The organism is Salinispirillum marinum (genome assembly GCF_042650105.1).
Classification (GTDB): domain Bacteria; phylum Pseudomonadota; class Gammaproteobacteria; order Pseudomonadales; family Natronospirillaceae; genus Salinispirillum; species Salinispirillum marinum.
The window spans coordinates 224,771-281,201 of record NZ_JBHSAL010000005.1 but is presented as its reverse complement, the minus strand read 5'-3'; the positions used below and the strand labels follow the sequence as shown (position 1 = coordinate 281,201).

The 56,431-nt window shown below is 53.3% G+C and carries 56 protein-coding genes, 1 pseudogene and 1 other annotated feature (1 of these 58 only partly in view); of the genes and pseudogenes, 20 read left to right on the top strand and 37 right to left on the bottom strand.

Annotated elements, in window-relative coordinates:
- From ACFOSD_RS14800 to ACFOSD_RS14745, 12 genes are all read right to left on the bottom strand, one after another.
- Positions 1-760: the 5' end (the start) of an ABC transporter permease gene (locus ACFOSD_RS14800; protein ID WP_380698077.1), read on the bottom strand. 908 nt of this gene lie to the left of the window's left edge; 760 of the gene's 1,668 nt are visible here — the first part of the coding sequence; the start codon lies at positions 758-760; the stop codon falls past the left edge of the window.
- A 137-nt stretch (positions 761-897) separates the two neighbouring features.
- Positions 898-3,876: a response regulator gene (locus ACFOSD_RS14795; RefSeq protein ID WP_380697928.1), complete on the bottom strand. Its 2,979-nt coding sequence runs from the start codon at positions 3,874-3,876 to the stop codon at positions 898-900.
- Positions 3,873-6,344: an ATP-binding protein gene (locus ACFOSD_RS14790; protein WP_380697926.1), complete on the bottom strand. Its 2,472-nt coding sequence runs from the start codon at positions 6,342-6,344 to the stop codon at positions 3,873-3,875. Before ACFOSD_RS14790 ends, ACFOSD_RS14795 begins: the two co-directional genes overlap by 4 nt.
- Positions 6,345-6,370: 26 nt before the next feature.
- Positions 6,371-8,023, bottom strand: coding sequence for a diguanylate cyclase (locus tag ACFOSD_RS14785; protein WP_380697924.1), 1,653 nt, complete (start codon positions 8,021-8,023; stop codon positions 6,371-6,373).
- A complete protein-coding gene (locus tag ACFOSD_RS14780) occupies positions 8,016-8,405 on the bottom strand; it encodes a response regulator (protein WP_380697922.1) in 390 nt (129 codons plus the stop codon). Before ACFOSD_RS14780 ends, ACFOSD_RS14785 begins: the two co-directional genes overlap by 8 nt.
- Positions 8,406-8,572: 167 nt before the next feature.
- Entirely contained in the window at positions 8,573-8,908 is a 336-nt protein-coding gene (locus ACFOSD_RS14775; protein WP_449329103.1) for a gamma-butyrobetaine hydroxylase-like domain-containing protein, read from the bottom strand.
- Positions 8,908-10,236, bottom strand: coding sequence for an ATP-dependent protease ATPase subunit HslU (gene hslU, locus ACFOSD_RS14770; RefSeq protein WP_380697920.1), 1,329 nt, complete (start codon positions 10,234-10,236; stop codon positions 8,908-8,910). The genes ACFOSD_RS14775 and hslU overlap by 1 nt, the downstream gene beginning before the upstream one ends.
- Positions 10,233-10,769 (bottom strand): ATP-dependent protease subunit HslV, encoded by a 537-nt coding sequence (gene hslV, locus ACFOSD_RS14765; protein ID WP_380697918.1) that lies wholly within the window; start codon positions 10,767-10,769, stop codon positions 10,233-10,235. Before hslV ends, hslU begins: the two co-directional genes overlap by 4 nt.
- Before the next feature lie 295 nt (positions 10,770-11,064).
- Complete coding sequence (locus ACFOSD_RS14760) at positions 11,065-12,393, bottom strand: TldD/PmbA family protein (protein ID WP_380697916.1); 1,329 nt, start codon at positions 12,391-12,393, stop codon at positions 11,065-11,067.
- The gene (locus tag ACFOSD_RS14755; RefSeq protein WP_380697914.1) at positions 12,393-13,778 is read right to left on the bottom strand and encodes a TldD/PmbA family protein; all 1,386 of its coding nucleotides are present in this window, start codon (positions 13,776-13,778) and stop codon (positions 12,393-12,395) included. Before ACFOSD_RS14755 ends, ACFOSD_RS14760 begins: the two co-directional genes overlap by 1 nt.
- A gap of 66 nt (positions 13,779-13,844) precedes the next feature.
- Positions 13,845-14,471 (bottom strand): bifunctional 4-hydroxy-2-oxoglutarate aldolase/2-dehydro-3-deoxy-phosphogluconate aldolase, encoded by a 627-nt coding sequence (locus tag ACFOSD_RS14750; protein WP_380697912.1) that lies wholly within the window; start codon positions 14,469-14,471, stop codon positions 13,845-13,847.
- Between the two features lie 40 nt (positions 14,472-14,511).
- Positions 14,512-15,636, bottom strand: a complete 1,125-nt coding sequence (locus tag ACFOSD_RS14745) for an FAD-dependent oxidoreductase (protein WP_380697910.1) — start codon at positions 15,634-15,636, stop codon at positions 14,512-14,514.
- 225 nt (positions 15,637-15,861) lie between these two features.
- Between ACFOSD_RS14745 and ACFOSD_RS14740 the strand changes: the two genes are divergently transcribed.
- Both ACFOSD_RS14740 and ACFOSD_RS14735 read left to right on the top strand, forming a co-directional pair.
- Positions 15,862-16,335 (top strand): Hsp20 family protein, encoded by a 474-nt coding sequence (locus ACFOSD_RS14740; protein ID WP_380697908.1) that lies wholly within the window; start codon positions 15,862-15,864, stop codon positions 16,333-16,335.
- Between the two features lie 468 nt (positions 16,336-16,803).
- On the top strand, positions 16,804-18,387 hold the full coding sequence (locus tag ACFOSD_RS14735; protein ID WP_380697906.1) for a methyl-accepting chemotaxis protein: 1,584 nt from the start codon (positions 16,804-16,806) through the stop codon (positions 18,385-18,387).
- A 73-nt stretch (positions 18,388-18,460) separates the two neighbouring features.
- Here ACFOSD_RS14735 and ACFOSD_RS14730 read toward each other — a convergent pair whose 3' ends face one another.
- Positions 18,461-19,201, bottom strand: coding sequence for a DnaJ domain-containing protein (locus tag ACFOSD_RS14730; RefSeq protein ID WP_380697904.1), 741 nt, complete (start codon positions 19,199-19,201; stop codon positions 18,461-18,463).
- A 19-nt stretch (positions 19,202-19,220) separates the two neighbouring features.
- Positions 19,221-19,916 (bottom strand): VWA domain-containing protein, encoded by a 696-nt coding sequence (locus tag ACFOSD_RS14725; protein WP_380697902.1) that lies wholly within the window; start codon positions 19,914-19,916, stop codon positions 19,221-19,223.
- 147 nt (positions 19,917-20,063) lie between these two features.
- Between ACFOSD_RS14725 and ACFOSD_RS14720 the strand changes: the two genes are divergently transcribed.
- A complete protein-coding gene (locus tag ACFOSD_RS14720; protein ID WP_380697900.1) occupies positions 20,064-21,086 on the top strand; it encodes a pirin family protein in 1,023 nt (340 codons plus the stop codon).
- 50 nt (positions 21,087-21,136) lie between these two features.
- Here ACFOSD_RS14720 and alr read toward each other — a convergent pair whose 3' ends face one another.
- From alr to ACFOSD_RS14700, 4 genes are all read right to left on the bottom strand, one after another.
- Positions 21,137-22,222: an alanine racemase gene (gene alr / locus ACFOSD_RS14715; protein ID WP_380697898.1), complete on the bottom strand. Its 1,086-nt coding sequence runs from the start codon at positions 22,220-22,222 to the stop codon at positions 21,137-21,139.
- Positions 22,223-22,278: 56 nt separating this feature from the next.
- Entirely contained in the window at positions 22,279-22,668 is a 390-nt protein-coding gene (locus ACFOSD_RS14710; RefSeq protein WP_380697896.1) for a RidA family protein, read from the bottom strand.
- 115 nt (positions 22,669-22,783) lie between these two features.
- Positions 22,784-24,082, bottom strand: a complete 1,299-nt coding sequence (locus ACFOSD_RS14705) for a D-amino acid dehydrogenase (RefSeq protein ID WP_380697894.1) — start codon at positions 24,080-24,082, stop codon at positions 22,784-22,786.
- A gap of 160 nt (positions 24,083-24,242) precedes the next feature.
- Entirely contained in the window at positions 24,243-25,295 is a 1,053-nt protein-coding gene (locus ACFOSD_RS14700; protein WP_380697892.1) for an AI-2E family transporter, read from the bottom strand.
- Between the two features lie 155 nt (positions 25,296-25,450).
- On the opposite strand from ACFOSD_RS14700, the gene ACFOSD_RS14695 reads away from it, so the two are divergent.
- Positions 25,451-25,867: an acyl-CoA thioesterase gene (locus ACFOSD_RS14695; RefSeq protein ID WP_380697890.1), complete on the top strand. Its 417-nt coding sequence runs from the start codon at positions 25,451-25,453 to the stop codon at positions 25,865-25,867.
- Here the strand turns inward: ACFOSD_RS14695 and ACFOSD_RS14690 are convergent.
- Positions 25,857-26,882, bottom strand: a complete 1,026-nt coding sequence (locus ACFOSD_RS14690) for a hypothetical protein (RefSeq protein WP_380697888.1) — start codon at positions 26,880-26,882, stop codon at positions 25,857-25,859. The two genes, ACFOSD_RS14695 and ACFOSD_RS14690, sit on opposite strands and share 11 nt — an antisense overlap.
- Before the next feature lie 254 nt (positions 26,883-27,136).
- On the opposite strand from ACFOSD_RS14690, the gene ACFOSD_RS14685 reads away from it, so the two are divergent.
- A complete protein-coding gene (locus tag ACFOSD_RS14685) occupies positions 27,137-27,721 on the top strand; it encodes a superoxide dismutase (protein WP_380697886.1) in 585 nt (194 codons plus the stop codon).
- Between the two features lie 70 nt (positions 27,722-27,791).
- Here the strand turns inward: ACFOSD_RS14685 and ACFOSD_RS14680 are convergent, their stop codons facing one another.
- The 3 genes from ACFOSD_RS14680 to purU all read right to left on the bottom strand — a co-directional run bounded on the left by ACFOSD_RS14680 (position 27,792) and on the right by purU (position 29,385).
- Complete coding sequence (locus tag ACFOSD_RS14680; RefSeq protein ID WP_380697884.1) at positions 27,792-28,118, bottom strand: YqcC family protein; 327 nt, start codon at positions 28,116-28,118, stop codon at positions 27,792-27,794.
- Entirely contained in the window at positions 28,115-28,441 is a 327-nt protein-coding gene (locus ACFOSD_RS14675) for a TIGR01244 family sulfur transferase (RefSeq protein ID WP_380697882.1), read from the bottom strand. Before ACFOSD_RS14675 ends, ACFOSD_RS14680 begins: the two co-directional genes overlap by 4 nt.
- A gap of 89 nt (positions 28,442-28,530) precedes the next feature.
- Positions 28,531-29,385 carry a formyltetrahydrofolate deformylase gene (gene purU / locus ACFOSD_RS14670; RefSeq protein ID WP_380697880.1) on the bottom strand — a complete coding sequence of 285 codons (855 nt, stop codon included), beginning with the start codon at positions 29,383-29,385 and terminating at the stop codon, positions 28,531-28,533.
- 208 nt (positions 29,386-29,593) lie between these two features.
- Between purU and dksA the strand changes: the two genes are divergently transcribed.
- Entirely contained in the window at positions 29,594-30,001 is a 408-nt protein-coding gene (gene dksA, locus ACFOSD_RS14665) for an RNA polymerase-binding protein DksA (RefSeq protein WP_380697878.1), read from the top strand.
- A 212-nt stretch (positions 30,002-30,213) separates the two neighbouring features.
- A complete protein-coding gene (locus ACFOSD_RS14660) occupies positions 30,214-30,657 on the top strand; it encodes a hypothetical protein (protein ID WP_380697876.1) in 444 nt (147 codons plus the stop codon).
- A 21-nt stretch (positions 30,658-30,678) separates the two neighbouring features.
- Here ACFOSD_RS14660 and ACFOSD_RS14655 read toward each other — a convergent pair whose 3' ends face one another.
- Entirely contained in the window at positions 30,679-31,047 is a 369-nt protein-coding gene (locus tag ACFOSD_RS14655; protein ID WP_380697874.1) for a response regulator, read from the bottom strand.
- Between the two features lie 279 nt (positions 31,048-31,326).
- On the opposite strand from ACFOSD_RS14655, the gene ACFOSD_RS14650 reads away from it, so the two are divergent.
- Both ACFOSD_RS14650 and ACFOSD_RS14645 read left to right on the top strand, forming a co-directional pair.
- The gene (locus tag ACFOSD_RS14650) at positions 31,327-31,863 is read left to right on the top strand and encodes a TetR/AcrR family transcriptional regulator (RefSeq protein ID WP_380697872.1); all 537 of its coding nucleotides are present in this window, start codon (positions 31,327-31,329) and stop codon (positions 31,861-31,863) included.
- Positions 31,864-31,983: 120 nt separating this feature from the next.
- On the top strand, positions 31,984-32,580 hold the full coding sequence (locus ACFOSD_RS14645) for a GDSL-type esterase/lipase family protein (RefSeq protein WP_380697870.1): 597 nt from the start codon (positions 31,984-31,986) through the stop codon (positions 32,578-32,580).
- Here ACFOSD_RS14645 and ACFOSD_RS14640 read toward each other — a convergent pair.
- Complete coding sequence (locus tag ACFOSD_RS14640) at positions 32,577-33,380, bottom strand: lysophospholipid acyltransferase family protein (protein WP_380697868.1); 804 nt, start codon at positions 33,378-33,380, stop codon at positions 32,577-32,579. The genes ACFOSD_RS14645 and ACFOSD_RS14640 overlap by 4 nt on opposite strands.
- A 128-nt stretch (positions 33,381-33,508) precedes the next feature.
- Here ACFOSD_RS14640 and ACFOSD_RS14635 point away from each other — a divergent pair, with 128 nt between their 5' ends.
- Positions 33,509-34,522: a tryptophan--tRNA ligase gene (locus ACFOSD_RS14635; RefSeq protein ID WP_380697866.1), complete on the top strand. Its 1,014-nt coding sequence runs from the start codon at positions 33,509-33,511 to the stop codon at positions 34,520-34,522.
- A gap of 15 nt (positions 34,523-34,537) precedes the next feature.
- Entirely contained in the window at positions 34,538-35,758 is a 1,221-nt protein-coding gene (locus ACFOSD_RS14630) for a glycosyltransferase (RefSeq protein ID WP_380697864.1), read from the top strand.
- Between the two features lie 27 nt (positions 35,759-35,785).
- On the opposite strand, the gene ACFOSD_RS14625 is transcribed toward ACFOSD_RS14630, so the two are convergent.
- The 6 genes from ACFOSD_RS14625 to hemN form a co-directional block, all read right to left on the bottom strand.
- Positions 35,786-36,259, bottom strand: a complete 474-nt coding sequence (locus ACFOSD_RS14625) for a DUF6691 family protein (protein WP_380697862.1) — start codon at positions 36,257-36,259, stop codon at positions 35,786-35,788.
- 4 nt (positions 36,260-36,263) lie between these two features.
- Complete coding sequence (locus ACFOSD_RS14620) at positions 36,264-36,701, bottom strand: YeeE/YedE family protein (protein ID WP_380697860.1); 438 nt, start codon at positions 36,699-36,701, stop codon at positions 36,264-36,266.
- A 109-nt stretch (positions 36,702-36,810) separates the two neighbouring features.
- A complete protein-coding gene (locus tag ACFOSD_RS14615) occupies positions 36,811-38,511 on the bottom strand; it encodes a SulP family inorganic anion transporter (protein WP_380697858.1) in 1,701 nt (566 codons plus the stop codon).
- Between the two features lie 15 nt (positions 38,512-38,526).
- On the bottom strand, positions 38,527-39,315 hold the full coding sequence (locus ACFOSD_RS14610; RefSeq protein ID WP_380697856.1) for a hypothetical protein: 789 nt from the start codon (positions 39,313-39,315) through the stop codon (positions 38,527-38,529).
- A 153-nt stretch (positions 39,316-39,468) separates the two neighbouring features.
- A complete protein-coding gene (locus tag ACFOSD_RS14605) occupies positions 39,469-40,428 on the bottom strand; it encodes a sigma-54 interaction domain-containing protein (protein WP_380697854.1) in 960 nt (319 codons plus the stop codon).
- A 30-nt stretch (positions 40,429-40,458) separates the two neighbouring features.
- Positions 40,459-41,835, bottom strand: a complete 1,377-nt coding sequence (gene hemN / locus ACFOSD_RS14600) for an oxygen-independent coproporphyrinogen III oxidase (protein ID WP_380697852.1) — start codon at positions 41,833-41,835, stop codon at positions 40,459-40,461.
- Between the two features lie 146 nt (positions 41,836-41,981).
- Here hemN and ACFOSD_RS14595 point away from each other — a divergent pair, with 146 nt between their 5' ends.
- Positions 41,982-42,866: a CYTH domain-containing protein gene (locus ACFOSD_RS14595; protein WP_380697850.1), complete on the top strand. Its 885-nt coding sequence runs from the start codon at positions 41,982-41,984 to the stop codon at positions 42,864-42,866.
- Positions 42,863-43,420, top strand: coding sequence for a mechanosensitive ion channel domain-containing protein (locus ACFOSD_RS14590; RefSeq protein ID WP_380697848.1), 558 nt, complete (start codon positions 42,863-42,865; stop codon positions 43,418-43,420). Before ACFOSD_RS14595 ends, ACFOSD_RS14590 begins: the two co-directional genes overlap by 4 nt.
- 93 nt (positions 43,421-43,513) lie before the next feature.
- On the opposite strand, the gene thiH is transcribed toward ACFOSD_RS14590, so the two are convergent.
- The 5 genes from thiH to thiC are packed head-to-tail and all read right to left on the bottom strand — an operon-like array spanning position 43,514 to position 49,027.
- Entirely contained in the window at positions 43,514-44,623 is a 1,110-nt protein-coding gene (gene thiH, locus ACFOSD_RS14585) for a 2-iminoacetate synthase ThiH (RefSeq protein WP_380697846.1), read from the bottom strand.
- Between the two features lie 10 nt (positions 44,624-44,633).
- Entirely contained in the window at positions 44,634-45,401 is a 768-nt protein-coding gene (locus ACFOSD_RS14580) for a thiazole synthase (RefSeq protein WP_380697844.1), read from the bottom strand.
- 2 nt (positions 45,402-45,403) lie between these two features.
- On the bottom strand, positions 45,404-45,607 hold the full coding sequence (thiS, locus tag ACFOSD_RS14575; RefSeq protein WP_380697842.1) for a sulfur carrier protein ThiS: 204 nt from the start codon (positions 45,605-45,607) through the stop codon (positions 45,404-45,406).
- Positions 45,600-47,117, bottom strand: coding sequence for a thiamine phosphate synthase (gene thiE / locus ACFOSD_RS14570; RefSeq protein ID WP_380697840.1), 1,518 nt, complete (start codon positions 47,115-47,117; stop codon positions 45,600-45,602). Before thiE ends, thiS begins: the two co-directional genes overlap by 8 nt.
- A 2-nt stretch (positions 47,118-47,119) precedes the next feature.
- The gene (gene thiC / locus ACFOSD_RS14565; RefSeq protein WP_380697838.1) at positions 47,120-49,027 is read right to left on the bottom strand and encodes a phosphomethylpyrimidine synthase ThiC; all 1,908 of its coding nucleotides are present in this window, start codon (positions 49,025-49,027) and stop codon (positions 47,120-47,122) included.
- Positions 49,028-49,643: 616 nt separating this feature from the next.
- On the opposite strand from thiC, the gene ACFOSD_RS14560 reads away from it, so the two are divergent.
- The 4 genes from ACFOSD_RS14560 (at position 49,644) to ACFOSD_RS14545 (ending at position 53,628) form a co-directional block, all read left to right on the top strand.
- Positions 49,644-50,474, top strand: a complete 831-nt coding sequence (locus ACFOSD_RS14560) for a Shedu immune nuclease family protein (RefSeq protein WP_380697836.1) — start codon at positions 49,644-49,646, stop codon at positions 50,472-50,474.
- A gap of 102 nt (positions 50,475-50,576) precedes the next feature.
- Positions 50,577-51,872 carry a hypothetical protein gene (locus ACFOSD_RS14555; protein ID WP_380697834.1) on the top strand — a complete coding sequence of 432 codons (1,296 nt, stop codon included), beginning with the start codon at positions 50,577-50,579 and terminating at the stop codon, positions 51,870-51,872.
- Between the two features lie 285 nt (positions 51,873-52,157).
- On the top strand, positions 52,158-52,808 hold the full coding sequence (locus ACFOSD_RS14550; RefSeq protein ID WP_380697832.1) for an IS91 family transposase: 651 nt from the start codon (positions 52,158-52,160) through the stop codon (positions 52,806-52,808).
- A gap of 310 nt (positions 52,809-53,118) precedes the next feature.
- Positions 53,119-53,628, top strand: a complete 510-nt coding sequence (locus ACFOSD_RS14545; protein WP_380697830.1) for a hypothetical protein — start codon at positions 53,119-53,121, stop codon at positions 53,626-53,628.
- 574 nt (positions 53,629-54,202) lie between these two features.
- On the opposite strand, the gene ACFOSD_RS14540 is transcribed toward ACFOSD_RS14545, so the two are convergent.
- Both ACFOSD_RS14540 and ACFOSD_RS14535 read right to left on the bottom strand, forming a co-directional pair.
- Positions 54,203-54,493 carry a type II toxin-antitoxin system RelE/ParE family toxin gene (locus ACFOSD_RS14540; protein WP_380697828.1) on the bottom strand — a complete coding sequence of 97 codons (291 nt, stop codon included), beginning with the start codon at positions 54,491-54,493 and terminating at the stop codon, positions 54,203-54,205.
- Positions 54,486-54,707, bottom strand: coding sequence for a TA system antitoxin ParD family protein (locus tag ACFOSD_RS14535; RefSeq protein ID WP_380697826.1), 222 nt, complete (start codon positions 54,705-54,707; stop codon positions 54,486-54,488). Before ACFOSD_RS14535 ends, ACFOSD_RS14540 begins: the two co-directional genes overlap by 8 nt.
- A gap of 379 nt (positions 54,708-55,086) precedes the next feature.
- On the opposite strand from ACFOSD_RS14535, the gene ACFOSD_RS14530 reads away from it, so the two are divergent.
- The 3 genes and pseudogenes from ACFOSD_RS14530 to ACFOSD_RS14520 all read left to right on the top strand — a co-directional run.
- The gene (locus ACFOSD_RS14530; protein WP_380697824.1) at positions 55,087-55,326 is read left to right on the top strand and encodes a hypothetical protein; all 240 of its coding nucleotides are present in this window, start codon (positions 55,087-55,089) and stop codon (positions 55,324-55,326) included.
- An 87-nt stretch (positions 55,327-55,413) separates the two neighbouring features.
- Entirely contained in the window at positions 55,414-55,779 is a 366-nt protein-coding gene (locus ACFOSD_RS14525; RefSeq protein ID WP_380697822.1) for a DUF6988 family protein, read from the top strand.
- A gap of 47 nt (positions 55,780-55,826) precedes the next feature.
- Positions 55,827-56,431: pseudogene (locus tag ACFOSD_RS14520) on the top strand (IS3 family transposase); the annotation flags it as partial.
- Positions 56,105-56,221, top strand: a sequence feature (AL1L pseudoknot). (Overlaps the previous pseudogene by 117 nt.)

Below are 56,431 nucleotides of genomic sequence, written 5' to 3'. Positions count from 1 at the left end.
AGGCTGCTAGCTGTGCCGCCGCGGCTTGCTCACCCAAGCCAAACCACGTGCGATAAATGCCGGTGGTGAAGGTGTCTACACCAAAAAATTGCACGGCACCGAATTCGTTTAGGGTTTCCATTAACACCAAGGATACCCCGCCAATCACACTGGGGCGGGCCAAGGGTAAAGCAATTCGGCCAAATACCTGCCATGGCCCCAAGCCTAGGGTTCGGCCCACGTCTAGAACGCCGACCGACTGCTCCATAAAGGCCGCGCGGGCGAGTAAATAAACATAAGGGTACAGTACCAAGCTGATCAGGATAGACGCGCCACCCAGCGAACGTACATTGGGGAAGAAGTAATCGCCCCGTTGCCAGCCAAGCCACTCCCGCAAGGCGGATTGCAATGGCCCGGCGTATTGCAAAAAGTCTGTGTAAGCGTAGGCGATAACATAAGTCGGTACGGCTAAGGGCAATAACAATGCCCATTCAAAAATACGGCGGCCGGGAAAACGGCACATCACCACCAGCCATGCAGTAGCCGTGCCAATGATGGCGGTGGTCAGCGCCACGTTGACGGCGAGAATAACGGTATTGGAAATGTAACGGCTCAGTACCGTGCTGAACAAATGTTGCCACACTTCGCCGGCCGGGATGACGATGTGCGCCAGAATAATGAGTACCGGCAGTGCCACCAGAAACGCCACCACCAGCGTACCCAGTGTCCATGGATCTGGCCATTTAAAACGACGTGACAATGGGCGATGTTCGGTGGGCATGGTGACAGACAACGGTAACTCCTGCACAGGCGGACGCATGGTTTTTGGGTGGCACAGTATACTGTATGTCGTTCACTCTGTGGCGTGTTTTGTTGCTCGTCGCTGTATGAGAAACCTTGGGGCCTACTCAATTTACATCATGAACGAAACCGCTGAACACGATCACTGATACCCTCAATGAGTAACTCGGGTGTTAACCTGGATTTAAGTAGAACGACTTCAACGTTCTCTCTTTCTTGTGCGGATAGTTCATCGCCTGACAGGATAACTATTTTAGCCTCGGGTTGAGACGTTCGAATATCAGGCAATAAATCCCAACCGGAACCATCGGGAAGTCCTAGGTCTAGCAGTATGACATCAAAGAAGTCCTGCTGAAGTCTGTGGTAGGCCTCCGCCAGCGTTTGCGCGAGCTGTATGTCAAATTGCTCTCCCGCCATGGCACAAATAACGTCGTGTAGGTCCTTATTGTCTTCGATATGAAGTATCCGCGCATGGTGCTCTCTTGTGGTGTCCAATTGTCGCTGGATCACATCAATGAGATGTGTTTGATCAATGGGCTTTGACAGCCAGTCTAGGTGCGATACATCGCCAACTAAGGCCAGTTTGCCTTGTTCGACTTTGGCTGAAACAACGACGATAGGGAGGTCTCTGGTGACCGTTTGCCGGCGAAGCTTCGTTATAATTTCTAAGCCGCTGATGTCGGGCAGCATCAAGTCTAAGCTCACAAGATCGTAATGGCCTTCATCCAGCATGCGCATCGCGTCGTAGCCACAATAGGCCATGTCGCAGTCATATCCCGCTTCCTTAAGCATAATCGTCAACAAATGGGCAACATCGGGGTCGTCTTCAACCACTAATATAGTTCCTTTTGAGGCTGGGTAATCATCCGAATGCACCGTTTCTGAACCCTCGAGCATTAATGAGTCAACCCTTGGCAACTCAAAAAAGAATGTGGCACCTTGACCCTCTACGGACTCAAAACCCACATGCCCGCCCATGTGTTCTATCAGTTCGCGCGTAATGGCGAGTCCGAGGCCGGTGCCCTCTTTGGCGCGACTATCCGACGCATCCGCCTGAGCGAAGCGCTGAAAGATTCTATTTCTGAAATGCATTGGGATACCGGGGCCCTGATCATTGATACTGACCACAACGTTTTGGACGGTTGATTCCAAAGTAATCTTGACTGCGCTGTTATCAGGCGAGAACTTGATGGCGTTGGATAGTAAGTTCGCCAGCACTTGAAGCAGGCGTTGTCCGTCAACCTGTACATGAGGATCTAGGTCAGTGGCAGGGAAGTCAATGGTAATGCCTCGCGGAGTACCATAAGCCTGATTAGACTCAATCGCTTGGAGGATTAACGGCTTAAGCGGCTGACGCTGCATGTCGAAGTGCAACTTTCCTGAGGTAATTTTTTCGATATCTAAAAGGTCGTTAATCAAATGGCCTAGGCGTTTACTGTTGCGGTGTGCTGTGTTCAATAGGTGTTTTACCTTTTCAGGTAACTCGCCCATTCCACCGCCGACGATAAGTCCTAAAGCGCCGGAAATAGAGGTCAATGGCGTGCGCAGTTCATGGCTCACGGTAGATATGAATTCACTCTTCATTTGGTCCATGCGTTTACGCGCAGTAATATCCTGCCCAATGCCGAGGTAGCCCTTCACAGAGCCCTCGTTATCACGTATTACCGTTACCGTCAGTGATACGGTGATATGTCGGCCGGACTTGTGCACGTAAGTCCACTCTCGGTTTTCCGAACCATCGCGTTCCGCTTTTGAGACGAAAACTTGAAAGCCTTGAATGGGTTCACCCAACTCATCACTCAGTTCTCGCGCTCTAGTCTCTATTTCGCTTTCGAGATGAAACAGAGCGGGTGTATTTTGTTGTACGAGCTCGGTCTTCAAATAGCCAAGTAGATTTTCCGCGCCTTTATTAAATACCGTGATTGTACCTTCCGTGTCGGTGGCGATGATGGACAGCTCGGTAGCGGACTCCAGGACACTGTTCAGAAACTTTTCTGTTTCCCGAACAACGGCGTCTGCTATATTCCGCTCTTTGGCCAAGCGATTCATCGCGCGGCTTAAAGCCTCGACTTCAGGACCACCCTGTTCATCAAAATCGTTATCGAAACGGGCATCATTAGCCATGTTGTTTATGCGATCAGTCATGCGAGTAAGCGGCCGTGTAAGACTACCTGCTGCCCAGCTAGCGGCTAAAGCTACCGATAGCAGTGCCGTAAGGCTGATGTATAAGAATTGACGATAGGTTGCCTTGGCAGGTGCAATTGCTGTTTCATAGGGAATCGCACGTAAAACAATCCAGCCCAAATCGGGTAGCGCTTGCGTGGTTACAATATATTGGCGTTGCTCGTACTCTATCAATGAACCTGACGGCATTAATGCTGTGGCGGCATCGACCAAGGCATCTGTACCTTGGGGCGGTAATTTTTTGGGCTCAGTGAAACGCTCTTGTACAGAAACGAAAAGCCGATTTTGAGGATCAATGACCATTGTCGTAACACTGCTGTCGTTATCCAAGTCAGGACTTGAAGGAATTAGTGGCGTGTTTGATAAATCCAGTGTGCCGGCAATCAGGCCTGTCAGTTCGTTTTGAGAGGAGAGGACGGGGTATAAATAGGACAGCAGTGGTAATCCGGTTGTACGACCCAGTATAGGTTCGGAAATGACGGGTTGTCTGCTTTCTATTGCCCTTTTAAAGTGTGCTCTGTCTGCGTAGTTTGTACCCAGCCGATTAGGTACAAACACACTTTCGGCAATAGCAGTAGCGGAAGAGTCTAACACCAGTAAGCCGTCCGGGAATTGGTCACTGGCAACCGTGGCTTGGCGCAGTAGGTCCTGAAGCCTGGTCGGATTTAAGAGAGCGCCACTTTCGTCCGTTACCCGAGCGGTTAATGCCTCAAGACTCAATAGACGCTGTTGTTGCGTCAATCCTAATTCGGCCACCAAGCGTTCAATCTTCGCTTGTTCGCGTTCAGATACCAAGGCCTCGTAGTCTGAAACCATCAATTGGTACACTGTCAGTAGCATGCCCGTGGCCAGAATCCCGGCTGCGGCTGCAATCAGAATAATGACCCGAACTTTAAGCGAAAGCTGATTCATTGGTTATTCTCAGTTGGGAGTACGATATAAAATTCACTGCCGCCACCTTTAGCATCGCGGTAATTAACGACTCCCCCCATTTGCTGGGCGATTTCCTGCGTAATGGCCAATCCAAGCCCAGTGCCTGGTATCTTTCGCGAGTCAGAGCTATCGGCTTGGGAAAACCGCTTAAACAATTGGTGGCGAAACTCCGCCGGAACGCCAGGTCCATGATCACGCACGGATATCTCGGTTTGCTTGCCAATGGCTCTCACTGCTATTTCAATATGACCACTCGCTGGTGAGTATTTGGCTGCATTCGACAGCAAATTGGTCAGAGCTTGGATGAATCTCGGCCCGTCTACGTTGACCTTCACAGCGGGCCAAGGCTGAGGCTTTAAAATACCGACCCGATGCTGTTCAAAGTAGTTTTGCATGGAATCTAAAGATTCATCCAGTAATGCGCCCAGCGGTTGAACACTTAGGTTCATCGGCATTTTCCCGGCAACCAGTTTCTCCATGTCTAGAAGATCGTTAATTAAGGCGTTTAGACGTTGAGCATTGCGCTCTGCCGTGGTCAGAAGGGTAAGTGCTTTCGGGGGCAGTTGGCCCAGAGCGCCGCCGGAGAGTAAGCCCAGCGATCCCTTAATGGATGTGAGTGGTGTACGAAGCTCGTGGCTGACGGTGGCTATAAACTGATCTTTCATCTGGTCGAGCTTTCGGCGCTCGGATATGTCTTCTACTAACGACCAAATGACTCTTCGGCCATCGGTTTCTTCGGTCAATATACCTTGTAGCCGCACCGGGTAGCGGCTGCCGTCTTTGCGGATGTATTCTTTCTCGAACGGGCCGTAGCGCCCGGTTGATTTTAAACTTTGAAGCGCGTTATCTTCTTGCGACTGATATTCTGCGGGGGTAAGCGCCCAATAACTCAGTGCCATGAACTCCTCTTTCGAATACCCCGTAGGCTTTAGAATGGCTGGGTTGCCATCGATAAATTGACCACTTTCATAATCGTTCAGCGCAATACCGATCGGTGAAAATTCGAACAAGCCACGCAATCGAGCCTCACTAGTTTTTAGTCTACGTTGTGCTTGTTCGTGCTCATGAATGTCTTGTAAGTAGCCATGCCAGAGTATGCTGCCATCGATAAGCCGCTCCGGACGAGCGTTTCCAGTAATCCAACGGAAATGTCCATGCTCATCGCTCACCCGGTAGGTGGCGTTCCAATTTTCCAGCGAATGCGCAGAATGTTCAATTGAAGCGCTGACACTGGCTAAGTCATCAGGATGAATACGCGCGAAAGCAGGGCTGGCATCAAGCGCTGCTTGACTCGGTGTTATGCCATAAAGTGCGAAGATTTGCGGCGAGCTAAAAGGAAAGGTCATTTTTCCGTCTGGAAAACGGCGAAATTGATAGGTGACGCCAGGCAGTTGTGCCATAAGTTTCGTTAGACGCTCGTGGCTCAAGTTGGAGCCGATTGTGGATGAGAGCCAACGACCGAGTAAGCGTATCAGGGCCCGCTCACCGTCATCGAACGGCTGCAAACGTGCCGTAGTCGACGAAAAGTTTAAGGTTCCGAAGCATTGGCCCTCAATTTCAAGGATTACGCTTGCATGGGCTTCTATGGGGTTTTTCTGATAGAACGGATGTGTGTGAAACCCTTGGTGATACATGTTACTGATAAACAGCTCGGATATTTGAGGGGTAGCCTGATCCGAAAACAAAAGTTGGCACCAAGTATCCTCCAATGCAAATTGCTGGCCCGGTTTAATGGCACTGTTCGGACCGCCAGCTATCCAGCCCACCGTACAAATGCTCCCTTCAATTTGACTGATCATCGCAAAATCCATTTGCAGGTAATCACGTGCGAGGTGTAAGGCATTACTGATCTTGCCATCAAGCGTGTCGAATGAGGCAAAAGCAATGCTGTTCAAAAGCTGCAAGGCATCACGATTAGAGATGAGTTGCAGCTCCAAGAGCTCAGCGTGCTCAAGATTGGCTTCGTCAATGTGAATTAACGCTTCCACCGTGGCGGCAAAATCAACCAGCATAGTGACCTGTGCTTTGGTCAAGTCCCTCGGCTGGTCGTCGATCAGGCAGAGGGTGCCAATACGATGGCCACTCCTTGTGCTGATGGGGGCTCCGGCATAGAAACGAATATAGGGCGCGCCAGTGACCAGAGGATTATCTGCAAAGCGCGGGTCTTGCAGCGCATCGCTGACGATCAACGGCTTTTTATTCAATATGGCGTGTCCACAGAATGAAATTTCGCGAGGGGTTTCTTCCGCCTCTAACCCCTGCCGCGACTTAAACCATTGGCGGTCTCGGTCGACCAAGGAAACCAACACGATGGGAACAGCAAACACCGTACTGACTAAGCGTGTGATGCGGTCGAAACGAGGATCAGCACCAGTGGCAATTAGGCCGGTACTATCCAGCGCACATTGGCGTGCATACTCATTACTTGGCCTGTCGGGAGCCTTCATTACATCGACCTCACACTAATATCGCCTCAGTCTTCTGCTAACTTGACTTGATTTCGTCCATTATGTTTAGCGGAGTATAGAGCCTTGTCTGCGCGCTCTAACAGTGCATGTGGTGGGTCGCTGGGATACGCCTTGTTGTCAACAATACCCGCCGAAATCGTGCAGGAGAACTCGATACCATTGGCCGTGAACTGAATGCTGGCGAATGCCTCTCGTAATTCTTCAACCATGCGTAAGGCGTCACTGGCAGTACAGTCTACCAGAACCAGTGTGAACTCTTCTCCACCATAGCGCCCCAGTTTATCTACGCGGCGAAAGCGCTGCCTGAGTAATGTGCCAACGGCGGCGATCACGATGTCACCGACGGCATGTCCATAGGTGTCATTCACACGCTTGAAGTGGTCAATGTCGAGCATGACAACGCTGAAGTGAGTATTTGGATGACGCTGAACATGTTCCCAGTGGGTCTGCAAGGCGTCTTTTATGCTGGCATGTTTCAATAACCCAGTCAGGCCATCTTGGTTGCGAGAGGCCTCAAACTGACGCAATTTTTGGACGCGCATCCGACAAAGGCCAATTAGGAGTTCGTCAACGATGGGCTTGTCGATTACCGTGCAATTACTCGATAGCATGGTTTGTTGGCGAAGTTCTGTATTCGTGTCTTCAGAAAGATAAAGAATGGGTGTATGTGCCCAGCGCTCCATTTGACCCAGTAATGCACACAATTCTGCCCCCGTAACATCACCAGGGCGCAAATTCATCACGATGACCTCGGGATCAAAACTGCTGACGGCAGTAAACAATTCCGTCGGTCTGTCAAGAACCCATACATTCATGCCGGCTTTCTCAAGCGCTACACGACAGGTGCCGATGTCGGATGAATCATCTTCCACGATCATAACCCGCTCTGGGTCGGCATCTTTCGCCGTGAGAAGTTGCACAATTTGTTTGGTCAGTTCTATGGTATTTAAAGGTTTTACGAAATACCCACTACCATGGCTACGCAATGCATTAAGTCTCGCCTGAAAGCTTTCCTCTGCCCCGATGAAGAAAACGGGGCAATTTAAGTGCCGCAGGCGTTGTTGCCAGTATGCAACGGAGTTTTGTTTGATCTCTGGCGATTCGCTGGCACGATGATCGACCAAAAACAAGTCGGGAGGCTCGCCTGAAAGTTGCTGCAAATCATCGGCATCGTGAAGGCAGGTTACATGAAAGCCAAAGCTTTCGAGTTGTTGCGCCGTGTAATCTGCCAGGATTGAGTCACGCTCAATCAGCACAATGTGCGGTTCATCGGTTCGCTGTTTTTTTTGTTTGATCGATATACTTTGGGAGGCACTGCGGCTGTCATCGTCCTTCAGAGCAGCATATAAGCAGACAAGCCAATCGGATGTGTCGACGTTGAGAGCACCATGGTCGGCAGCGTTTGCCTGCACACTATTTAGGCTTTGTTCGTATTGACGTGCAATACGCCCGAGCTGTTCATAACCAAAAGTACCGGCAGAGCCTGCCAGCTTGTGCAGTTGCGCGTGCAACCGTAGCAGGCTTTCTTTAGGCTCTGTTGCATGGCCCTTTATGAGTTGCCCGAGTTCTTTGAGCTCAGCGTCTAAACGCTTGCGATAAGCTACGCGTAGGGCTTCAAGCCGATCCGCAAAATCATCGGTCGATCTTGAATCAACCATGGCGTGCCTTCCAAATCGCTCTGACCTCATCCGCCAGGGTCATCGGGTCAAAGGGTTTCGCGATAACATTCATTACCCCCATCTCATGGTAACGCTTTAGTTCATCTGGATGGACCTTGGCCGTCATAAATGCAACAGGAATATCTTCAGTTATTGATCCTTGCTTAATGAGCGCCTTTAGGGTCTCTGGACCGTTTAGGCCAGGCATCATGACATCCAGTAGGATCAATTGCGGCGCAAAATCATCAACATCTTGCAGGGCTCTTTCGCCGGATTCGCAAGCCTGCACGGTTAAGCCCCCTACATCCCGTAAGGCCAAAAGCGCTATTTCCCGAATATCGGCATCGTCTTCGACGTAGAGTACTCGCTGTAGGTTATCCATTTACCGTTCTCTTTTGGGCATTCGATGGTTTGTAAAGCACAAAAATAAGCAAGGCTGTGGCTTAGTTTAGATAAAACTAACAATAGTTTAGTGAAGGAGTCGTTTGCAAGAAATCTGTCGGTTTAATTATTTATGCGGCAGCGTAAAAATTTGCGCTGCCCGTGAGCCTATGATTCAGCTTGCTTTATTCGTTTTTGGTAGCGCGCCCAAAGAGCGTCTTGCTCCAGCGCAAACTTATGCAGCAGCGTCCATGAATAGAGGCCACTGTCGTGGCCGTCATCAAACACGATTTTCAGCGCATAGTTGCCTACCGCTTCAATATGGGTAATGCGCACATTTTGCTTGCCGAGTTGCAAAATGGGCTTGCCGTGGCCTTGCACTTCCGCCGAAGGCGAATGCACGCGCAAAAACTCAGCCGGTAAGTGGGCGCTTACCCCGTCGGCAAAGGCCACCTCAAGGGTGGCCGATTGCTTGTGCAGATGAATGGCGGTGGGCGTGCTCATCAGAGGATAAACCGGCTGAGGTCTTCATTTTCCACCAGGCGGCCCAGTTGGGCATCGACATAGGTAGCGTCTATGTGCACGGCTTCGCCTTTTAGCGCCATGTCAGTGGCATTAAAAGAGACGTTTTCCAACAAGCGTTCGAGCAGCGTGTGCAGTCGACGCGCACCGATGTTTTCCGTACGTTCGTTCACTTTAAAGGCAATTTCTGCGATTTTCGCTACACCATCAGGAGTAAAGTCGATGTCCAAGCCTTCCGCTTTCATCAAGGCTTTGTATTGATCGGTCAAGCAGAAATCAGGGCCGGTCAGAATGCGTTCGAAGTCTTCCTCTCGTAACGCCTGCAATTCTACCCGAATCGGTAGGCGGCCTTGCAGCTCGGGAATCAGGTCGGACGGCTTGGAAAAGTGGAACGCGCCGCTGGCAATGAACAGAATGTGGTCGGTACGCACCATGCCATACTTGGTGCTGACGGTGCTGCCTTCAATTAAAGGCAGCAAATCTCGCTGTACGCCTTCACGGGATACATCGCCGCCACCACGGTTCTCGTTCTTGGCGATCTTGTCGATTTCATCAATGAACACAATGCCATTGTGTTCGACCTGATACACGGCGTCTGCCTTGATCTCGTCCTCATTAACCAGTTTGGCCGCTTCTTCGTCGATCAGTTGTTTGAAGGCTTCACGAATTTTCACTTTGCGTGTTTGCTTTTTCTGCTGTGACAAGCTGCTGAACATGTTTTGCAGCTGGCTGGTCATTTCTTCCATGCCTGGGGGAGCCATGATTTCCAGACCCACGCTCGGCTGTGCCAGCTCGATGTCGATCTCTTTGTCGTCGAGTTCGCCCTGGCGCAGCTTTTTACGGAATACCTGACGAGCGGTGGAATCCTTGCCTTCCTCTTCTTCGTTACCCCGGGCGCGTGGTAGTAGAGCATCCAAAATGCGTTCTTCCGCGGCGTCTTCAGCACGGGGTTGCACTTTTTTCATCGCCTGTTCGCGGTACATCTTTATACCCATTTCCACCAAATCGCGCACGATGGATTCAACATCGCGCCCGACATACCCCACTTCGGTGAACTTGGTGGCCTCGACTTTAACGAAGGGCGCGTTGGCCAAGCGGGCCAAGCGGCGCGCAATTTCGGTTTTACCGACACCAGTCGGGCCAATCATCAGGATGTTCTTCGGGGAAATCTCATCGCGCATTTGTTCTTCAAGTTGCATGCGCCGCCAGCGGTTACGCAACGCAATGGCGACGGCGCGTTTGGCGTCATCTTGGCCGATGATGTATTTGTCGAGTTCGGATACGATTTCACGTGGGGTCATTTGGCTCATGCGGCGTCTCCCTCGCCGATGCCTTCGAGCACCAGCGAATGATTGGTGAATACACAAATATCAGCGGCGATGTTTAAAGATTTTTCCGTGATGTCGCGGGCGTTCATGTCGCTGTGCTCATACAGGGCGCGTGCCGCTGCCAAAGCATAGTTGCCGCCGGAGCCAATGGCGACAATACCGTGTTCGGGTTCTACCACATCGCCATTGCCGGAGATAATCAGCGAGGTGTCTTTGTCCGCCACTATTAACATAGCTTCAAGCCGCCGTAACGCGCGGTCACTGCGCCATTCTTTGGCTAATTCAACGGCGGAACGGGTGAGGTGCCCGGAATGTTGCTGTAGGTGGCCTTCAAATTTTTCAAAAAGGGTGAAGGCGTCAGCGGTGCTGCCCGCAAAACCGGCGATAACTTTGTCATGATAGAGGCGACGAACCTTGCGCGCGTTGCCCTTCATTACGGTGTTGCCCAAGCTGACTTGGCCGTCGCCACCGACCACCACCTGACCATTTTTACGAACTGACACTATGGTGGTCATGACCACTCCTGTTCAATGTTAGGGAACATCCAAAACCTCTTTTTCCCAAGCTGGCGTTGTTAATGATGCCTTTAGAGTGCTCATTTACGTCTAGTAAACTCCGCTTTTCAGACATTATTGCCAAGCCAGCTTTTCGCCTCTGGAGTTTTGAATGCCCCCTCTGGATTTATTGTTCCGATTTCAGTAAATGGGCACACCATCGGGCATTTTCAAGGGTCGTTACGGCACAAGGACGCTACGATCCGCCATAATGATCATTGTCTGAGATTGTAAACTGGTCAGCACCAATATCGGGTTAGCCGGAAATGGCAATATCGGCAAAGCGCAAACTGGGCATTTTGATGCTGCGTTGCCAGTTCCATTTCGCAGTATCGCCAATGGCGCTGATGCGGTTCAGCATCTCGTAGAAATTCCCGGCTACCGTGATGCCGCGTACCGGCTGTATCCGTTCGCCATCGCGGCACAAATAACCACTGGCCCCGAAACTGAAATCGCCAGATATGGCGTTGGCACCCGAGTGCGTGCCTTGCAGTGCGGTCAGTTCCAAGTATTCGCCACTGGTTAGGTCGCGCTGAGTATGTTGGCCCGGTGCAACGTGCAGTTGATGCGCGCCCACACTGAGCGGTGACTTCGGGCCGCGTTGCGCGTGGCCTGTATTGCCCGCGTTGAGCTGCCGCGCCGTAACACTGTTGTGCAGCAGGGTTTGCAGCACACCATCGACCACCAGTGGCGTGGCTTGGCAGGCGGTGCCTTCGGAATCGAACAGGGCATAGCCGAATCCGTCGGTGGCTAAGGGCTGATCACTGAGCTGGAAGCCCGTCACGGCGACCGATTTGCCAATCCGATTGCGCCACGGATTGATGCCGTCTTGTGCGGCCTTGCCCGACAACATGATGCTGAAGGCCCCCAAGACATCCGCCAATGATTCAATATCGAAGATCACGTCATAATGCCCGCTGGCAACTGGCTTGCCTTGCAGCAGTGTCGTGGCCTCGTGGTACGCATTGGCAATCACTTGGTCGGCGTTCAACTGCTCGCCTAAACGGGTTGCTTGGCCTTTGCCCGCCATGGCCGTCAGGTCGCCATCGGCTGCCAGTGCATAGGCGTACAGATGGTTCATGCGTTGTCGACTGGAGGCGCTCAGCCCTTGCGTCGAAAATACTTGATGCTGACTGATGACTTCCATGACGCCGTTGTAGGGCACGTTGCGGATCTGCGGTTTGCTGGCCAGCGTGCGTTCCAAATACAGCGCCAACTCAATGCGCTGTTCGGCACTGAACTGAGAGTCCGGGCAGAGTTGGGCGTCGTCCGTATGCAGGCTTTGGCGGTTGGCCTGAATCTGCTCGTTTGGCTCCGGCTTGCTATAACGAGCGTTTAACAGTGCTTGGTCCACCAACTGGTTAAGTGCGTCGGCATCGGTCGCTTCGCTGTAAGCAATGCCGACTTGCTGGTCTTTGATGACGCGCAAACCCAGAATGCGCGTGGCACTGACCGCTTGTTCTTCCAGAGCGCCATCGCGGGCTTTCAGTGACAATGACTCTTTGGCGTCGACAATCAGGTCGGCTTCGGCACCGGCTGCTCGGGCGCGCTCCAATACGGTGCTGGCAAAGTTTGGCATACTCATTAGGCGTTCCCTCCGACCAGAATATTATTCACTTTGAGCGCTGGCTGGCCGACCGTGGTGGGTATGGAACCACTGACCGATCCACACATACCGCAGGCCAAGGCAAGGTCTGGCCCTACCATGCTGATTTCTTTCAGCACTTTCGGGCCGGTGCTGATCAAGGTAGCGGCCTTCACAGGGTATTGAATTTTACCGTTTTCCACGTAATAGCCTTCGGTCACGGCGAAGTTGAATTCACCCGTGCCAGGCTGCACAGAGCCACCGCCCATACGGGCGGCATAAATGCCTTTGTCCATACTGGCGATCATGTCGTCAAAACTATCGTCACCCGCTTCAATAAAGGTGTTACGCATGCGCGATGCAGGCGCATAACGATAGCTTTCGCGGCGACCAGAACCGGTGCGTGCGAAGCCGGTTTGTTGGCTGCCAATACGGTCGACCAGAAAGCCGGTTAAGCGGCCTGCTTTAATCAGTTGCGTATGTTGGGTTTCCATGCCTTCGTCATCGATGTTGATGGAACCCCATGCGTTGTTTATGGTGCCATCGTCCACGGCACTGACCGCCGGGTGCGCGATCATCTCACCCATTTGGTCGTGAAACACCGAGGCTTTCTTGGCCACCGAGGTCGTTTCCAATAAGTGCCCACAGGCTTCATGGAAGATCACCCCGCCAAAACCATTGCCGATTACCACGGGCATGTGGCCGGATGGGCACGGTTTGGCGCCCAAGTTCACCAGCGCCTGTCGGCGGGCTTCTTCCCCTAAACGCGCCGGTTCATCCTGTTCATGCAGTTCCCAGCCAACCAAGCCGCCGATGTTTTCGCTGCCGGTGGCTTGCAGGTCGCCGTCCATTGCCACAGCGGTGATGCCCACACGGCAATAGTGCCTGGTGTCCGCGGTGTGCAGCCCTTCGCTGTTGAAGATTTCTACTTGCTGTTCGCGCTGCATTAAAAAACCCATGGTGCGGCTGATTTGTGCGCTGCCATGGCGAGCCGCGTGGTCGGCGCGGCGTAGAAAGTCGATTTTTGCTTGCAGCGCGGCATCCGCACTCAAAGGGGCGCGGGCCAGATGGTGGTTGGTCGGAATACGATAGTCGAAGGCCACAGCGGTATTGACCGGATCACGGCGGTCTTTCGCGGCGAGTTTGCTGACCACATCGCGCAGCACGTCCGCTGAGGCTTGATTGGTGTAGCCATAAAGAACCTTGTTGCCGAACACCAGACGCACGCCGATGCCGAATTCCAGACCGGACTGTACGTTCTCCACTTGATCCAGCAGTGTGCTGAGGTTCTGCCGCTGTTGCCGCTCGACAAAGAGGTCGGCGAAGTCCGCACCCAACGACAACGCGTGGTCGAGTACGGTACGGGCAATGGTCGGGTTGAGCATGGTGCAAAACTCCCTGAACTCTATTGACGTGTTTAGATACTCACAGGATACGCGGGATAAGACGATTTAGCCTAGGCTTGACGCTTGCTTTGCCAACTCGGTAATCCCCGCCCAGTCCCGTGCTGCCAGCTTGTCAGCGGGTACTAACCAACTGCCGCCGACACATAGCACCTGCGGTAAGGCCAGATAAGAGGGGGCATTGGCAAGACTGATGCCGCCGGTGGGGCAAAAGGTAAAATCCGGGAACGGCCCGGATAGGGCTTTCAGCATCTTGACGCCGCCTGCCGCCTCCGCGGGGAAAAACTTGCAGCAACGTAGGCCAAAATTAAGCGCATGCATGGCATCGGTAGGGGTAGCAATGCCGGGCAGTAACGGCAGGCTCCATTCGCTGGCGGCGAGCATGATGTCCGAGGCTAAGCCGGGACTCACCGCGAAGTCGGCACCGGCATCGGCCACGCGATGAATCTGTTGGGGTTTGACCACAGTACCTGCACCAACGGTCAGGCCCGGTATGTCTTTCATGACGCGAATAACATCGAGCGCCGCAGGTGTACGCAAGGTGACTTCTACCACACGAATACCGCCTGCTATTAGGGCTTCGGCGAGCGGCTGCGCGTCGTCAACATGGTTAACCACCAGTACCGGAAGGACAGGTGCAGCGCGCTGTAAAATATCTTCAATGGACGTAGCCAATCGCCTCACTCCCGATCTGTGGTGGCACCGACACTGTATCCTATTTGAACAGTCTCATGAAATCCCGATCAATCCAGTTTTTCCAATACCATACCCAAGCGCCGCTGAAGGTAAAGGGGCCGCGCCGCCCTACCGCGGTTTTGCCGCCCAGCGCCAGTAACGACAGAAACTGGCGTTGCAGGTGCATCGGGCGCAGCGGCTGCCCGGCAAGGCTGCGCCGCACATTGTCGGACAGATAACGTGCCTGCCGTACCGCGTAAACACCCGCCTTGGGGCGCGGATCGGTCACCATTTCTGCCACATCACCCACCGCAAATAGGGTGGGGTGTGAGGTGCTTTGCAAATATTCATTCACCGCAATAAACCCGCCATTGGCGGTTGCCAATCCACTCGTTTGCGGCCATTGCGGCGCAGTAACGGGCGTGCAGAGGATGGTGTGCTGCATGGGTATTCGGGTGCCATCGGCGGCGGTTAGGTGATCTTCTGCGATGCTCTGTAAGTTGAAATCAGGGTGGCATTGAATCCGTGCTTGCGCCAAGGCGTGTTCTGCTTTGCGCTTTAGACGCTTCGGATAACCGGGCAAAATAGATGGGCCTCGGTACAGCAAATGCCAGTGTACCCGTGGGGCATTGGGTGACAGCTGACGGATTCTGTGCGCCATGGCCAGCACCAGTTCAACGCCACCCGCCCCAGCGCCCACAACGCCCCAATGTTGGGGTTCCGCCGGTGGATTCTGTACAAGCGTTTCTAGGTGTTTTGACCACCGCTGATAGAGACCGCTGACCGGTTTTACCCCCAACACAAAACGGTCTGCCCCGCTGATGTCGGCAGTGGGGGTAGCCCCGGTATTGATGGAAATCAGGTCATACGACAACGCCGGTTGATCGGCTAGAAACAGTTGCCGGGCATTCGGGTCCAAGCCAGTAACCCTGCCTTGATGGAACACCACCCCGGCTCGTTGGCATAAACGCGGTAAATCAATGTGCATTTCCGCAAACTCATAGTGCCCGGCGATCAATCCCGGGAGCATGCCAGTATAGGGCGCCATCGCGTGGTCAGACACCAAGATCACCCGGACATTGGGCAAGGGGTGACGTATCAAGCGACGGAGCAAAAGCGCGTGAGTATGACCGCCGCCAGCAAGAACCAATGTGGGTTGTGACATGTCATTGCTCGCCTAAAAGTTAGGATTGATCGCCTAGCAGTTTCGTCCAAGGAGCTTGCGCACTTCCGATACAGAACGCTTGTTTGCTTGCACTTTTTTTACAAAAAACCGAACTTGAAGCACGCCAACGAAACCCTATTTAAGATCCTGTAGGGCTTGTGTCACTGAGTTGAGCAGGCGCTACTTACATGACAATGTCTATTGCTTCTCTTGGAGGATAACACCATGGCAACCATTGATTTAACACCCCTATACCGCAGCAGTGTGGGCTTCGACCGCTTGGCTAACTTGCTCGACAGCGCCATGCGCAGCGATCAATCCACCGGCTACCCACCATACAATATTGAAGTGACCGGCGACGACGAATACGCCATTACTTTGGCCGTAGCGGGTTTCGCGGAAAGTGAATTGGATATTCAGCTTGAAGGTGGCGTGCTCACCGTGAAAGGCAAAAAATCCACCGACGGCGACAGCAAAAAATACCTGCACCAAGGCATCGCCTTCCGTTCCTTCGAACGTCGGTTTAACTTGGCCGACCACATTAAGGTGGGCGGCGCGAACCTGAACAACGGTTTGTTGTCGATTGGCCTGTATAAAGAAGTGCCCGAAGCCATGAAACCACGCACCATTGCCATTCAGTCCGGTGGTGGAGAGCGGCAGGCGATTGAGCATAAGTCAGAGGCACTAGAAACCGCCTAAGTAGCTTGTTGTTCTTTGCGTTAACGAGAAAGAGCGCCGACCGCTGGCGCTCTTTTGATGTAGGCGGCGACGTTGTCATAAAAATGTAAGATATTGCAAGATCCGATCTGTGTTGCGGTTAATGGCCTGAAATTACAATTCGTTACGTGTAAACCTTTCTAACGCCGTTCTGTGGTGAAAGCCCCATCCCCGCTACACTTAAAGCCTTGTTTTCACTAAAAAAGCAAAAGCTAATCAATTGGTCAATTGACGTTTGGCTGTCAATAAATAGCTCTAAAAATAGTCTTAACCGGACAAAATATTGTCATGGTGCAATTTTATGCTGCACCGTTCACGTAAGCCCTTTGGACAATACTCATAAACCACCTAGGCTGTAGTACGAAGGACTTGTGTCTCTCACGGCCTTCTCAGTAGTGAATTCAGTTCGAATTCGATGACCTAACGACGATGCAAAAGGAACACATAAAGATGAACACCCTCCAAAACCTGTTGAGTGCCTTGAGCATTCGCATGAAGTTGATTGTGGGCTTCGGCTCAATATTGGCCTTGTTATTGGTCATATCCTTTGTCAGTTTTTCGGCCTTGCGCGGCATTATGACGGACGTAGAGCAAACCATTGATGCCAATCAGGTGAATGTGCTGATGGGTGACGCCCGACTCGCCGAGAAGAATTACATCATTCGGGGCGAACAAATCTACATTGATGAGGTGAATGCGCTGGTCGATCAAATGCAGGCGTCGACTGCTGAGCTAGCGGCCGTTGCCACAACGGGCGATGAAATAGCGGCCATTGACCGAATCACCCAGGGCATTAATGGTTATTTGAGCGCGTTCGATGCGTACGTGGCGGCGGGTCCAGCCGGCAATCGGGATGCCTTGGAGGAAAACATCACCACGGCCGCTCGGGGTGTGTCTCGTCTGATCGGAGAGTGGGCCGATGCCAATTATGTGGGCATGGTGGCGCGGGAAGACCAAGCTGAGCTGGTGATGGCAAGCCTGTCGTTAGGTGCATTGGCGGTCGGGGTTTTTCTAGCGTTGCTGATCACGGCCAACATCGTAACGCCCACGCATCAATTAGTGGATATCCTGCGTGGCTTGGCCGATGGCGATCTCAATCAAAATGTCACCACCAAACGCAAGGATGAGTTGGGTGATTTGATGCGTTCTACGCAAGACACCATCGTGTCATTGCGTGATCTAGTGAGTCGTCTAACCATGGGTATATCCCAGCTTTCGTCGGCCACGGAAGAAATGTCCGTGGTGGCGCAGCAAAATACGCAACTGATCACCGAGCAGCGCGGCGAAACCGAACAAGTGGCTACGGCCATGAATGAAATGACGGTTACGGTGCAAGAAGTGGCGAAAAACGCCGAGGAAGCCTCGTCGGCAGCGATGGAATGCGAACAACAAACCCAAGCCGGTGGTAAGTTGGTGCGTCATACCATAGACCTTACCAAACAATTGGCGGATGAAGTGGATCGCTCGTCGCAGGCGGTGAATGAATTAAAAGCGGCAGGTGACCAAATCGGCTCCGTGTTGGATGTGATCAGCGGCATTGCCGAACAAACCAACTTGCTGGCCTTGAACGCTGCCATTGAAGCGGCGCGTGCGGGTGAAGCCGGGCGTGGTTTTGCCGTGGTGGCCGATGAAGTGCGGACGTTGTCGCAGCGCACCCAGGAATCTACCGAGAAGATTGAATCACTGATCACTAACCTGCAAAAAACCGCCGAGCTGGGTGTGCAGGCCATGGCGCGCAGTGCAGAACTTGCATCGACCACGCGTGAGCCTGCGGAGAAAATGCGTACCGCATTCGCGGAAATTACCGACGCCATCGGCAGCATTCAGTCCATGACCTCACAAATCGCTACGGCGGTTACCGAGCAGGGTGCGGTGGCGGAAGAGATCAATCGCAATGTGTCTAACATTAATGGCGTAGCAGAACAAACGGCGACGGCCAGCGAGCAAACCCAGCAGGCTACGGTTGAATTGAGCAAGCTGGGGGCAGACTTGCAAGCGTTGGCGGCCACATTCAGGGTCAGTGCCACGAGTTAAGGTCGCCATAGTGAGATGACGTTCAACACCATCCATCATGAAGGCGGGACGGTGTTGAACGTTAATACGAGGGTTAGTGATCCAGCAGCAGGGTCCGCGCTGCATTAATACGGGCCGCCAAATAAGCACTGCCACCCCGGTCGGGGTGCATTTTCTGCATTAAACGGCGATGCGCCTGAACAATTTCATCTCGGCTGGCACCGGGTTCCAGACCAAGAATGTCATAGGCTTCGGCACGCGTCATGTCGCTACTGTTGCGGGTGTCACGACTCGTTTCATCCTGCGTATTGGCCCCCGGATCATCTTGCCGCCAGCGGTCGCCAAACCGTTTGTCGAGGTAGGCTTCGAGCAGGCGGGTAGAGTCTTCATCATATTTCCGGCAATACTGCAACAACGTGATGAATTGTTCGTCGCTCAGTTCGGCCAGTTCTTTGCCCGCAAATTCGCCTTGTCTTATGGTGCCAAACATCAGCCCGGTGTCATGTTCCAGTACCATATCGATGATGGCACTGCTGACGCGAGATTGTCCTCCGCTTGCCTGTCCGCTGCTTCGATCACGCTTTTGTTGCTGTTTTCGGATGAACAACCCGAGCAACATCGGCCATAGGCGACGCACAAAGGGGAGTAGCATGGCCAAGGCCGCGCCCAATATGTGCAAGCGGCCGGTCGCGGCAAGAACAATCAATATAAGCGCCCCACCAAAGAGCGCCAGTTTGGTGACGGCGGCACGTCTCTGCGCCGAAGGTTGGTTACGCACCCAGACCCAAGCGAGCAAACCAGCAGCGAAAATAACCAATAAGGTGGCGGGGTTCACGTGCGGCTCCTCAGCGTGTTCAAGTCATCTGGCGCGTCAGCAATTTTACGTGCTGACCTTGTTGTTTGGCATGTTGTTCGAGTGCCTTCGGGCCGCCGGTGGCGTAAATCGCCACGGCGGCCAACAGGTCTTTTAAAATCCCGGGACTGTTAAGATCGAACGGTGCATAGGCCCCGCCGGATAAATGACTGATTTGCCGGAAGGCTTGTTCGGCGGCGTTGTCCTGGCCTTCTTGGAAAATAAAAACCGGCGTGCGCAATAAGCCAAGTTCGCCCGCCAATTGGCAAAGATCATCCACCGCTTCTTCACAGCAGTCGCCGATGAATACCACAGCGCTGACCCGTTGTTTGCGCGTTTCTTCTACCGCGTGGCGCAGTACCTTGCGAATCTGAGTGTGCCCTCCTAATACATCTACGCCGTTCATGCGCTGTAGCAGAGGCTGCGTTTGGCTCAGCCAAGGCGCGGCGACGAATTCGCCAAACCCCCGGTAATAGCAGAGTTGCACGGCCAAGCCGCCGAGGTCTTGGGTGGCCAGAAACAACTCACTTTGCAGTTGGCACGCTTGATCCCACGTCGGCTTCCGACTGGCAGTAGCGTCGAGCGCGAAGATCAACCGACCTTGCTGTGCTTGCGGTACAGCCAGTTCCTTTACTTGGTTCAGAAATTGGTCGATGGATTTCCGATCAGAAACGGTTTGTAGAGACTTATCTCGCATGGCCGACGCCGTGTTTGCTTTGGTGTTATGGAGTATAACAGTTGAGTGAAGGTGTTGAAGGTACGGCAAGTAAATGTAATGGCAATGGGGACTGCTATGCTCAATAGCACGTATAATAGCGCCAATATCGCATTAAGAGGGTCTGTTATGTCAGCATCACCGATTCGCCAAGTATTTGATCTCGGTTTCCCGTGGCAAACCGCCGATCCGTTTTTGTTCTGTGTACACCATGAAGATTTCTTTCCGGCCGGTAACGGTCAGCTTGGCCCGGAGCGCGCCCTGTTGAAAGGCCGCAATATCGGGCAGGACTTTGAAATCCGCGATGGCTGGCGCATGTATCATGGCGACAAGATACCGGGCTTTCCCGGCCATCCGCACCGCGGTTTTGAAACCGTTACGGTGGTGACCAAGGGTGTGGTGGATCATGCGGATTCCATGGGCGCAGCCGGGCGGTATATGGGGGGTGATACCCAGTGGATGACCGCCGGGCGTGGCGTGCAACATTCGGAAATGTTTCCGCTGATGCATGACGACAAAGAAAACACCATGGAGTTGTTTCAGATTTGGCTCAATTTACCGGCCAGAAGCAAGATGACCGACCCGCATTTCACCATGCTGTGGAAAGAAGAAGTGCCGGAGTTCGTACATAAAGACAGCGCTGATCGCACCACGCGCGTGGTGATCACCGCCGGAACTTTGGCGGAAAAACGCCCGCCTGCACCCCCACCAGAGTCTTGGGCGGCGGACGAAGCCAATGAGGTGGCGATTTGGACCATTCACATGGCGCCCGATGCCGAGTGGGAGTTGCCCGCCGCCAGCGCCGGACTGAACCGAATTCTGTATTACTATCGCGGTGACGAACTGACGGTGGAACAGCAATCCGTGCGCATCGAGCAGGGTGTGTTGCTGGACTCCGCACAGCCGGTGCGTTTAAAAGCTGGAGCCAAGGGTTGCGATATGCTGTTGTTGCAAGGTAAGCCGATTGGCGAGCCGGTGGCTAAATACGGCCCGTTTGTGATGAACACTGAAGACGAAATCCATCAAGCATTCGCAGACTACCGCAAAGACCAGTTCGGTGGTTGGCCTTGGCCGAGTTATGACCATGTACATGGTCATAAACGTGGTCGGTTCGCCAAACATGCCGATGGTACGGAAGAGGTTAAGCCCTAGGTTTCAAGTCCTAGGTTCTGGCCGCAGGCTCTGCGGCATGCGAAGAGGCCTTACCCTTGGTACACCCGCTTCACACGCGGCGTCAGGCAGGTGACCAAGGTGTAGGGGATGGTGTCGCACCAAGGTGCGACTTCCGCTGCTGGCAGATCAGGCCCCCAAAAGGTTACGGTGTCTCCCACCTTGGCCTGTGGTAGGTGAGTCAAATCAACGGTCAGCATGTCCATGGATACTCGTCCCGCCAAAGGTGCACGCTGTCCGTTTACCAAGACGGGCGTGCCGTTTTTAGCGTGGCGCGGGTAGCCGTCGCCGTAGCCCATGGCCACGGTGCCGATTCGACGCGGCGCTTCACACCGGAACGTCGCGCCATAGCCCACGGCCTCGCCTGCCGCTACGTCTCGCACAGCAATCAACTCAGACGTTAACGTCATGCCCGCCTGCAATTCATCCGCTACGGCATTATGGCTCATAAAGGGCGTCGCGCCGTACAGCATCATGCCGGGGCGCAGCCATTGCCCATGCGCGTTCGGCCAAGCCATGACACCGGCTGAATTGCACAAACTCACCGGCACCGCCAAGCCTTCAATGGCTGCTCGGAAACGGCGAATTTGCTCCGGCGTTTGCGCTTGTTCGGGTTCATCTGAACGGGCGAAGTGGGTCATTACCACCACGTCATCGATCTTGGGTAAAGCACGGATTTGTCGCACCAGGTCGCGTGCGCGTTCAGGTGCAAAGCCCAGCCGATGCATGCCGGTATCCAGTTTTATCCACACACTCAGCGAATGCGTAAAGCGCGGCGCGAACGCTACGAGCGCTTTCAGTTGCTCGTCGTTATGAATCACCGTCCACAAGCCAAGTTGGTCAATCAATGGCAGTTCATCGGCGTGAAAAAAGCCTTCCAGCAGCATAATGGGTCGGGTAACGCCTGCGTCACGTAGTTCAATGGCTTCTTCAATGCAGGCCACGCCGAAGGCATCCGCCTCATTGGCTAAGGCACGCGCAACTGCAACCGCGCCATGCCCATAGGCATTGGCTTTCACTATCGCGGCTGCCTTAGCGCCCGGTGCTTGCGCTTTGGCGAGCCGATAGTTGTGCCGAATGGCGTCCAAATGAACCGTAGCGATTGCGTTGCGTGCCATGAATGTACGTTCCTGTCTTGGTCTGCTGGCTTGGTCTTCTGGCCCGGTCTTCTGGTTTAGTCTTCCAACACCAATACGGCTTCGACTTCAATGTCGGCACCTTTGGGCAATGCCTTTACGGCATAGGCGGCACGGGCGGGGAAGGGTTCTTTGAAATAGCGCGTCATGATGTCATTGACTTCAGCAAAGTTCGCCAAGTCGGTCAGTAAAATGGTCAATTTGACGATGTTGGACAGATCGCCACCCGCCGCTTTGGCCACGGCATCCACGTTTTCAAACACGCGTACGGCCTGTGCTTCAAAGCTATCCATCACCATGTCCATGGTGGCTGGGTCCAGCGGAATTTGGCCGGACATATACACCGTATTGCCGACTTTAACGGCCTGAGAATAAGGGCCGATAGCGGCCGGGGCGTTGGTCGTAGAAATGATGGTTTTTGCTGTCATGGTGTATTCCTTGTTGCTTGAGTTCATTGAATGGCGGCAGCGAGCCAGCATGGACGCTTTTACGGCGTCCCCGATTACATCAACCTTCGGCAGCGCTTCGCCACAGCGGACGATATTATTTTACTTCATGGGACCAGCGCAGGGTCTCTCGCTTATGGCCCCGTTGGTAACGCGCGATATCCAGACCCGATGGATCAATCTCAGGGCGTCGGCCGGTCATCAGGTCGGCCACCAGTTTGGCGGAACCCAGAGACATCGTCCAGCCTAGGGTGCCGTGTCCGGTGTTCAAGAATAAATTACGTAAGCGGGTCGGGCCAATAATCGGCGTGCCGTCAGGCGTCATCGGGCGCAAGCCTGTCCAGTATTCGGCCTGTTGCAGGTCGCCACCGCCGGGGAACAGGTCTTGCACCACATGGTTGATGTTGGCTTTGCGGTTTTCCGGCAAGTGCGTGTTGTATCCGCTCAGTTCGGCGGTTCCACCAACCCGAATGCGGTCACCTAGGCGCGTGAGCGCAATCTTGTAGGTCTCATCCATCACTGTCGATGTCGGTGTGTGTGTTGCATCGGCTACTGGCATGGTCAGCGAGTAACCCTTTACGGGATAAATGGGTAAGTTGAAGCCTAGGGGCTTCAATAAGTGGCGGCTGAAACTGCCCAGTGCCACCAGTACACGATCGGCGTGCAAGGTTTCAGTGCCCGTGCGCACGCCAGTAATCGCATCGCCATCTTGGACTAAGCCGTCGACGGCGGTGTTGAAAAGGAACTGTACACCTAATGCTTCGCAGGATTCGGCCAGCGTTTGGGTAAACTTGAAACAGTCGCCGGTTTCATCACCGGGCAGGCGTAAGCCGCCCACCAGGTTGTCTTTCGCGGCTTGCAGGCCGGGCTCATGGCGTAGAATCTCCGCTACGTTCAGGCGTTCATAGCGTACATTGCATGCTTCCAACACTTTGATGTCTTTGGCGGACGCGTCGAGCTGCTTTTGGGTACGGAACAATTGAATCAGGCCTTTCGCCTCATTGTCGTAGGCAATTCCGGTATCCTGACGGAGCTGAATAAAACAATCGCGGCTGTATTCTGCCACGCGTAGCATACGGGCCTTATTGATGGCGTAGGCTTTATGGGTGCAATTGGCGAGCATGTGCGCCATCCATTGCCACTGGAAGGTGTCCAGTTGCGGTGTCACGCGCAGCGGTGCCAGGTCTTGCAATAGCCATTTGATCGCTTTAATGGGCACGCCCGGTGCTGCCCAAGGAGCTGAATAACCGGGTGAAATTTGCCCGGCATTGGCAAAGCTGGTTTCCAGAGCCGGGGCGTCCTGGCGATCAATGACAGTAACCTCATGGCCTGCTTTGGCCAAATACCAAGCACTGGTTACCCCGATGATGCCGCTGCCTAGAATCAGAATACGCATAAAATCAGCCCGTAGAGTTGTTGTATGACCGTTGATTGGACTATTTTAGGCGTGATACGGCAGTGAATAATTCTGAGTTTATTTGGTGTGTAGAATTATTCACTGTATATGCGTGAGAAAAATGAAATCTTGCTAAAAAATAACGCGCTTTCTGGCGCCCTCATTCCGAGGGCGTTTCCGTATGTTCATGTATTAAGGGTGCGCTGCCCAAGATGATGCCAATCCACTGCGTGCTGGGCGATTGTTCCAGCGCGATTTTAGCGATCATAGTTAACGGTATGGACAGGAACATCCCCACCGGGCCAAACAGCCAGCCCCACAACAACAACGATAAGAACACGACCAAGGGTGACAATCCCAAACCACTGCCCATCATGCGGGGTTCTATCAAATTACCCATCAACACATTGACGGCCACATACCCACTGGCCACGATCACCGCGTCACCGACGCCGAGCTGAACAATGGCAAGCAGTACGGCCGGAATCGCCGCCAGAATGGAGCCGACATTGGGGATGAAGTTCATCAACAATGCGATCAGGCCCCACAGCAATGGGAAATCTACGCCCACAATGGTGAGAAATACGGTGATCAAGGCGCCGGTGATAAAGCTGATCACCGTTTTAATGGCGAGATATTTGTTTACCTGGCGAATAAAACCCGCCGCGTGAGAGAGTGACTTGGCCCCGCCGGGCAGCGCACGCTGGAACTTTGCCGAAAAGGTTGCCTGTTCCAACAGGAGAAACAACAGTATGAAGATCACTAAGAAGAGGTTAGTCAGAACCGACCCTACACTCGACAACGCGGTGCCGACAAACGACATGGCCTGGCTGGGGTTCAGTTGCTCAAATGCCCCGTCTAAATCGACCGGAATGCCGAAAATCTCGGTTTGTGACAACAGCTCGCCCATCATCATGTCCAAGCGTGCCTGGTATCCGGGCAAGCGGTTCATAAAGCTGTCCACGGATGCACCGATGACGATGCCCAGCAAGGTGCCAACCAAAACGATGACGCCGAAAACAATCAAAATCGCCACGATGGCCGGTACACCCTTGCGGGTCATCCAGTGCAACGGTGGGAGGCTGATGATGGCGAGAAACAGTGCCATCATCAACGGAATCATGATGGCCTCCGCCGCCTTGAGGCCGGTAATAATGATGATGAGTGCGGCCAGCCCCAATAACCAACGCAAGCCGGTACTGTCGTGTTGCATACAATGCTCCTTGTGACCCTGTTATTTGCCCAAAAGACTACCGTGCTCTGCCGCAGAAACCTACTGCTTTTTGTCAGAACCTGTCGCCATGTATTGGCGCGTTCACAGCGCCTTGGCATAATCCGTGTTCGACCCCACAACCATAAGAGATTCGGATGAAAGAGTATGCCTACCGGCTGGACATGAAGGTCCGCGACTATGAGTGTGACTTGCAAGGGATCGTCAACAACGCGGTCTATCAGAATTATCTCGAACATACGCGGCACGAATTCTTGCTCGCCCGCGGGGTCGATTTTGCGCAGCTGTCGAGAGCAGGCATTGATTTGGTGGTTACGCGTGCCGAGCTGGACTACAAAGCCAGCCTGACCAGTGGCGACCAGTTTTGGGTCGGTTTGAATTTGGTGCCTAATGGGCGTTTACGGTTTAACTTCGAACAAGATGTGTATCGTACGGCCGACCAAACGCTGTGCTTAAAGGCGGTGATCATTGGGGCCGCCATCAATGATCGAGGGCGACCCTTTATGCCCGAGCAGGTAGCTCAGTTGCTGCTTCCCGGCTCGGTTAAGGCGTAATCTCGGTACTGAAGTCGTCGACCTCGCGGTTCATCTCATCCAATTCATTGCGAATCTGGCTGATTTGACCCTGCAAGTTGGCAAGACGTTGCGTGATGTCGGCGCGCGAAGTTTCCACGATGGCCAAACGGTCTTCCAGATCGACCGTGCTCTGTGCTTCTAAATCGGCAATTCGGCTGCGCAACATGACGACAGAATCAGCGAGCGCCGAGCGGGTCTGTGCTTCGCGGCCGAGCTGGTTCGACACCGCATCGGTATCGATGCGTAAACGATTCACAATTTGGTTGAGTTCTGTCGCTTGTTCAACCGCACCCTCGGCGCGCAAGCCAATGACATCAACGCGGGCTTGCAGCGCCTCGTCTTCACGGTTCAGCCGCTGAACAATGGTGTTGGTGGCGTTTTGGCGTTCTTCCAAGGCGGTCAACACAGACTGCAGATCGGCGCGTAAAGCCACTTCCTCGGTAAAGTTGTCCAGCAATTGGGTCAGCGTGGTGATGGTCTCTTGTTGTTCACTTTGTAACGCTGTGGTGTCGTTCCGTAAACGGCTGGCGAGGGATTGCAATTCGGTGATCGCGGCCTGATTGTCGCGTATGTTGTCGCGGTTTCGCACGTCAGCCACATCCCATAGCTTACGTATTTCTGCCAGAATGTTGTTTAATTTGGACTGAATGGCATTTTCATTCAGCGACAGGCTTTCATCCGTTGCAGACAGCTGCCCTTCCAACTCCATGATGCGTGCGTTCGAAGACTGTAACTGGGCATTGGTCATGGCTAATTGCACACTGGCCTGCTGTCCCGTGTAATATAAATATCCTATACCGCCCGCCAACAGTATACACAGCATATATAGCGGCCATACCGGGCTGCCAGAAGATTTTCCAGGCTCTTTTGGTCCGCCGCCACTGGGTGGCGTGGGCGGTGGCGTAGCAGCACGTCTGCGCCGACGCGCAATATCATCGCGGTCCGGAACCATGCGTGGTAAATCGTTCAGATCAGGGGGCGGTGTCGTAGCCATGCTGCTGCTTTAATCTCGAAATGTGACCGCATTATAAAGGCCTGTGCAGAACCAGCAAGTCACCTTTTGTTGTGTGACTGTTTTTTATCCTACGCTCACTAAAGACCAAGTAATTTTGTAAGTTATTCCGCATCGTTCTATAATGCCCCCCGATTGAGGGCTGGTACCTAAGGCGACAAGCCTTATTGAACGGGTTGTTTTTCGTTCAGCCAGTCACGGATGTTTTATTCACGACAGCAATGAGGAAATTGACCATGGCTTTTGAATTACCGGCACTGCCCTACGCAAAAGATGCATTGGAACCGCATATTTCGGCTGAAACCTTAGAGTTTCACCACGGTAAGCACCACGCGACCTACGTCACCAAATTGAATGGCTTGGTCCCTGGTACCGAGTTTGAAGGCAAATCACTGGAAGACATCGTAAAAACGTCGACTGGTGGCGTGTTCAACAATGCGGCGCAAATTTGGAACCATACGTTTTACTGGAACTGCTTGAGCCCGAACGGTGGCGGTGCGCCTACGGGTGCTCTGGCGGATGCCATCAATGCGAAGTGGGGTTCTTTCGAGAAATTCCAAGCGGCCTTGGACGACAAAGCGGTGAACAACTTTGGTTCTTCTTGGACTTGGTTGGTAAAAACGGCTAATGGTTCTTTAGACATCATAAACACCAGCAATGCTGGCACGCCCATCACTGAAGCCGGTGTGACGCCGCTGTTGACGGTTGATCTATGGGAGCATGCGTATTACATCGACTACCGTAACGCGCGTCCTAAGTATCTGGAAGCGTTCTGGAAACTGGTGAACTGGGAATTTGCAGCAGCGAATTTCTCGGCTTAATCCGCCGTTTCTTACACATAAAAAAGGCAGCCTCGGCTGCCTTTTTTATGTACAGGGGTATGCGGGTTAATCAATCGGTTCGCGTGACCATGATGTCAATTTTGCCGATGATCCTTAAAAGATCCGCACTGTCCGTCTTGTGCTGTAAGCACTGCTCCGCGTAAGGCGCAATTTCACAGCTCACCGGTAAAGGTGCACCAGCGTCTAATATGGCCTCCAAGCGCGCCATAAAGATAAACTGTATCCACTCTTCCAAGGCCAGTGTATCTACCGCGAAGGGCTCGGTGCTCGCCATGGCTTCCGCACTCGGGTATTGATCCGACCACATCTCCAGCCGTTGCAGCTCTGTTTTCAAATCAGACAGCAACAGCCGGATGTAACGTCTAGCTTCCGTCATGCCTGGGCGTATTGGAAAAACATGGAACTGCGGTTGCCGGTGCGGCAAAAAGCAAAAATTTTGCCGTCTTTCTGCAGCAATCCGCGCAATACCTCAACGTCGTCCGGGTTTACCGACGGTCCCTGCATAGGGCAATGGTAAAATGCCAAACCCGCTTCTTCACAGGCGGCTTTGATTTGGGCCGCAGTTGGCTGGCCCGCTTCTTCACCATCGGGGCGGTTCGAAATTACGACTTTAAAGCCATCGGCCTTCAACGCGGCGATGTCTTCTAGACGAATCTGCGGGGATACCGCGTATTTCGGGCTGAGTGCTTGATAATTCATAACGACCTCACGATTTAAGGATGACATGCCGAGAGCATAACATTCTTTTCAATAAATAACATTAGTAGATTCTAATTTATTGTGCAGCTTTACTCAAACACAACGGTTTTGTTACCGTGAATCAGCACTCGGTCTTCAATATGCCAGCGCAAGCCGCGTGCTAACACGGCTTTTTCAACATCTTTGCCGCGTCGGACCATTTCTTCAATGGTGTCCCGGTGGCTGACACGCATCACATCCTGATCAATGATTGGGCCGGCATCGAGGTCTTCGGTCACATAGTGGCACGTTGCCCCGATCAGCTTCACGCCACGCTCAAACGCTTGATGGTAGGGCTTAGCACCAATAAAGGAAGGCAAAAAGCTGTGGTGAATGTTGATGATTTTGCCCGACCACTGCGTGCAAAACGACTGCGGGAGGATCTGCATGTAGCGCGCAAGTACGATGGTATCGGCGCGCGCCGCCATAACCAATTCACTGACCGCAGCAAAGTGAGCGGCCTTGTTGTCCGGGTCAACCGGCACATGGTGAAAGGGAATGCCGTGCCATTCCACCAAGCTGCGCAGATCGTCATGGTTGGCGATCACACAGGGGATTTCACAATCCAAATCGCCAAAATGCCAGCGGTTCAGCAAATCGGCCAAACAATGGCTGTCGCGGCTGGCCATTAACACAATGCGCCGCTTTTGGCGGGAGTCATTGACCTGCCATGCCATGTTCATGTCGGCGGCAATGGGTGCAAAGACTTCACGAAAGGTCTCAATGCCAAAGGGCAGGGAGTCGGCCTTGATCTCATTACGCAGAAAAAACCAGCCTTCTGCCATGTCCGCGTGTTGATTCGCTTCGGTTATAGTGCCATTGTATTGCGCGAGAAAATTACTCACGCGCGCGACGATACCTACCCGGTCCGGGCAAGACAGGGTCAGTCGGTATAGGTGTTCCATGCCAATGGGTTCCTCCGGGGAATGGGCCATGCAAATGCGGGTTTTCAATAGGGTGGCAATATTATGCGCTCTCAGCCTTGAGCCTAAAAGGCGCTGTGCTGAAAGCCTATGTTAAAGCAACGCGTTATGATATATCATGCGCCCCCGCTTTATAAGGGTCGGTCCGCGTTGGGCTGGTCTCATGTTTTGAACAGTTAGGAAGATAGCGATGCTGACACAAGAACAATTGGTTGCGGCACCCGACGAAGACTACATGAACGATGATCAGTTGGAATTTTTCCGTGATCTGTTGACGAACATGGCAGCTGAAATTCGGGAACAGATTGAGTTTTCCAAAAAAGAACTGCAAAACATGCAGTACGAAGCCGACGAGTTGGATAAAGCTGCGCTGGAAGAAGAGCGCCGCCTTCAGTTACGTTTCCTCGACCGGCAAAGCAAGTTGTTGCCAAAGATTGGTGAAGCCATCAAACGCATTGAAACTGGGGAATTCGGTTACTGTGCGGTGACCGGTGAGCCGATTGGCGTGCGCCGTTTGTTAGCCCGCCCAACGGCGACACTCTGTGCCGAAGAGAAAATGCGGCAAGAGCGCCAAGAGCAAAATTTCCGCGACGTATAGCACGATGATAGAAGGCAGTGGCGACGACACTGCCTTTTTCTTTGCCGCTCAGCGGCAGCCTGTTGCCTCTGTTTTCCGCCTGCACTTTATCCTATTGTGGTCAAAGCCCCAGCATTGAGCGGGTCTTAGCACTTCCTTTGTTTGTGGCAAGCTAATTGCTATCCCTCTGTATCGCGGCCTTTTAGGGCCATGGCATGCAGGAGGAGAGCATCGTGCAAGTCGGAGTTACACACTACGTTCAGAATCAAACCATGGGTAGCAACCTTCAGGCCTTGCAGGGCGGTGAAAAGGTTGATGCGGCGGCTAATATGCCCACCGATCAAAGTGAATGGTTAGACGATCAGGTGTTCTGGAGTGATCGCCTGTACGAGCTGTTCACCTTGGCCGAGCGCGTTCGGTTGCGGGAGATCGGTTATTTAGAGATGGCGGAATTGCGGCAGATGCTGTTTGAAAGTGGTTGGATAACGCCCGCTCAAGCCAAGGCGATTACGGATATCAGTAAAGGCTTGTCTGATCGGTTGCGTTATCAAGCTTCGGATGTGATCAACAACGCCATGCAAGATGGTTCGGGCCAGATGAAGAAAGAACTGAGCCCGGTGTTAACCATGGTGGAGAATCTTTCTGCTGTCCAAGAACAGCAGAAGTCAGCCGCTTAACGGGGCGCTCACGCGCGCCCGTTATCCAGCTTCAAGTACGCGCTTTATTTCCGCCAGCAAGTCTTTGTCGCTGACCGGCTTGGTCAAATAGCCTACAGCACCTTGGCGCTTGCCCCATACCCGGTCTGTCTCTTGGTCTTTCGTGGTGACCATGATGATGGGAATCTGCGCCGTTTCAGGGTCACTGCTGATGCGTCGCGTGGCCTGAAAACCGTTCATTTCCGGCATGACGATATCCATCATGATGACGTCGGGCTTTTCGGTTTTTGCACGCGCAATGGCCAGCGTGCCGTTTTCGGCGGTAATTACACGATGTCCTGCGCCTTCGAGTGTCATTTTGAACGCTTCCAGCGTGCTGGGTGAATCCTCTACAATCAGTACCAGTGCCATGCTGTTTTCCTTTTTGGGTGAGGTCAGTCAATGACCGGTGTTTGAGTTCGGAATTGTAGCAAAGCGCTCATTGATCGCTCTAGTGCTATCGTGTTTTTTATTAAAAGTCGTTTTTTTGTCGCCATAATATAAAAAACCTACCTGTTTTTTGACGAACTTGACCAAGCAGGTTTCAATTTAAAACACTGTTCTTCAGATGTTTTTACACTGATAGGTGTAGAATTCCAGTTAGAATGGTTCGCATGACCCAATATCGTTCAACCAACGTATGAATTTATTATGAATCAAACAGCTCCGGAAAAACGTCGATCACGGATATCCCGCCAGCAAATCTTGGACACTGCCTCCGGTTTGCTGCAAGAGCATGGTGCACAGGGCGTGTCCATCCGTAAAATTGCTGGGCTGATCCCTTGTGCCCCACCGTCCATCTATTATTACTTCAAAAATAAAGAAGAAATTCTGGATGCCATGGTGGCAACGCCACTGGACGAATTGATTGATCGCCTGACGGATCAAGCAGCCAGTACCTTAGATGCCAAAGGGTTGTTGTTGGCGTATGCCGACTTCTGGCTCATGCATCGGCAACAGATGTCTTTGTTATTTTTGCCAGGGCACTGGGGGCAGCAGTCTATTTTCAATCACGCCAAATACAGCCAGATCGAGCAAACGCTCCGGCAAGCGCTGGATGGCGACAAGCTGCGTGCCGAAGGTTACCTCGGGTTGGTGAACGGTTTGCTCTTTAAAGTGCAGAATTCTGACATTGACGAGCGTAAGGCGTATCAACTGGTCGAACAGACACTGACGCATTTGCTGTAAACGGTTTCATGTTGCCCCACTTAAGGCCTCTTATTGAGGCTTTGTTTTTATGTAACACTGTTCTATTCTTGGGAGTCTGTTAAGCTTCAGGCAGACGATAAGAATAGAGTTTTGTTACCTATGTCCGATACTCCACACATTGCATTCGTTGGCGACTCTCTCGGGTTAGGCTTGGGCGATCCAACGACCCTCGGCTGGGTCGGGCGTTTGGCGATGCTGAGTGCACGCAATGGCAAGCCTTTTGTCCCCTATCTTTTAGGGGTGTCCGGTGATACCTCGACCATTATACGGGAACACTTTGCCAACGAAGTAGAGCGCCGCTTGTTGCAGCACATCGACAGTCGGGTGGTGCTGCAAATGGGCGTCGAAGATTGCCGTATTCTCGATGAAAAGCCGGTATTGGGCCTGCGCGACAGTATCCTTAACCTGAAAACCATGTTGGAAGTCGCCAAGCCGCACTTCAAAGTGCTATTGGTGTCGCCGCCGCCGGTTTATGAGCCGGGCCACAACAGCCGCGTCCTGCGTCTGGTGCAAGGGCAGGCGGAATTGGCGCGCAGCCTGCACATTCCCTTTATTGATGTGTTTAAGCCGTTGAACACCGATGTGCAGTACAAGCGAGAGCTGGCTGCGCACGATAAAGTTCACCCGATGCAGCAGGGATATGAAAAAATATTTTCCATTGTGTCGAACGATCGCCAGTGGTGGTTTAACCGCTAATCCTGTGCCGGTTTGTTCCGCTTGGCGGATTTAAGTTCTGTCGGCGGTAGGGCAGGAGCTGGCAGTTCAAGCGCGGCCCGTATCACATCCCGGCTGCGCTCGGCCAGTCTCCGCCGTTCAACACCTTCCACAGCGATAGGCTGCCCACCGTAGACCGTAACCGCCAAACGCGGTAACGCCAGCACCCCCCACAAATTATGCAGCAACGATTGCTGGTCGATATAGGGCACCACAGGATGCGGCTGTGGTTCATGTTCGTAGCGAATAGCCACCGGCACAATGGGTGCGTGCAACGCCAGGGCAGCATCGAATAACCGGCCATGAAAGCGGCGCAGATAATGCCCGTGGCCGGTCGTTCCTTCCGGAAAAAACAACACAGAATAGCCCTCCGTGAGCTTCTTTTGCATCGCCGTCACGATCTGGTCGGTCTGGTTCGCACCGCGCTGAATAAATAAGGTGCCGGTTTGCGCGGCCAGAAAGCCAATCACTGGCCAGCGGCGCACTTCAGCCTTTGACACGAAGTGCACGGGTGCTTGGCTGCCAATGACCAGAATATCGAGCCACGAAATATGGTTACTGATCCAAATTCCCGCACGCGGTTTGATTTCACCCTCTACCCGTACCGCAATACCCATGGCACCCAACATACGACGATGCCACCAAGTGGCGATCGACATAACGCTCGCATCGTTGAGCCAACCAACACGGCGAAAGGGCAAGACTAAAAGCGTGATGGCAATGCCGGCCAGTAAAACCCAAAACATGCGAAACAAGCGCCAGACGCGGCGAAGAAAAGCCATGGTGAACGTTCCTTGAGATCCTATTTTCTTATCGGCGCACATTATACAGAACCCTACGCCAACACTCGATTTTTCCGTGCGATTTCGTTAAGGTTCAGCATCTTTCTGCCAAGCCTTAGTGAACGTTCATGAGCAATAAAACCGTTCTCACCGGAATCACCACCACCGGTATCCCCCATTTAGGGAATTATGCGGGCGCCATACGTCCCGCCATTGAGTCGAGTCAAACCACCGAAGCCCGGTCGTTTTTCTTTTTGGCCGACTACCACGCCATCATCAAGTGTCACGAGCCTGCCCGTATTCGGGAAAGTGCGCTGGCCATTGCCGCCACCTGGTTGGCGGGCGGGCTGGACCCGAATAAGGTGGTGTTTTATCGACAGTCGGACGTGCCGGAGATCATGGAACTGACGTGGGCGCTCACCTGTGTCACGGCCAAAGGCTTGATGAACCGGGCGCACGCCTATAAAGGTGTGGTGCAAGAGAATGTAGAGGCCAACGCAGTTGACCCGGACAAAGGCATCACCATGGGGTTGTTCAGCTACCCGATCTTGATGGCTGCCGACATTCTGATGTTCAAGGCCACCCATGTGCCGGTGGGAAAAGACCAAATTCAACACATAGAAATGGCACGTGACATTGCTCAACGATTCAACCACATATTCGGTGAAACCTTCGTTTTGCCAGAAGCGGTGGTGGATGATGCAGGCATGATTTTGAAGGGTTTGGACGGACGTAAAATGTCCAAGAGTTACAACAACACCATTCCGTTGTTTGAAGATGAGAAGAAATTCCGCAAACTGATCAACAAAATAGTGACCAATTCCTTAGAGCCGGGCGAGCCGAAAGACCCCGACACCTGCACGCTGTTTGGTATCTATTCCGCCTTTGCCAGCCCGTCCGACATTGTCAGTATGCGTAAACAATACCAAGAAGGTATCGCCTGGGGTGAGGCCAAAAAACAGGTATTCGAACACCTGAACGAGCTGTTAAAAGACAAGCGCGATGCCTATAACCAACTGATTCAAGACCCTGCAGAAATTGATCGAACGTTGCGTTTGGGTGCGGATAAGGCCCGCCAGGAGGCCGCCACCCTGTTAAGTCAGGTGCGCCGTGCAGTGGGCATAGCACCGTTGGCCGGTTAGGCCACTGACCGCGCAATGCGCAGCCTATTGATCGGTAAAACCTGGCCCGAACCGGCCTCCACGGCGGCGGGTCGACGCACGTTGGATATTCTGCGCGTGCTGCACATGCTGGGTGATGTGCATGTCGCCTCACCCGCACAACCCACCGAATTCAGCCTCACAGTAGAGGCGTTGGGCATGACAGGCCATCAGATCGCCGTCAATGATGATGCCTTTGATGACTGGCTTGCCAATCTTGCGCCCGACATCGTGGTCTTTGACCGTTATGTGATGGAAGAACAATTCGGTTGGCGCGTTCACACCGTTTGCCCGACTGCGCTGCGCGTGTTGGATACCAGTGATCTCCATTGCTTGCGTGAAGCCCGCGAAGCCGCCGTGTTGCACGGTCAGCCATTGAATATATTCAATGACACCGCCCTGCGTGAACTCGCCGCCATGGTGCGCTGCGATCTCACCTTGATGGTCTCTCCTGCTGAAGTGCAGATACTCGTCGAACAGTTCGGTATTGCCGAACATTTATTGCACCATACCCCGTTCATGCTCACACCCCTGCCGGACGCCGCCGCATTGCGACCCTATAACGAACGTCGGCATCTCATGATGATTGGTAATTTCCTGCACAACCCGAATTGGGACGCCACCCGCTGGCTGCGCGAACATTGGCCGCAATGGCGTCATCTGTTCCCGCAAGGCACCGAGGTGCATGTCTATGGCGGCTATGCCTCGGAGAAGGTATACCAACTGCATAAACCGGAACTGGGGTTTCATATAAAAGGACGAGCCGACAATGCGTTGGACACATTGAGTCGCTACCGGCTTAATCTGGCGTACTTGCGCTTTGGGGCGGGGATTAAAGGGAAAATTGCCGACGCTTGGTTGGCCGGGACGCCGAACATTGCCAGCGCCATCGCCGCCGAAGGCATGCATGGCGATTTGCCGTGGGGCAGTGTCATCAGTAACGAACCGGAGGTGTTTTTTCGCACCGCCGCGCAGCTTTATAACGACGAGAGCGCCTGGCAGTTTGCGGTGGAGCAGGGTAGGAAAATTGCCGAGCAATGTCATGACAGCTTGGCAGAGAGTGTAGCTTTGTCGGGACGACTGGCCGAGTTACATGACGACCTAGCGGTACATCGGCAGGAAAATATTTGGGGGCGGATACTGCAACAACAGCAGTATCGCGCCACCGAGTTTATGTCCCGTTGGATCACGGAGAAGAACCGGTCACCAAAGGGCTAGTCACGCCAGATTGCGTCTACGGGTAATTTACCCCACGCAGGCCTCGTTGGCCGCATGCTTAAGATGCGCCCGCTCTTCCTGATACGCGAGTATCTTCTTGGTCACAAAGGTGCCCACCACATAGGCTGCGAAGATGGTCAGAATCGAGCCATCCGCGAAGCTCAAAGACGTGATCATCGGGCCTGGGCAGTAGCCCGCCAAGCCCCAGCCAGCGCCAAACAACAAACCACCAAACACAATGCGCTTATCCACTTCGACCTTGGTCGGGACGCGGAATATTTCCGCAAATACCGGACGGTTGCGGCGCAGAATCAGCGGCGTGAAGATGGCGTTTACCACCAAGCCACCACCCATTACAAAGGCTAATGATGGGTCCCAAGTGCCGAACACATCAAGGAAGTTGATCACTTTCGCTGGGTCAATCATCTGTGCGACACCCAAACCAAAGCCGAACAGAATACCCGCTGCCAATGCGGCGCTTAAACGTAAAATACCTTGCATGACCTTAACCTCCAAACAGATGACGAACAACGAACACAGTCACAAAGCCGCTGGCCATAAAGCTCACAACGGCGACCAAGGAACGCCCGCTGCGGCGAGCCAGACCACAAATGCCGTGACCACTGGTGCAGCCGGTACCAATCGTGGTGCCAATACCGACCAACAATCCGGCAATGATCAACACCGGCGTATCCACCACCGGCTGAATGTGCGCAACACCGGGGTTGATGCCGGTCCACTGGTAGATCAAACCACCAATCACCAGACCCACCAAAAACACGATGCGCCAATCCATATCGCCTTTTTCCGGCACGATGACCCCGCCCGCAATGCCGGATACACCGGCAATACGGCCTTTGGCGAATAACAGTAACGCGGCGGATAACCCGATCAAGCTGCCGCCAATGAAGGCAGACACGGGCGTAAAGTTAATGATTTCCATAGAACCCTCTTTATTAGAAATAGCTAATTAATGTTGAGCATAATACCCGATGTTTGACATAAATCAATAGTAGAGCGAGCTAATGTATTGATTTTTTGTGTTGGCCTGTTTAGGCCAACGTCTGTGCTGCTGTCATGGCTTCATGCGTGGTCAGGAAAAACCGGTTGTCGCCCAAGGCCTTGGCAAAGCCACTGCGTTGCATCACATCCATCACAGGGCCTTTTACGTTAGCAAAATACAGCTCAATGCCACGGCTACGGTACTCCTTCAGGATTTCATGCAGCGCCGTATCGGCCGAAGAATCCAGTTGGTTCACGGCGCTGGCGTCCAGTACCACGGCACGCAAAGGTTCGGCCATGTTGGCTTCGGCTTTTTTCAGCGTATCTTTTAAGAAGCTCACGTTGCCGTAATAAAACTGCGCATCAAAACGAACCGCCAACACCCCTTTTGTTTGTGTTGCTGCCGCGTGGCGTTGCACATTCCGGTACGCCGTAGTGTCTGGAATCTGGCCCAAAATGGCGTAGTGCGGACGGGTCGTTTTAATCACAAACCACACCATGGAAATGCCCACGGCCAGGAAAATACCGGTTTTAACACCCAACACCAAGGTTGCACCAAAGGTGATGGCCAGCATGGCCAGGTCGTCTCGTTTCACTTTCCACAGGTGTTTTACTTCGTGTGTGTCGATCAAGCCAAACACCGCCACCATAATCACCGAGCCTAAGATGGCCTTGGGAATAAAGTAGAACAGAGGGGTAAAGATCAGTAACGAAATACCAATCAACACGGCGGTGATGATCGACGACAAGCCGGTATTCGCACCGGCGTTACGGTTCACGGCCGTGCGGCTGAAACCACCGGTAACGGGCATAGCCTTTGAAAATGCGCCAACAATGTTGGCCAAGCCAAGGCCGACCAGCTCTTTGTTCGGGTCGACTTCATAACCTTTTTCGGTGGCGATTTTCTTCGCAACGGCAATACTTTCAATAAAGCCCACAAACGCGATGGTGACGGCAATAGGCAACAAGGCAACCAAATCGTTAACAGACACGTTCGGTGCTGCCAGCTCCGGGAAGCCCGCAGGAACAGAGCCCACCACCGCCAAACCGGCACGGGTATCAAGGTCAAAGAACCAGACGATCAGCGTTGATACCACCACCACTATCATGGCGCCGGGCAGCATGGCGTTCAAACGACGCATCACCAATAGAGCGACAATACCGATCACACCGATGGCTAACGCAACGGGATTAATGGCCTGCCACTGCGACAGCGTGGCCCAAATGGTTACGGCAATGTTCTCGGTGCTGGGTAAAGACAAACCAACAATATGCTTGAGCTGGCTGAAGCCGATGATCAAAGCTGCGGCACTGGTGAAGCCGGAAATCACCGGGTGCGACATGAAGTTGGTGAGGAAGCCCAAGCGGAATAGCCCCATGCCGAACTGCAATAAGCCCACCAGCAAGGACAATCCAATAGCTAAAGCGATATAGCGTTCACTGCCGACCTCAGCAAAGCCGGACACACCGCTGAACACCAGCAAGGCCACCATGGCCACCGGCCCAACAGCCAGTTGGCGTGACGTACCAAACAAGGCATACACCAGCAAGGGCAGGACGGACGCATACAAGCCAATATAGGGTGGTAAACCGGCCAGCAGGGCGTAAGACATGGCTTGCGGAATCAGCATCATAGCGACGGTAATACCCGCCACTAAATCACCTCGCAAGTCGGTTTTTTGATAGTTAGGTAACCATTCCAACACGGGAATCCACTGCTGGAGACGATTCGGTTTTGTTGCTGAACTCATGATAGAGCCCTCCAATTAAGCTGAAATATATTCAATGGGTAGATGCGGTGCCAAGTGCCCTAGCGTTCGTTCGGCAGAGGCATCGTGCTGTTCGGCCAGTTGCGCCGTATCCAGCGCTGACAAACTGGGTAAGCCGGACGTTTCGATGACCGTCAGAAAACGGGCGATAAGGGCGCGCTTCAAGGGGCGGTGGCAAAAGAAGCGGTTTTCGTCCAACGGTGTCTCCAAATAGAGTGCGGATTGGCGCTCGGTTTCGGTATTGCCCTGATCATCCAGCAATAGGACACGTTCTTCAGCGTGGCGACCGGCTAAGATGTCGAACACAATGTTGTTTTCGCGCGCAAAGAACCCGATAAAAAACGCCTGTAGGGCACTTTTCACCAAGCGTTGTGGAATGTCGTAGTCGGTGCTGTGTTGCATCAACAATTTCACATGCCCGCAACCTTGAAAGTCGGGCTGAACGGCGAAGTGGATGAATGACTTTTGTTGCGCCGGAGTCAGTTCACGCAATTTGCTGTCGGGTGCGATGCCCATGCGCGCGTAGATCAAGTCGATGGCGTGTTGGTCGGTGTGCAGGTACACCGGGCCAACCTCTTGCGCGAACAGGCTTAGATACACGCCCACCTCTTCGTCGGATAACGCGCGCTGTAAGCTCTGCTCAATGTTGCTCAGGGTCAATAAGATCAATCCAAAGCTGCCCCCCGCAACGCTGTAACGCAGGCCGGGAGTGCGCCCGTCAATACAGGTACAGGGGACTTTTTGGATGATTTCATCGGTGTTCATCCAAACCATAGAATGTGGCATGTTGTTGCTCCATGTGAGACGTTATGCCTAAGGCCATTACATGGATCGTGCCAACTTTTAAGGTATTGATTTATAAGGGGTTTTTAATTCAACTGCGAGTGGGTCGTTCCATGTTGTTGCAACTTGTGTTTCAAGTTGAAACGTTACTTGCTGCTACGACAACCCATGCTGCTTAAGCTTGCGCCACAGTGTCGCCCGGGAGATGCCTAGGGCATCCGCCACGGCTTGTTTGCGCCCGCGGTGTTGCTGCAACAAAGTGGCCAGCTCCGCGCGTTCATCCGTTTCCAGATCCTGTGGCTTTTCGTCCGGCGGTGCTTCGCCGCGCAGTTCAGGTGGCAGGTCTTGGTACGCCAGTTCGTTGCCCAATCCGATGGCGTGACAATACGCCATGACGTTACTGAGTTCACGCACATTGCCGGGCCACGAATAGGTCAGCAGGGTGTCAAACACATCCTGTGCCATGTGGGTAACTTGCCGCTCGTTTTCGGCATTGAGCGTATGAATGAACTGCCAAGCCAGCATTTCAATATCACCCGTGCGTTCTCGCAAGGTGGGTAAATACAGCGGGACAACTCGAATGCGGTACATCAAGTCTTCCCGGAAAACGCCCTCGGCGACGCCGCGCCGTAGCGAGGTATGGGTCGCTGATACCAAACGAATATCCGTATGCACCACCTCGCTGGAACCTAAGGGCGTAAAGCAGCGGTCTTGCAACACGCGCAGTAAACCGGCCTGGATATCCAGCGGCATCTCGGCAATTTCGTCTAAAAACAAGGTGCCGCCATCGGTCAGTTGCAGCAGGCCGGTGCGGTCGTGGGTCGCTCCCGTAAACGCCCCACGTTTATGGCCGAACAATTCGGAAGCCATGAGTTCACGCGACAAGGCCGCACAGTTAATAGCACTGAAGGTTTTGCCTTGCCGACGCGAGCATTCGTGAATGTAGCGCGCCACCAGCTCCTTCCCCGTACCACTTTGGCCGCGCAACAGAATAGACGCATTGGTGCGCGCCACACGTGCGGTTTGTTCCATGAACGCCAGCATTTCCGGCGCTACGGTCAATAGGCCATGAAAGTTATGCGCCGTTAGGGCAGGTGCGGTTCGGGCCTTTTTCACGCCAGCGACACTCATTAAGCAAGGATTTGCTCATATTACGCGAGAGAACTGCTGCTGACCATGCCCACCGAGATACGCATCAAACACCATGCATATCGGGCGCAGCAATAAACGGCCAAGGGTGGTGACGGTGAGGTCGTCCTCTGTTAATTCAATCAGGCCATCGTCGGCTAAGCCCTGCAGACGTTCCAGCTCCGGCGCAAAATAACGCCAAAAATCGATGGCGAATTCATCGCACATCATGGCGAAATTCACATAGCCCTGGCAGGCCAGGTCCATAATGATGCGTCGCCGAATGCGGTCGTCTTCGTTTAACACATAACCGCGATAGGTCGTTTGGCCGGTGGTGCAAGCCTTTTGGTAGTCTTCCAGGTTCGCATGATTTTGCAGAAATTGATCTTGTAGGGCACTGATAGCCGACATGCCAATGCCCAGCAAATCCGTATTGCCGTGGGTGGAATAGCCCTGAAAGTTCCGTTGCAAGGTGCCGTTTTCATAGGCCTTCACCAAACCATCGTCCGGACGGGCGAAATGATCCATGCCAATGTAACGGTAGTCTGCCGCTTGCAGCCCTTCAATCAAGGTGTGTAGAAGCTCTAGTTTCGTGTCTGGGCTGGGCAGATCGGACGACAGAATGCGGTTTTGCGGTGCAAAACGCTCGGGCAAATGCGCGTAGCTGTAACAGGCAATGCGGTCAGGCGCGAGTTCAATCACCTGGTTCAAGGTACGTTTCATGCTGCTCAGTGATTGAAAGGGCAAGCCATAAATCAAATCAAAGCTGATACCATGAAACCCCATGTCTCGTGCCGCTTTCACCAAATGGCCTACCAGCTCTGGTCCTTGAATGCGGTGCACGGCTTCCTGAGTGGGGCGATGGAAATCCTGAATGCCCAGCGAAACCCGGTTAAAGCCCCACGCGCGCAATTGTTCCAGATGCGCTACGGTGGTAACACGCGGGTCGATTTCGATGGAATATTCGCGCTTGCGGTCGTTGGTTTCCAACTGAAAGTGCTGTTGCAACAAGTGCATCAAACGCTCGGTCTGGGCTGCGTTTAAGAAGGTCGGCGTACCACCACCCCAATGCAGTTGCCGTATTTTCCGGTGCCGCACCAAGGGCGCCAGTTGCGCCATTTCTAACGCCAGCGCGTCTAAATAGGCATCAGCCTTGGATTGATCACGCGTTACCACCTTGGTGCAGGCGCAGTAGTAGCAGAGATGATGGCAAAACGGGATATGCACATACAGCGACAAGGGCGCGTCTTTCGGCGTGGCTTGCAGCACGTTTTCCCGTTGCTCGTGCGGTACGTCGGTAAAGCTCAGTGCCGTAGGGTAGGAGGTGTAGCGCGGGCCACTGATGTTGTAGCGCGCAATGGTGTCGGGCTTCCAGAGAATGTCAGCGAGCGCCATGAAACAAATTCCTGCACAGTCGAGAATGAATGTGAGGAGACTACCTGAGTTTGCTGGTATGAATATTGATCCCTATCAATGTCTGGTAAAGCTGGGCGGCTCTCGGTAGCCTTATGGCATACAACGTTAATGCATTGAGGTGCGCTATGAGTTTGGAAGTTGAGTTGAAGTTGTTACTCCCGCCAAGCGCGCAGGAACGCTTGCGGGAACAGTCGCTGCTGCAAGGGCTGGCCGCTGAGCGATTTGAGTTAATCAATATCTATTGTGACACGCCAGAGCAAACGCTGACGCAATCGGGCATGGCCCTGCGCTTGCGTAACAAGGGCACGCAATGGTTGCAAACCTTAAAGACCCAAGGGCAGGTAGAGGGCGGACTGCATCGGCGTATGGAATGGGAAATGCCGGTGGCGGGGCCCGCATTGGAGTGGTCCGAGCTACCGGCGGATGTGTTGCCGAGCGACCTCAACCGGGCGTCGGTTAGCCCTATTTTTGAAACCCGTTTTGCGCGGAGTTTGTGGGTACTGACCGTTGACGACAGCGTGATTGAACTGGTGTTGGACACGGGCTCGGTCAGCACCGGCGCGGCGGAATTGCCATTGAGTGAAATCGAATTGGAACTGAAATCCGGATCGCCCAAGGCGTTGTTTCGTGTCGCTGAGCAATTGGCGGCGCATTTGCCCGTGTTGCCGTCCGACATCAACAAAGCCGAACGCGGTTACCGCTTGGTGAATGGTGCAACGGACTGGCCGGTAACCCCAAACAAAGAAGCACCTTTATCGGCGTGGACGGCCGCGTTGTGCCGACAATGCGAAGCGCTACCCGCCAGTCGGGGTGATCTCACCCATACCTTGCACGGTTTAATGGAACGTGGCGATATTCACCCAGGCCTTTGGCGCGGCCTGCATGATGCGTTGCAGACCGATACCGAGCATTGGGGTGAGCTTCCCGGCATTCAGCGTCTGGGTCAGTGGTTGGTGCACCAGAGTGCGGTGCAGTGGCAAGAGGCGGCTACCGAAGGAGTAAAACAGTGACCGATTTGATTGTACGAATTCTGGCGTCCATCGCTATGGTGGTGTTGGTGCCTTGGTTGAGTGACTGGGTGGTCGAAGCTGTCATGCGTTTATTGCCTGAACGCAAACGCATGGCAACCGCCGTAGCGCAAAAAGTTAAGTTGTTCCTGACCACCTTGTTTGCCTTTGTGGTGCTGATCTTGTTGGCGTGGTTGTGGCATCTGGACTGGCGCACGCTGTTGCTGCTTGGGTCCTCCATTTTTGCCATTATTGGGGTGGCCTTGTTCGCCAGTTGGTCCATTCTCAGCAACATCACCAGCTTTTTTATTTTGTTGTCGCAGGGTCGTTTAATGCATGGAGCCTACATCCGCGTGGTGGACGGCCCTCACGCGATGGAAGGCCAGATCATCGATATGGGCTTGTTTCATTTTGAACTGCGCGATATCGACGGCAATACCATCATCTACCCCAATAACTTTTTGATCGTACGGCCGCTCGTGGTGTTAAAACACCCACCGAAAAAAGATGAATCGCCAGAGCCGAAAGATGAAGAACCGGCGCAGACGGGGTCGTAGGCGCGTGGCACCTTCTATACGGGCATGCGCGAACGGGGTTGGTTGTAGGAGTGCAGCCCCCTGCGCGAATTTTTCGGCCAGAGGGCTGGCCTCCTACCAACCCGGTTGCCAATCCTTCCATACGGGTTGGTAACCGGCGTGTTTAATCGCCGCAACCACATCACCCACCGAGCGCGCATCATCAATTGCAAACTGTTCCAGCGCGGCGTCGGCGTCCACCGCATAACCCCCCGGCTGGGTTTTCGACGCGGCGCTGATTGTGGTGATGCCCAGTGGCAGCAGCCGGTCACGGAATTCCGCGCGTTCGCGGGTAGACAGGCTCAATTCCAGATCGGGGCTGAACAGCCGCCACGCGCAAATCAATTGCACCAGTTCGGCGTCGCCAATCGGCTGGGCAACATGATAATCACCCTCAGCGGGTCGCAAACGCGGAAAAGCCACACTGAACTTACTGCGCCAATAGCGTTGCTCCAAATAGCGCAAATGGTGCGCCATCATCAGGCAGTCGGTGCGCCAATCGGTCAGGCCCAGTAACACGCCTAAGCCGATTTTATGCACTCCGGCATTGCCCAAACGCTCCGGCGTTGCCAAGCGATAGTCAAAATCGGCTTTCTTCCCTACGGGATGATGTTCCGCATATACCCGGCGATGGTAGGTTTCTTGATACACCAACACGCCATGCAGCCCGGCTTTTTGCAGACGTTCATAGTCGGGCTGGTCGAGCGGCTGCACTTCCATGCTAACCTGCGCAAACCGTGGCCGAAGTTGCTGCAACGCCGCCGCTAAATAGTCCACACCCGCGACCTTGGGCGCTTCGCCCGTTACCAGCAGAATATGTTGAAAACCCATGGCTGCCAGCGCATCGGCTTCGCGGTCGATTTCTTGCGCGTTCAGCACTTTGCGCCGCAGATGATTGTCCATCGAAAAACCGCAATAGGTGCATACGTTTGCGCAGGCATTACTGAGGTAGAGTGGCGCGAATAACTGTTGGTTCAGGCCGAAGCGCTGGCGCGTTAACGCTTGGCTTTGCTGCGCCATGGCTTCTATATAAGGGCGCGCTGCCGGGCTGATCAGTGCTTTGAAATCCTCGAACGAGCGTTGTGTTTTGCTCAGTGCGCGCTCTACGTCCGCCGCTGTTTTACTCATCAGCGACAAGTGCTCGGCGTCCCAGCTCAAGGCGTCTTGGGTGTCGATAAAGGACATGGCGTATTACCTAGGTGGATAAGAGAAAGTCGGTGAGCGGGCTCGACGCCTGCGCCTGCTGGTGTTGGCCCGGTAAGCCTGCTTCGTACGCCATGCGGCCAGCGATTACGGCGAGCTTGAAGGCGGTTGCCATCGCTACCGGGTCTGCCGCCGTAGCAATGGCGGTATTCACCAGCACGGCATCGGCCCCCAATTCCATAGCCGCCGCCGCGTGGCTGGGCGCGCCGATACCGGCATCGACAATCACTGGCACCTGCGCCTGTTCAATGATGATGCGCAGAAACTCGCGGGTTTCTAACCCCAAATTGGAACCAATGGGCGCAGCCAACGGCATCACCGCCGCGCAACCCACGTCTTCCAAGCGTTTGCACAACACCGGGTCGGCATGAATGTACGGCAGCACAATGAAGCCCTCGCGCGCTAAGGCTTTGGCGGCCTTTAAAGTTTCTATCGGGTCGGGCATCAAATAGCGCGGGTCGGGGTGAATCTCTAACTTGAGCCACGGCGTACCCATGGCTTCACGCGCCAAATGCGCCGCTAAAATGGCGTCTTCCGCGGTGCATGCGCCCGACGTGTTGGGCAACAATTGAAAACCTGCGGCTTTTAAGGGGCTGAACAGGTCGTCGGCCGGATCATTCAGGCTGACGCGTTTCAGCGCCAAGGTGACCAGTTCGCTTTCGCTGGCCTGCAACGCCGCCAGCATGTGCTTGGTGCCAGAAAACTTGCCCGTGCCGGTTAATAAGCGTGATGTGAATGTACGATCGCCCAGTGTGAACATGGTTAACCTCCTGCCACAGCACGAAATAAATGCAGTTCATCGCCCTGTGCTACCAGCGTTTGGTGCCATTGGGATTTAGGTACCACAACGCCATTCACCGCCAGCGCCATACCGTCTTGTGTTTCGATCACGGTGCGCAGAGCCTCTTCCACAGAACAGGCCGCCACCAACTCAACCGGCGTTTGGTTGATCTGAATACTAATCATTGAAAGCCTCCAAGGCCTGATTCATCTCGGCTAAGGCCTGTTCCGGGTTTGCTGCTTCGGTCAGCGCCGTGACCACCGCCACACAGCGCACGCCGCAGGCGCGTATGTCGGACAAATGATGCGGTTTGATGCCACCAATGGCGACGGTGGGAATACCCGCTTCGTCAGCCAACGCCTGATAATGCGCCAAGCGTGCCAGCCCTTGCGGTTGGCTCGGCATCTTTTTGGTTTGCGTCGGGAAAATATGCCCCAAGGCGACATAGCTGGGGCGCAAAGCAATAGCACGCAACAGTTCGGCATAGCCATGGGTCGAGACGCCCAAACGAATACCGGCCTGACGCAAGGCGGGCAGGTCGGCATCGGCCAAATCTTCCTGCCCCAAATGCACACCATAAGCACCCAACTCCAACGCCAGTTGCCAATGGTCGTTAATGAACACCTGTGCGCCGTATTGTTGACCAAGTTGAATAGCGGTACGAATTTCCGGTATCAGACGGCCGGCGTTGTTATGTTTAACGCGCAACTGAATGACTCGTGCTCCGGCTTTTAACAAGCGTTGCAGCCATTGGGTATCCGGCACCACGGGGTAAATGCCCTCTTGCTTGCGGGTGCAGGGCAAAAAGGCCTCATGGGCGGGGGTGTCGGTACAGGCTTGGTCGCACTTTGGCAAACGCGCCAACCGCAACCAGTCGGCCGTGCGTTGGCGGCGCTCCAGCGTGCCTGCCCCGGCGCCCGTAGAATAGGCTTGCAGCAAGCCCTGTTGTACGTAAGCACTGGCGAGGGCGCAGGCATCCGGCACCGACAGCCCGCGCGCCAAATGTGTGGTAATGGCGCTGCTCAAGGTGCAACCGGTTCCGTGCGTGTGCTTGGTGGCAACGTGCGGTTGCGTAAAGCGCCACATTGCGTCCGTGCTGACCAGCAGGTCTACAGAATGTTGGGCTTCGGGTTCGTCCGCATAGCCATGCCCGCCTTTCACCAACACCGCCCGGCAGCCGGTTTTCAGCAGGCTGCGTGCCGCGTGCTCCGCGTCCTTCGGTGAACGCACCACGCGGGCGGTCAGGGCTTCCAGTTCTGGCAAATTCGGCGTCAGCACATCAACCACTGGCAACAAACTCTGTAAATCCTGCAAGGTACTGGTGCTGCTCAATTTGTCGCCGCTGGTGGCGACCAATACCGGGTCTAGCACCACGGGCACCTCAGGCCAGCGCGCTTTCCAGCGCGGCAACCATTCATGCAGCAGGCGAATTTGCCACGGCGTGGCGATGAGGCCGATCTTGATTGCCGCCGGGGGAAGGTCAGCCGCCAAAGCATCCGCTTGCGCTTGAAACATGGGGGCATCGACCGCCAGCACCGATGCCACGCCCACGCTGTTTTGCGCCGTCAGCGTGGTGATGAGCGTGCAAGCATGACCGCCCAAAGCGTTGATGGTCAGGATGTCGGCCTGAATCCCCGCGCCACCGCCGGAATCAGACCCGGCGATGCTCCAAATGATAGGACGAGAGTCCGTCATGCTCAGTCCTCCGTGGCCGGATGATAGAGCTGCGAACCGGTTTCGCGGAACTCGGCCGATTTCGCGGCCATGCCTTGCGCGGCGTCAGGGTTGGCGGCATTAGCGGCATTCGCAATGTCGCGCACTTCCTGACTGATCTTCATCGAACAGAATTTCGGCCCGCACATGGAGCAAAAATGCGCCACCTTGTGGCCGTCTTTTGGCAGCGTTTCGTCGTGGTAGGCGCGCGCGGTGTCTGGGTCTAAGGCGAGATTAAACTGGTCTTCCCAGCGGAACTCAAAACGCGCCTTGCTCATGGCATTGTCGCGGATCTGTGCGCCGGGGTGGCCTTTCGCCAAGTCCGCTGCGTGGGCGGCAATTTTGTAGGTGATCAAACCTTGTTTTACATCGTCTTTGTTGGGCAAGCCCAGATGCTCTTTCGGCGTGACGTAGCACAGCATGGCGCAGCCAAACCAGCCGATCATCGCCGCGCCGATGCCCGACGAGAAGTGGTCATAACCCGGTGAAATGTCGGTGATCAACGGCCCCAAGGTGTAGAAAGGCGCTTCGGCGCAGCTCGTTAACTGCTTGTCCATGTTGGCCTTGATCAAGTGCATGGGCACATGGCCGGGGCCTTCAATGATGGTTTGAATGTCGTGTTTCCAGGCAATTTTCGTCAATTCGCCCAGCGTTTCCAGCTCGGCAAACTGGGCTTCATCGTTGGCGTCGGCAATGCTGCCAGGGCGCAGACCATCGCCCAGCGAGAAGGTCACGTCATACGCCTTCATAATGGCGCAGATGTCTTCAAAGTGCGTGTACAAGAAGCTTTCGGTGTGGTGCGCCAAACACCATTTCGCCATGATCGAACCGCCCCGGCTCACAATGCCGGTGACTCGATTGGCCGTCATCGGAATGTGGTGCAAACGCAAACCGGCGTGAATGGTGAAGTAGTCCACGCCTTGCTCGGCCTGTTCGATCAGGGTGTCGCGGTACACTTCCCAGGTGAGGTCTTCCGCTACGCCGTTCACCTTTTCCAGTGCCTGATAAATCGGCACCGTGCCGATGGGCACCGGCGAATTGCGCAGAATCCACTCGCGGGTTTCATGAATGTTTTGGCCGGTGGACAAGTCCATCACCGTGTCTGCACCCCAGCGGGTAGACCAAATCAGCTTTTCGACTTCTTCTTCCACGCTCGACGTTACCGCAGAATTGCCGATGTTCGCGTTCACCTTCACCAAGAAATTGCGCCCAATGATCATGGGTTCAATTTCAGGGTGGTTGATGTTGGCGGGAATCACCGCACGCCCCGCCGCGACTTCGGCACGCACAAATTCCGGCGTTATATCGGTTGGAAGGTTGGCACCAAAATTCTGGCCGGGGTGCTGCACATGTAAATGCTCGGCACGCAAACGCTGCCGCCCCATGTTTTCACGAATGGCGATGTATTCCATTTCCGGGGTGATGATGCCTTGGCGGGCGTAGTGCATTTGCGTGACGTTGCGGCCTGCTTTGGCGCGGTGTGGCGTTTTGCGCCCGGCAAAGTGCAGATGCTGCAAGCGAATGTCCTGCTGGCGCACTTTGGTGTATTCGGAACTCACGTCAGACAGCAACTCGGTGTCGTCACGTTCGGCAATCCACGCGCCGCGCAGCGACGGCAAGCCTTGGCGCACATCCACGGTTTTTTCGGGGTCCGTATAAGGGCCAGAGGTGTCGTACACCGGAATGGGCTCGTTGTCTTCCCATTGCTCGGTGTGGCCGATGCGCGTGGGCGACAAGACGATTTCGCGCATGGCAACCTGCATATCCGGCCGTGAACCGGGCAAGTACAGTTTGCGTGAACCGCTTAGAGGCTGCGTTACGTCCGCACTCAGTTTAGCGACGCGGTCGCCCAGCGTAGAAGGGGTGGTTGGGTTGGTGTCTATTGTTGTCATTCCAGTCTCTCTTGGTTGAAGCCAGGGAAAGACGGAGTGACCGCTTAGGGTGTTATGGGTGAAAGGCTGCTGGGCAGCGGCTGATGCCACAAGAAATAGCACCGGCCAAAAACCATGTTGGGCATGGTTCTTCTTGTTTCCTGCGCAAGTCTTAACTCGATCAGGTTCCACGGATCCCGCAATTGCGATCTCAGCTCATTCGTTTTTCGGCACGGCGTTGTGCTATCCACTCGCTCACATGAAACACGCGTGAACCCATCCCTGGGGCTCCAATGCGGCGTCCTGCCGCATAGGGTTTCATTTAGAGCGAGCGGATACCACCCGCCAGTGCCGGTAACGCGAATGCGCACTCCGACAAGATTTTGTGCCAGCAAACTAAAGTTTTTGGAGCGGGGCGTCAAGGGGTGATGGTAGTGAAGCGGCGAAGCTGGTTATCTAACCAGTATGAACAGGGCTTTTTGCTTGCGCGTTCGCGTTTTTCTGCTAAGTTGGTTTTAGTCGATGCGTTTTTTTGGGGATGGGCTAAAAAATACTATGGAAAACAAGGGTTTGGATTTACGGCTTCGGTATTTATGCACAAAAATAAACTGTTAGGCAATAAAAGGAGCTAGGTCGCTTGAATTCTGATCCAGCCAAAATTACTACAGTTCATGACCGATTCTTGAGTCTTATGGATGAAAACCATCCTGAACAGGTCTATCAGAGGTTCATGGAAGAAAACACCTGTCTAATTCCCCGCGAATTCATCCAGAACCACGGTATCCATTTTGACTTGGTGCTTAGGAAGCTGTCCCTTGCAAAAGATTACGCTCCAGACTTCTTTTACTTGTCGAAAAGTTCAGCAGACTGGAATCTGGTTTTGATCGAAATCGAGAAACCAAGATCACGATACTTTAAAGGTCAGAGCAATAACTTGCACCCGGAATTCCTTGCTGGGCTGGATCAGATTGCACGGTGGCGGGCGTGGTTTGATAACCCCGCTAACCTAACAGGATTTACAGATGGTACGATTGCGCCAATTCGCAAGCCCATGGCGCGAAATCCATGCCACATTAAATATGTCTTAGTACATGGCCGACGCTCAGAGTTCGAGGGTAGCGAACTTCGGCGCGGACTTATCAGGGCTCGCGAGGCCGAAGATTTCCATATCATCTCGTTCGATAGTCTCCTTGAATCCTTGCATTCGAAGGGCCCACTTTACCTAGGCATCCGCAAGAACGAGTATGTCGAAATCGTATCGGAAGAGTTTGTCGGTGAGTCTATATTTTCTTGGATGGAACCTACTCAGCTGAGAATATCTGAAGGCCTTCGAGCTGACATCATTCGCAACAAAGCCAACTGGCGTCATCATAGAACGAAGGGGGGCGGCAAGGTGCTTGAAAGTGTGCTGCCCACTCTGGGCCGATGCGATGCGCTGACTCAATCTTCAAATGCAACAGTCAGCTGAGTGCCTAATCAGTTGCTGCACGCGGATCAATTACTTGCAACGCTCCCAATTTACCAGTGAGCAAGACGTTAGCGATGATAAGGGCAGGAGGAATAATCGCACATGGAAACACTGGAGCAGCGTATAAAGCGTCTTGAATTGGCCACAGAGAGGATTCTGACTCATCCGGTCACGGATAGCTTTAGTGCACTCATTGAGCCCAACAGAAGAGTCTTTAAAGATTTTCGGATTGTGTATGCAACAGATAATTTGCGTTCAGAGTTCGGTGGTGTCTCATTAGACTCGATCGAAAACGAATGCCCTGCCGTTTCTAAGTATTTTGGTGCACCCGGGCTCCTTTTTTATGACGACGAATTGTACGAGACAACGAAGCGGGATGGGTTTGCGAAGTTTCCTCTAGATTATTCAGTGAGTTTCGATACACAAGTAGCGGAAGCCTTTCGTGTATACGAGGAGGGGAAGAAAGTCGCCGACTGGGAATGGTTCGTGAAACTCGTACAGCTAGTAAAGGTTGGTGACGGGCAATTTAACTTCGATTATACGTTTTATATAGTGGAAGACTTGGTTCACACATACGATGAGTCGAACTTGCGTCCATTTAACACGATTCGCGCGCTGAAGCGGCTTGATCATTTGGATGAGCAAGCGTTTGCCGATGACCCGCGAAATCCGAAGTTTAACGGAGATCGGGCAAGTGCCGGTCGGCAAGCGGCTGAAGCTATCTATTCGTTTCAAGAAAGCAAAGAGATACAGCAAAGCTTGGTGCGGCGAAAAGGGCTCAAGCTGGTGTTGATGCGGGCAATGCTCCTGCGCTGGGAGGCAAAGAGAAACCACCATGAAAACCTACTAAAGCTTGTCGCGTATTCAGTCGACTGTCTTGGGCGTTTCGGGAAAATGGAACTGTATTTTGCGTGGAAATTGCTCAAGCACGGTGACAAGCACCGTTTCTTTGGTAGTTTGCTCCAGCCGTCAGACGTGGCCATGGAAAAGATTAATGGCATGAGCTGGGATTTGTTTTCACTAAGGCACCAAGAAACCATGGCCAGCAACTCACAGCATGGGATGTTTTATATTCCTTTTATTGCGACGTTTGATCGTCGTTTTAAAGAGCTTTTTGCGGCATGTCCAATCAGGTGCATGTTGGTCGATGACCGATACAAGCGGACTAATGTCATCTTCTTTGACGAGCTTGAATTCTTCGCTGACTTGAATTTGGCTCTTGATGAGGCCACTAAAAGCCGGCTCTCAAATACGGACGCCAAGATTGCTAGGCTTTCATCAAGTTTGCGAGGTACAGATTTGGATGAACACTTAGGTGAGCTTGAGAACGAGTGTAAAAAATTTCTGTCCGTTGTTCGCGCTAACACATATGAGACTTCTCGGGGTAATAGGCAATAGCTGTTTTTTTGGGCCGAATAAGCGGTCAACATTAAAGCCATGAGTGAGCTCTCCAACTTCACGGGTCTTCGTGGGCTGTCGGCACTAGGTGCTTACAGCAAAAATACCGCAAGGAATCTACCTTCGGTCGCATATGAGGCTCACTTTTGTATTTCTCCCCACGGCCTGATCTGTTCGTTCCGTCCGAGTGATCAGAATCAAATGGGTCTGAGTCATTGATTTTACGAATTTAAGGTCAGTGAAAGGTAGGGCCAACAACTGACCCGTACCTAAAATCCGTCTGGTGTGCTGAAACCATCACGGCGCTGGGAAAGCCGACATAAAGGCTACTTGCTACCGGTCAAAGCGTTATCTAAACGCTTTCGAGGGCTTATGGTCAGCGCCTTGCGTACCACACGACACAGCGGTGGCCTCGCCACCAGGGAGTTTGATCAGACCCTTGATCGGTTGATGACCAAGCCCTGGTGCGTGTACAGCAAGTCCGCCGTCCGCTATCGGGAAACACTGGTGGAATACCTCGCACGCTACAGCCACCGCATCGGGTTAAGCAACCACCGTCTGTTGAGTTGGGAGAATGGACAGATCACCTTGGCGTACCATGACTACCGCACCACGAAGGATCGCCGATTGCGCTTAACACCCGAAGAACTGCTCCGGCGCTTTTTGCTGCATGTACTACCGAAAGGCTTCATGCGCATTCGCCATTACGGTTTTCTGGCCAATGCCATCAAGCAACGCAGTCTGGCACTGATCCGACGACAGTTGCCACAGCGTAACACACGACAGAAAAAGACCGAGCAGACACCGCAAAATAGGCATGGCGCTCACTGTCCGCACTGCGGCCATCACCCAGTACTGTGTTTAGGTGACCAGCACACTGCGCCGTTGCAGGCCATACACCTACTGACCTCGATGCAGAGGAGAGACAGCAGCTAGCCGAACGGGCAGTGGGTCGCGTGATATTGCACTTCGGGGTGGCCCGAGGGCGTTGTGTTGTCAATGAGCGGGAATCCGGCTATAAAGATAGGACTGAGACGAAAAGAAGGTACCCTTAAGGGCGTTCGCAACCGCGTTGAGCACAGGAATTGACCTTATCGTCACCCACTAGCCACCCAGGATCCCCGATGCGGCAAAAAGCAAAACCCCTAGAAAATAGAACACGAAGCCTGCGGCGTTCAACAGGCGGTTATAGCCGCAGCTGAGCTGCCGTATAACCGCTTAATAGTTAAATGTCCAAGAGGGTATCGTGCGTAGAAAAACAGTCATAATTACGGTTTCTGTAATCTTCGCTTTGGTGGCAATACCAGCGGGGCTTTATTATTTAGCGATATATAGCCTGTTTGGTGGAAGTGGTCCTTCGCCAAAATTGGTTCTTGTGGTTCCATCTGATGAATATGAAGTGAGCAGTTTGCTAGATGCAATCGACAAAATTGACGACACGCTAGATCCTAGAGTAAATAAAAAAGCCGCCTCTGGAGAAGGTCGATTCTTTTACTACAAGCATGCCTACTGGTATCCATCGAGTGGCTCTGATACCTATGGCATTGCTCTAGTCGAGTGGGATACCACTACATGGGAGAACGACGACCAGAAAATGGGTGGCAGCTACTTTATCGATGTTTATTCCGAGAACAAAGAGTGCTCTCTATGTACTCAACTAAAGGAGGCTCTTTTGCAAGGTCAGGTAAAATTTAAATCACCGTGCGAAAGTCAGACTAATTTAACCGAATATGAGCGCATCAGATGCGACATTTAACAAGTCAATCAACTACGCGCCTACGGCGCCGGACGCAGCAAAGCTGCGCCGGCTATTGAAGCGTTAAGTGTCCCGTATGGAATGTCTGCATTGCCAAGAAGAGTTTGGATTGAGGGAGGCGCTAACGGAAAGCCCGTTTAGCTGGCCCGAAATGTCAACGATATGGTTTGAGTGCCCGAGCTGCGGGAAGGGAAACCACATAAAATTCCAGAAAGGTGGGTATGGACAGATTCGGATGCTTGGGGCGCCAGGTCCTGAGTGGGAGCAGGTCATATTCTATCCTTGCTCATCAATTCGTGTTCGCCAAGATCCTAGCTTTCTTCATATTTGGGTGGGAGAAACGCACTATGAAGTGGCTGCGAGGGAGTAAACACTTAACAAGGCCAGTCACGGCGACGGTTACTGCATTGCGGCTGCGCCTCCATTCCGTAACCGCGCGTGCTGAGCGGCGTTATGAATGGGTCCGGGCGGCCTTGAAGTGATCCAATGATCCTAGACACCCAATAAGAATCATGAACACCCTCATTGCAAAGTGGTAGAACACAGAGTGCCCTTTGTGCCGGGCAATAAAAAGCTATTTGCTCCGCTTTATATCACGGTAAAAGTTTTCGTGTGAGCCCAAAGCCATCAGTTCAAGGATGAGAGCGCCATCATCAAAACTGTAACCCAGCAGCGTCAGTTGCTTGTTCATGTTGAACTTATGGACTCGTAGAAAAGCAAGATCGCCTTTTTTCTGCTCACCCATGTTGGGGTTGTCCATCAAGTCCTTCACGGCCAGATCAAGGTCTGTCTTCTGATTAGGCTTGAGCTTCTTCACGGCTTTTTTGAAGGTCGGGGTCTGTAATACACGGGTGGCTTTAACCAAAGTCGTAGGTCTCCAGCTTTCCGGCGTCCCGCTCTGCCTGTGCGATGATGGCTTGCCGTACAAATTCGTAGGGCAGGTCCGGGTTGTCTTCCATCATTTCGCCAATTTTTGCCCAGTGCTCTATTTGCTTGGGCGGGGTTCGATTCAGCGCTTTGGCCATAATGGTGGCTCTTTCGACTAGGTTCTGATCTAAGCGTATGCTGCTGGTAGCCATGATAGCGTCCTCTAAGTGGTTTGTGGATTGTAGCGGAGTGCTACAAATGTGGCAATTAGTGACGTTTCATGAAGCGACAATTAACGTGATCGGTTTCGCTGGACCTATGACCCCTGCTTTTTGGCAGACTACTTTCTTCGGTAGCTATCACACTTAAACTGGATGATCGTGGCGTGGTGCACCAGAAAGCCACTAAACTGAACATTGGCGGTGCCTAATACGAACAAAGCGGCTATGCTTAAAACCGAATAAAGAAAAGGCAAAATCAGCAGAGATTCGTTGAAAGGCCACAAATTTAAGGGCGTAGGAAAGCTGGCGTGTGCCGGGCAGGTTTTTCTACAGCCTCGTTACTCAAAAAATCCATCATTGGAGCAGAGTAATGCTAGGTGAATACAAAAAATTCGTTGCAACGCCGTCTAAGGACGAAGGTACAGAGATAACCGTCTTCTGCCATAGTAAAGCCTTCGCTGAGCGTCGAGGTGAAGTTGAAGGATGGATTGACGTCCTGATGAAATCTGAAGGTGCTACCAGTTATGATGTGGAAATATCTGATTCAACATGGACTGAGGCAACTATTAACCGTGACAGACTGTTTGAAGAGCATTTTGGCAATACATAAAGATGGCTCTTATCGCTCCTCGAGGCTGGGGACGGCCTCTCCACCACTATGCGGCTACAAGTCGGCCCTAAAGCCGGGCGTTAATTCATGAGGATAGCCAATAACGTTCAAGAACACAGAAAACTGCAGCGTTGGTTTGACCAACAATTGAGTGAGTTACCGTACCCAAATTCTTCTAGGAATCGGTTGGCGTGCGCCTGTTTTGACATGGTTTTAGAGCACTATAAAGCAATCACTGAGCTCATAAACTTGAAACTGCCGGGTTCGGCGTTTTCCCTTTCAAGATTACTTTTCGAATCTTGCATAAGAGGTGTTTGGCTCCACAGATGTGCGACGGACGGAGATTTAATTCGATATGAGCGCGACAAACTAGACAAGAAAATGTTTGCGCTGATCGCAGATGTTGAGGAAACGGAAGGATTTGAAGACAAGATATTCTCGAAGGCAAAATGAATCACACCGGCTTTGTCGGAGGCTAACTTTCTTGAGAGAATTAGCCCATGAACAAGAGACTTGGATATTCACCCGAAGTACGGGAACGCGCTGTGCGACTGGTTTTGACCGGTGAGCACGAACATAAATCACGTTGGGCTGCCATACAATCTGTAGCGGCCAAGATCGGCTGTACCCCAGAGACACTGAGGTCTTGGCTTCTGAAAATGGAAGTCGACAGCGGCGCCAAGCCCGGCGTGACCAGTGAGCAAGCGGCTCGAATGAAAGAACTTGAGCGTGAAAATCAAGAGCTCAAGCGAGCCAACGAGATATTACGCAAAGCCGCTGCTTTTTTCGCCCAAGCGGAGCTCGACCGCAAACCGAAGTAATCATCGACTTTATTGACCGGGAACGTGGTACTCATGGTGTCGAGCCGATCTGCAATATCTTACAGATTGCACCTTCCACGTACTATCGCCACAAGCGCTTGCAAGCCAAGCCCGAGGAGCGCTGCGCCAGAATAAAAAGGGATGAGGCGCTGATGCAGGATATTGAGCGCGTCTATGAGAATAACCACTCGGTGTATGGGGCAAGGAAAGTCTGGAAGCAACTGCTGCGCGAGTCTATTGTTGTTGCCCGTTGTACCGTCGAGCGGTTGATGAAAGCGCAAGGC

What these genes read in the sequence shown, in the direction of transcription:
- ACFOSD_RS14795 (WP_380697928.1), bottom strand. Translation starts at nt 3,876, where the DNA reads ATGAATCAGCTTTCGCTTAAAGTTCGGGTCATTATTCTGATTGCAGCC.
- ACFOSD_RS14790 (WP_380697926.1), bottom strand. Translation starts at nt 6,344, where the DNA reads ATGAAGGCTCCCGACAGGCCAAGTAATGAGTATGCACGCCAATGTGCG.
- ACFOSD_RS14785 (WP_380697924.1), bottom strand. Translation starts at nt 8,023, where the DNA reads ATGGTTGATTCAAGATCGACCGATGATTTTGCGGATCGGCTTGAAGCC.
- ACFOSD_RS14780 (WP_380697922.1), bottom strand. Translation starts at nt 8,405, where the DNA reads ATGGATAACCTACAGCGAGTACTCTACGTCGAAGACGATGCCGATATT.
- ACFOSD_RS14775 (WP_449329103.1), bottom strand. Translation starts at nt 8,908, where the DNA reads ATGAGCACGCCCACCGCCATTCATCTGCACAAGCAATCGGCCACCCTT.
- hslU (WP_380697920.1), bottom strand. Translation starts at nt 10,236, where the DNA reads ATGAGCCAAATGACCCCACGTGAAATCGTATCCGAACTCGACAAATAC.
- hslV (WP_380697918.1), bottom strand. Translation starts at nt 10,769, where the DNA reads ATGACCACCATAGTGTCAGTTCGTAAAAATGGTCAGGTGGTGGTCGGT.
- ACFOSD_RS14760 (WP_380697916.1), bottom strand. Translation starts at nt 12,393, where the DNA reads ATGAGTATGCCAAACTTTGCCAGCACCGTATTGGAGCGCGCCCGAGCA.
- ACFOSD_RS14755 (WP_380697914.1), bottom strand. Translation starts at nt 13,778, where the DNA reads ATGCTCAACCCGACCATTGCCCGTACCGTACTCGACCACGCGTTGTCG.
- ACFOSD_RS14745 (WP_380697910.1), bottom strand. Translation starts at nt 15,636, where the DNA reads ATGTCACAACCCACATTGGTTCTTGCTGGCGGCGGTCATACTCACGCG.
- ACFOSD_RS14740 (WP_380697908.1), top strand. Translation starts at nt 15,862, where the DNA reads ATGGCAACCATTGATTTAACACCCCTATACCGCAGCAGTGTGGGCTTC.
- ACFOSD_RS14735 (WP_380697906.1), top strand. Translation starts at nt 16,804, where the DNA reads ATGAACACCCTCCAAAACCTGTTGAGTGCCTTGAGCATTCGCATGAAG.
- ACFOSD_RS14725 (WP_380697902.1), bottom strand. Translation starts at nt 19,916, where the DNA reads ATGCGAGATAAGTCTCTACAAACCGTTTCTGATCGGAAATCCATCGAC.
- ACFOSD_RS14720 (WP_380697900.1), top strand. Translation starts at nt 20,064, where the DNA reads ATGTCAGCATCACCGATTCGCCAAGTATTTGATCTCGGTTTCCCGTGG.
- alr (WP_380697898.1), bottom strand. Translation starts at nt 22,222, where the DNA reads ATGGCACGCAACGCAATCGCTACGGTTCATTTGGACGCCATTCGGCAC.
- ACFOSD_RS14710 (WP_380697896.1), bottom strand. Translation starts at nt 22,668, where the DNA reads ATGACAGCAAAAACCATCATTTCTACGACCAACGCCCCGGCCGCTATC.
- ACFOSD_RS14705 (WP_380697894.1), bottom strand. Translation starts at nt 24,082, where the DNA reads ATGCGTATTCTGATTCTAGGCAGCGGCATCATCGGGGTAACCAGTGCT.
- ACFOSD_RS14700 (WP_380697892.1), bottom strand. Translation starts at nt 25,295, where the DNA reads ATGCAACACGACAGTACCGGCTTGCGTTGGTTATTGGGGCTGGCCGCA.
- ACFOSD_RS14695 (WP_380697890.1), top strand. Translation starts at nt 25,451, where the DNA reads ATGAAAGAGTATGCCTACCGGCTGGACATGAAGGTCCGCGACTATGAG.
- ACFOSD_RS14690 (WP_380697888.1), bottom strand. Translation starts at nt 26,882, where the DNA reads ATGGCTACGACACCGCCCCCTGATCTGAACGATTTACCACGCATGGTT.
- ACFOSD_RS14685 (WP_380697886.1), top strand. Translation starts at nt 27,137, where the DNA reads ATGGCTTTTGAATTACCGGCACTGCCCTACGCAAAAGATGCATTGGAA.
- ACFOSD_RS14680 (WP_380697884.1), bottom strand. Translation starts at nt 28,118, where the DNA reads ATGACGGAAGCTAGACGTTACATCCGGCTGTTGCTGTCTGATTTGAAA.
- ACFOSD_RS14675 (WP_380697882.1), bottom strand. Translation starts at nt 28,441, where the DNA reads ATGAATTATCAAGCACTCAGCCCGAAATACGCGGTATCCCCGCAGATT.
- purU (WP_380697880.1), bottom strand. Translation starts at nt 29,385, where the DNA reads ATGGAACACCTATACCGACTGACCCTGTCTTGCCCGGACCGGGTAGGT.
- dksA (WP_380697878.1), top strand. Translation starts at nt 29,594, where the DNA reads ATGCTGACACAAGAACAATTGGTTGCGGCACCCGACGAAGACTACATG.
- ACFOSD_RS14655 (WP_380697874.1), bottom strand. Translation starts at nt 31,047, where the DNA reads ATGGCACTGGTACTGATTGTAGAGGATTCACCCAGCACGCTGGAAGCG.
- ACFOSD_RS14650 (WP_380697872.1), top strand. Translation starts at nt 31,327, where the DNA reads ATGAATCAAACAGCTCCGGAAAAACGTCGATCACGGATATCCCGCCAG.
- ACFOSD_RS14645 (WP_380697870.1), top strand. Translation starts at nt 31,984, where the DNA reads ATGTCCGATACTCCACACATTGCATTCGTTGGCGACTCTCTCGGGTTA.
- ACFOSD_RS14640 (WP_380697868.1), bottom strand. Translation starts at nt 33,380, where the DNA reads ATGGCTTTTCTTCGCCGCGTCTGGCGCTTGTTTCGCATGTTTTGGGTT.
- ACFOSD_RS14635 (WP_380697866.1), top strand. Translation starts at nt 33,509, where the DNA reads ATGAGCAATAAAACCGTTCTCACCGGAATCACCACCACCGGTATCCCC.
- ACFOSD_RS14630 (WP_380697864.1), top strand. Translation starts at nt 34,538, where the DNA reads ATGCGCAGCCTATTGATCGGTAAAACCTGGCCCGAACCGGCCTCCACG.
- ACFOSD_RS14625 (WP_380697862.1), bottom strand. Translation starts at nt 36,259, where the DNA reads ATGCAAGGTATTTTACGTTTAAGCGCCGCATTGGCAGCGGGTATTCTG.
- ACFOSD_RS14620 (WP_380697860.1), bottom strand. Translation starts at nt 36,701, where the DNA reads ATGGAAATCATTAACTTTACGCCCGTGTCTGCCTTCATTGGCGGCAGC.
- ACFOSD_RS14615 (WP_380697858.1), bottom strand. Translation starts at nt 38,511, where the DNA reads ATGAGTTCAGCAACAAAACCGAATCGTCTCCAGCAGTGGATTCCCGTG.
- ACFOSD_RS14610 (WP_380697856.1), bottom strand. Translation starts at nt 39,315, where the DNA reads ATGCCACATTCTATGGTTTGGATGAACACCGATGAAATCATCCAAAAA.
- hemN (WP_380697852.1), bottom strand. Translation starts at nt 41,835, where the DNA reads ATGGCGCTCGCTGACATTCTCTGGAAGCCCGACACCATTGCGCGCTAC.
- ACFOSD_RS14595 (WP_380697850.1), top strand. Translation starts at nt 41,982, where the DNA reads ATGAGTTTGGAAGTTGAGTTGAAGTTGTTACTCCCGCCAAGCGCGCAG.
- thiH (WP_380697846.1), bottom strand. Translation starts at nt 44,623, where the DNA reads ATGTCCTTTATCGACACCCAAGACGCCTTGAGCTGGGACGCCGAGCAC.
- ACFOSD_RS14580 (WP_380697844.1), bottom strand. Translation starts at nt 45,401, where the DNA reads ATGTTCACACTGGGCGATCGTACATTCACATCACGCTTATTAACCGGC.
- thiS (WP_380697842.1), bottom strand. Translation starts at nt 45,607, where the DNA reads ATGATTAGTATTCAGATCAACCAAACGCCGGTTGAGTTGGTGGCGGCC.
- thiE (WP_380697840.1), bottom strand. Translation starts at nt 47,117, where the DNA reads ATGACGGACTCTCGTCCTATCATTTGGAGCATCGCCGGGTCTGATTCC.
- thiC (WP_380697838.1), bottom strand. Translation starts at nt 49,027, where the DNA reads ATGACAACAATAGACACCAACCCAACCACCCCTTCTACGCTGGGCGAC.
- ACFOSD_RS14555 (WP_380697834.1), top strand. Translation starts at nt 50,577, where the DNA reads ATGGAAACACTGGAGCAGCGTATAAAGCGTCTTGAATTGGCCACAGAG.
- ACFOSD_RS14535 (WP_380697826.1), bottom strand. Translation starts at nt 54,707, where the DNA reads ATGGCTACCAGCAGCATACGCTTAGATCAGAACCTAGTCGAAAGAGCC.
- ACFOSD_RS14530 (WP_380697824.1), top strand. Translation starts at nt 55,087, where the DNA reads ATGCTAGGTGAATACAAAAAATTCGTTGCAACGCCGTCTAAGGACGAA.
- ACFOSD_RS14525 (WP_380697822.1), top strand. Translation starts at nt 55,414, where the DNA reads ATGAGGATAGCCAATAACGTTCAAGAACACAGAAAACTGCAGCGTTGG.